Below are 54,968 nucleotides of genomic sequence, written 5' to 3'. Positions count from 1 at the left end.
ATCTTATAAGGCAAGTCATTTACCTCTTGATGATAAGGCTATAGACCAGTCTATTTTTTTTGAAGAGTTGATAGACGCTACCGCCAAACTTGAAGTGTATAAAGAAAAAATACAAGACAGCAAGTTAGACAGCTCCTGGTTCATGCCGACATTACAGCAGAAGGAAGCATTAGCTTCTTCGACGATGGAAGGAACGCAGGCAACACTGGACGGCGTATTAACCAATCAGATTGCGCAGAACGAGAAAGACAAAAATCTTAACGAAGTACATAATTATTATATAGCAACAAAAGAAGGATATGAGTCTCTGCGCAAACATGATTTTTCCGAAGACTTTTTCCTAGAAATGCATAAAACCTTAATGACCGGCAATGTGCGTAAGCCAAAAGTCATCGGGGCTTATCGAACAGAGCAGAATTATATAGGAAAGAATGATGCCACACATGCAATTACATTTGTACCGCCAGTGCCCGAAGACGTACCATCTTTAATGCAGAATTTAATCGATTACATGAATAATCCGGAGGATCATTACAGACCATTGGTGCGCACAGCAATCATACACGCCCAATTTGAAACAATCCATCCTTTTATGGATGGCAATGGACGGGTTGGCCGCATGCTGATACCAATGTACCTGTTCTCTGCCAAACAGATAGACCTTCCCTGCTTTTTCATCAGCGAAGCGCTGGAACGAGATAAAATGAAATATTATGGTTTGTTAAATGCCATCCGTTATGAAAAAGACTGGAATGAGTGGATTAAATTTTTTCTTTCAACTGTTACCATGCAGTGTGAGAAATATATTCAGATTATCAGCCGTATAAATGACCTGTATGAAAAGCACTTAGGCATTGCACGTCAACTTGCAAGATCTTCTAACGTAGTAGACGTGGTCAATGTATTATATAAATATCCAATCATTACCGGGAAACAAATTGCTGAAATAACACATATCCCTCAGACAAGCGTAAACAGGTATTTATCTATGTTCGTAGATAGTAAAATCTTGTACACGGACAATAAAAGCAGAAACCGTACATATTTTTACTACGATTTATTAGATATTTTAAGAGCCTGATTTAATAACAAAGAAAGGCGGTGATGCGATTGATTGAACAAAAATTAAAAGCCTCATAAATTGCTGCAACAATTTATGAGGCATGAGCTACCGGATGTTGCCATCCAGTAATGGTATATTTTATTATGGCACATCCGGAGAAAATAATCAATTCTTTTTTAAGGAGATTATCATGACAAAACGAATTATTACGATTAATTTCTCAGGAGGGCATAATAAATGTCTAAAATTAATAAAGACCGCAATGGTTGTAAAGATGTTTTTCGTTCGTACTTAGTAAAAGACGCTTCTTTTGACAACGAACTGGAAATCCCGTGTATTAAACGGGAGGAAAGTTTGCCAGACAGACTGATTCCTTTTTCAAAAGCTGTCGGCGGAACCGACTTTGATGCGTGGGTACATTTCTACGAGGATGATATCGCATTTGAACGGGTATGGAATAACCCGCAACGATATTTGCCAATCCTCCAACATTATAAAGGCGTGATTACACCGGATTTCAGTTTATATCGTGATATGCCTTTGGTTATGCAGCTGTGGAACATTTACCGGAGCCGTGCAATCGGTCATTGGCTACAAGTTCATGGTATTGCTGTAATTGTCAACGTCCGGTGGAGTGACGAACGCACCTACCGTTCATGTTGCGCCGGTGTCCCTAAACATTCCGTCATTGCTGTTGGTTCCCACGGCTGCGTCAAGCTTCTTCGTGAACAGGAATACTTTGTAAAAGGACTGGAATATGCAGTAAAGGAGCTTGAACCCCAAACGATTATTGTTTATGGCAGCGCTCCTGATACCATCTTTGGTAAATACAAGGATAACGGAATCACGGTTCTGCAATTTGACAGCGACTTCATGTCTACACACCGGAAGGCGGTGATCGCCTGATGGGAACCGGGTTTCATGGCGGTTTTGGTTCTACAACCGGTGCGCTAAAGCAAAAATCTCCAGTTAGTGCACTAAAAGATGTTAGATATAGCAAAAAGAAGACCGAAGGGTATCTATTGAACCCAGCGCACCCAACTGGTGCTTCAAAAGCTAAATTCATGCGCGAAGTTTTAGGTTATAAACAAAGCGATGCCAAAAAATTCCATAAAAATGTAATTTCTTCAATAATTGGTAAACAGCCTTCAAAAACAGAAGAAACCTCTTATGGGACGAAGTTAACTTTTCAAACAAAGCTAAAAGGTATTAACGGGAAACAGGTAAGCGCAAACATCGTTGTGGTTATTCAAAAAGACAAGGGCAGAAAAACTTTTAAAATCGTAACAGTTTATCCAGGTGAAAAGGAGAGCTAAAAATGAAAGAATTAGATGTGGTAAAGCTTAAGAAAGAGTTTAGCGGGCTTCCTTTAGGAACAAAAGGTACAATTGTATTGGAATATGACGGTACGCATTTCGAAGTTGAATATTTCGATGTTAATGGCGATACGATCGATGTTCTTACAACCCCTGCGGATGTTCTTGAACTTGTTGCCTCTTTCTCCAGTTAAATGATTACCAGTTAAAGAAATTCGTAAAAAGTAAATCGGCTGTGTAATACCATCCTGATGGTCAACACAGCCCCTTCTCGACCTTGTAAAAAGCTATGAGAAATTGAAAAAAGACTCCGTTTAAAAAATTAAGCCTGACGGACTTCCCCGTCAGGCTGGTCCTATGACCTCATATATACCCCAGATGCGTTTTCTTTGACCTATCTATTCTTTCCTCTTTTGAGGAAATGCCTCCGAAAGGTATTCTTTGACGCCATTATTCCTGTTTTCTACCTCCAAAAACGCCGCTGTTGCCATCTGCAGGGGCGTCCGGTTTCTTTGCTCTACGTGCTTTCATGTCACACCATTTTTTCGCTTCTTCTATCCCATGCTTTCCTGTTATATCTTTCCATTTGGAACGGGATACGTCTGTTCTTCCAAAACGCACTGTATATGTTTCCCCTCTGATTCTTTGGATAAGACCCGTATACCCATTAGGATAATCACAGCGCCAAATACCATTACCTTTTTCATTCCAAACGGAATCACCAATATCAGTTTCATATGATTCCTTACGATGAATTGCTTTTTGTTTCTTGGTTTTTTCCGTTATTTTTATCAAAGGAAGGGTTGAACTTGCTAACCTTTCGATATTATACGCGTCTAAATCACTTTTAACAAAAGGACTGTGTTCTTTTAAAGCTTTACGAATTTCACTCACAGGAATATGAAATGGATGTTCCTGCATCTTAAGGAACAGATCAACATCTCTTTCAGCGGCATAATTCCCTTCTTGCAAAGAAAGAGCAAGAGCAGATTTTTCAAAAACAGTATCCCTTCTCTGTTTTAAGACGCGGTTACAAATATGTTTTAATACATCGTTACATTCAGTTTTAGTTGCGTTTTCCTTCAGATACTTCCAATCAACCCTGTCATAGTTATCATAGATCAAAGCTATTGCCCATTCTTCATAAACCGGGGTTGCATCATCCCAAAACTTTGCTCCTCTGATGCGATCCAACAATATATCTTCTAACCCAATAATTTTCAACGTCCCAAACTCATTTTTTTGTATTAAGGCCCGGTCTTTACTACCCATGTATTCCGTAGATATAAATTCAACATATGCGTCTTCCAAGTAAAAATTTCGTCCTTGCCCAGAAAAACCCAGTTCGCGCATGATCTCTTCTTTTTGCGAGTTTTCCCGTACATGGAAATCCATATCTCCTGTCATATAATTACCAGCCGTATAAAACTCAACGGCGCTACCGCCAGTAAGAATAATATCAATACCTCTTTCAGAGAACGCTTCTGAAATCAGTGTGCCTAATTTGATGCGTTTGATGAGAGGGTCAGAAGAAGTATCTGATATGACCTTGCGAATTCTTTCTGCTCTTTCTTTATTGTTCAAATCTAATCCCCTCCTTCAGCATCAACGCTTCAATTTTTTTCTTTTTTTCCAACCCAGCTTCCAGCAAATACCTTTCCTTCTCTATATCTCGTAGACCGACAGGCCGTTTTGTCTTTGGCTTTATAGAATCCGGTTTCTCCCTTTGCTGTTTTCGTTTATATGCCACCCATTCTTCCCCTGTTACATCCTGCGGATAAATCGGTTCATCGCCTTCACGGCAAAAAACTCGAAAGACTTCACCAAGAACAACACTGGCAATGAATTCATTAAGGCTTACCCCTGAACATTCAGCTGCAATTTTCACCAGCTCTTTTTGCCCTTTCTGAATACGAAACGTTATCGAATCATAATTGTTCTTGTTATACTTTTCCTTTGCTCTTGTTGATGCGTTCATCTTAACATTCCCTCCAATCGTCGAAAAAACAAAATCTTCGTGGACTTATTATATACTGCATACAGTATATTGTAAAGCTGTTTTTTCTACTCGTTCAAAGAACGCAACCCCGCCCTGGTGCGGGCACACAAAATCGTCTTTGCGCATACCTGTTCCGTGAAGAAGGAATGGATTCGGTGACGAAAAAAAAATTACAGCCTGACGGACGTCCCCGTCAGGCTGTTCCTATAACTTTATATATGCCATGTAGACGAGTTTCGGGTGAGAGAAATATTGGATTGAAACCGTCTGTCACATACTTGTCACACAGTCATTCTAACATCTCCTTGCAAAATATTCCATATCAGTTTATAATATACATGAACTTCCCTATTTCCCTACTTTCTTACTTTAATGACGGGAGGTACATATAAATGTCCGTATTTGTTAATGATGCAAAAGTGATGCCGAAGGGACAGGTTACGATACCCAAAAATGTCCGGAACGTTCTTGGCGTTGAAAGCGGCGACCGCGTAACGTTTATTGTGGATGGTAATACCGTCCGTGTCGTCAATTCTGCAGTATATATGCTGATGCAGTTTCAGGAACAAATGAAAGGCGAAGCTGCAAAAGCCGGACTGTTTTCCGAAGAAGACGTCGCTGAATGGATTACCCGGTCCAGAAGAGGGGCTGCTGCCAAATGAAGGTAATGCTGGATACCAATATCATCATTTCCGCAGTCCTGTTTCCAAACGGCCGGACAGCACTGGCTTTTTTAAAGGCGCTTTTGGCGGCGTTTCGCCTTGTGGCTAATGTAATTGTCGCGCGACGGAAGAAAATGTGTATATGACGGTTATATGAGTTTTTGGATATATTTTGCCGATCGCTAACAAAAAACGGTGCGGGTTCGTCGCCTGCACCGTTAATTTTTATTGTTTGGAATACGTTGATGGCAAAAAAGCTTACACGACGGTTCCGGGATACATACCCCTTTTACTCTAAAACCTTCCCAAAAATTCCTTTAAGATACCTTCAGTTATCTTGGCTCTACCAACACGGGCACAAAGTTCGTTGTAGAGTTCCTGGTCGTTTGCGTCACGAGCATCCAGCGCTTCCTGAAGCAGTTTATCACATTTTGCTTTTTGCCTGTTATATAATTCATTAACTGTTTTGCCGGTTAATCGTTGCAGCTCCTGATCCGTCATGTGCCGGAGATCGTGCTTGGTTAAGCTCTTGCTTGTGTCTTTTCCCTCTAACATTCCCGTAATTGAATCAACAGCATTTGTCCGCTTTCCTTCTACACACGAACCCCGGTAAAACCAATTACCTTTTCTTTGGTTAAAAGTGTAATTTCCGGAAACGCTTCTTTCATCCCGTTAATTAAACCATCGAATGAAGCAGCCTCAAATTCAAGACCAGGAACATCTTCGATTTTTGCTGTCCACGTAGTATTATCTGCATCCCACAGAACTTCAATTTTAAGACATCTTTCGTTTTCCATATTTTTGTCTCCTCAAAAATTAAAGACCTTTTTCACTGTCTCTAGTCTACAAAAAAATGTCTTCAATTCCCTGTGACCTTCGTTTTTCCTTCCTTTTTTATTTTACACCTGCCAGTACTCGCCTGTCAGCACATTCACACAGCTAAGTTTCCCGTCTTCCATGTAAGCGCCTGTATCGCACATGATAATATTGTTTTCCAAAAACTGTGGCTTCGTGGGCGGCTGGCCATCAATCCAATGTTTCTGTTTCAGCTCCTGTACCGGCGTATGGCCGATTACAATGGTTCCGGCCCTTCCATCGTACTGTTCAAAGAAGCCTTCCCGCATCCAGAGCAGATCGCCTTCCCGCTGCTTGTCCAAAGGAATGAAAGGCTGGATCCCCGCATGACAGAAATAAAATTTATCCACCTGATAATGGTTGGACAGCTGTCGCATCCAGCGTAACCTTTTATCTCTTTCAACTTTTCCCAATTTGTACTCAAATTGCTTTCTCAGCTTTTTCCCGCCATTATCCAGCCAAACATGTGCCATTTCGTAATTCAAACCGTCTATCATGAAGCTTTTGCTCTGCTTCTTGTAACGGTAATAGTTCAGGCACATCACTTCATGATTGCCAAGCAGAGTAACGACCCGCTCCGGATATTGTTTGTTTAAAGCTATAACATAGTCCAGACATTCAAGTGACTGCGGCCCTCGGTCAATATAATCGCCGAGGAATATCAGCAGGTCTTCATCCGGCCTAAACCTAACCTGCTCCATCAATGCTATTAACTTTTCATACATACCGTGGATATCACCGACAGCAAGGATTCGTTTATATTCCATAATTTTTTCTTCAGCTTTAAGTGTCCTTCTCAATAATTACATTATGCACATACACAATGGTTTATCCTCGCAACCATCAACCGGAATGCTACGCAACCGATCAATATATTCCCGAACGCGGCCACGGGCATACAACAACAGTTCCTTCGCAGACTTGTCCTCGGTCTCCATCATTAACTTAGTACTGATTGGCACGCGTTCCAGATATGCATTAATTAGTTCTTCAGTTTCCAATTCCTTCAAAACTTCTTGTACCGTCTTCATGATTACGCCCTCAAATCCACTTGCCTCTATTTCGGAGAATCTTCTGTCTGGGCATTTTTAATTCCCGCATTTCTTCTACGCTCAACGCACGAATCCCCGGTAAAACCAATTATAACATGTGTCGGCTGCACATCCGGTATCACTTGGCTCCATTCGTCTTTCTGATCTAAGTACCAAATTTTTTCAGTACGTTCGCCATGGATGAGCCAGGGACGATTCAGGTCGATGGGCACCAATAAAATCCTCGTCAAAAAATCTTGGTAAACGGATACACCGTTTTCTTCTTTCTTCACAAAATAATCTTTGCCGTGTTGTTCTAACCAATCGGCCAGCGCAGCCCTGCACTGATAATTAACTTCCGCATAATGTTTGGGGCACCCTTCGGGTAGCGGGCCTTCAAAATCGAAAATTGCTATTCTACCAATCTTTTTCATTTAATATCTTCCTTTTTCCTCAGCTCTACAACAAATGCTTAATTAAATTATATGACTGCAGCCCGCTCTCCCGTCCATACCTCGATAGCAGCGTTAAGTAAATAACCTGTTTTCGGTTTTTCATATTGAAGTTTTTCGCTACAACCGAAGCTACGCCATTAACCAAATCATTATCAACCTTGGCCTGCGCCAGGACCTGCTGAACCTCCAGGTTAATCTTCATCTTTTTGTTGGGAACGATGATCTGCTTCTCTTCTTTTAATTGAATTTCGAAACAACTGCGCCGACCAATGACTACGCCGTTTGCTTCTTTCCAATATTTAATGACCCGGTCATACCCTCTATCCTGGCTGATAATAATGTATATAGCTTTTTTCCCTTTGTTCTTATGAATAAGATATCCGAGATACGAACTTAAGCACATGTCCAGAGATTCTTTACCAGCTGGCACTTTATGGAAATTGAGCTTACATTTTAAAGATGACAACGAAGTTATATTGATATACGGGGCATTCACTGACGAAAAAATATGAACAAGTTCTTTACCTGTCAGTTGATCAACTCCCTTGAATCCGTTATCGTGTACGTTTTCGTAGTCTATTAAGTAATAACTTTTCATTATTTAGCAATTCCTTTTTTCTGTAAATCATAAACCGCTTTCAAGACCTTTTTCCCGTAATACTGCGCATAAGTTACCAAATTTTCTGGATACAAATTATAGATGAATATGATTTTTGCGAGTTTCAATTCCGGTTGCTGGTTATCTATGGGAATTTCATCAAGCAACTTCAACAAATCCAAAAATTCGAAATAGCGGATATTACGCTCTGACAATATCACTTTCGGTTTTATAATTCTGATATTCAGATTTTTATCTACGAAAGATTTCTTTGAGGCTGCATTGGACACAAAAGTGCGTTGATTATTCGACATCAACGTAGTGAAACCCAATGCGTTCAAAATAGCCGGACCGGTTTCATACCCTGTATCGTTCTTCAGGTACTTCTCCGTTATAAGAGGCTGGTCACGATGTTGAGAAGATTTTCATCAATGACAAGAAAATCAGCTATTGTCGCGCTTGCTATGTTTGTCGGCATACTCATAAGTGCTTCCAAAAGGATGATATGACGGAAATCCTGGACAAGATGATTGAGGCCGATGTGCTGGTATTGGCCTCTCCGGTGTATTTCTACGCGATTGCTGGTCAGGTAAAGACCATGCTGGATCGCACGTTGCCCCGCTGGACGGAGCTGAAGAACAAGGAATTCTATTATATCCTGACCGCTGCAGAAGATAGTGAAGCCATCATGCAGCGCTCGCTCGAATGTTTCCGCGGTTTTGCCGATTGTTTTGCCGGTATTGAAGAAAAAGGCGTGATTTTGGCTCACGGGGTTTACGAAAAGGGAGAAACCATAAATTCGCCCTATGAGAAGCAGTCCTATGAAATGGGGAAAAGCGTGTAATATTATGTTTTTTAGATTAATGGTAATACGATACGGCGAAAATGGAGTATCGTATTACAAAAAGGCAAGATAAAAAGCCCGCATGGTCCAGATACGGGCTTTCTATCTTGCTGTCAAAAGGGGTTATAGGAGAAGGTAGGAGGATGATATTGTTTTGGCTCACACTTAATTAGTCATCTTCCAATTAAGTTATTTTAATTATAATAATTCCTAATAGTATTGTCAATATCATTTGTTAAAAATTCTTAATATTTTTCAAAATAGCGTTAAATTCAGGTGTTTTGCGGTTTTTGTAAACAAAATCCGTTTTTTAACGAGGGTAATAAAAGACATTTTAATAGTATTTATTGCTAATAAATTCGTATTTTTCTAACAGCCGTGGACTTTTCCGCGGCTGTTTTGTTATAATTAAGTAAATCAATACTAATCGTGCAAATCGTGATTTTGCTTAATGGGTATACGATGCGGCGAAAATGGAGTATCGTATAGCCGGCAAATTCAAATTTAATGGGATAATTGATATGATCAACGTAACTCTCTGTCCTTTGAAATCGGACGACCGTGAACAATTCATTCGTGATAACCAGGACGCTTTTAACTATGGAGCCCTTGAAGAATTCGGTCTCCGGGACGATCATTTTGAAAAAGAGAATGAAATTATTTCCCGAGAGACGATAGAATATTGTATCGACAGCGGGGAAGCCTATCGTATTATGGCAGGCGATAAAAAAGCTGGCGGCGTTGTTATCAAAGTTAATGGCGAACGGGGCAACCTGGAATTGTTATTTGTTTCCCCGAAGGAACATAGCAAAGGTATAGGTTTCGCTGCGTGGCGCGCGGTGGAAAAGCTCCATCCGGAAGTTAAGGTTTGGGAAACGATGACTCCGTATTTTGAAAAACGGAATATCCATTTCTACGTCAACCGATGCGGATTTCATATTGTAGAGTTTTTCAACAGGTATCATCCTGACCCGAAGGATCCGGATGCGGGCAATGAATTGGACAATCAGTTCCCGGACGGGATGTTCCGTTTTGAAAAAATAATGAAATAGTTTGTGGGAAAAAGTTAGCATTATTATTCAGGTAATTCCAGTTTTTATTAACAGCCGTGGAGCGACCACGGCTATTTTTATATGCTTGACAATCAGCACAATATCTTTATAATTTAAAGTAATAGGCATAGGGGTATGCCCTGCAGCAGGAGGTTTATAATATGATTGATCGTAATGTTTCGGATAATATTCACCGCCGGATTAAAAAGATAATTGGACAGATCCAGGCCGTTGACCGGATGGTTGATGAAGATGTTCCCTGCGAAGATATTCTGGCACAGATCAATGCGGCTAAGTCAGCGCTGCATAAGGCGGGACAGGTGGTTTTGGAAGGCCATATCCGGCACTGTGTGCGGGAGGGAATTGAAAGCGGAGATGCAGACAAAACTATAAAACGCTTTACGAAAGCTATGGAGCGGTTTGCCAACATGAAATGAACAACTGACAGGAAAATAAGGAGTAGGATCGCAAAACAGCGGATCTCCGGAAACGGATGATTTCCGCTGTTTTATATTTCTCTGAAAAAATTTTTAAAAAATGTGTTTTGCCTCTTGACAATATATACCCCTATCGGTATAATACAAAACAAGAAATACAGATACCCGTAATGGTATAAAAAGAACCGGCAACCGAAAACTGCCGGCAACATAGCGAATTATAAAGGGAGGTATTGATATGAACTTCGGAAAGAATAGCAATGTAGGATTTGATGATACGTTTATGTTTTGGAGTTTTGTGTGGTCTGTGAAATAAAGAACGTTTTTAAGTGCAGGAGGTAATTGACTATGAAGAAAATGTTGAAAGGAACGTTGGTTGTAGCAGCGTTGGCCGGTATCATGGGATTTTCCTGCGCGGAAGCGTCTCCAAAGCTTCATAATGCGCTGCCGGTTCCGGACAGGGTTGAGCTCCACGGGCCGTCGCATGAGTCCGGACGCCATAATGGTCATGTTCTGGAAAAGGAACATGTCTGGCATGATGAACATGGCAACAGGCACATGGACAGGATTTGGTGTGATCGTGACGGCCAGCGGCATGTAGAACACGTATACTAAAAACAGCTAAAACCCAATTATTACGCAACAGTCGTGGACTTTAATTTCCACGGCTGTTTTGTTTTAACTGCCTGTTGACAGGTTCTATATATTCTGTTACAATATCATTGGTTAGCGACTGCTAACCATACTAAGGCTGGAAATATCAAACGTCGACCTATAGTGGCTGGCCGAGTTAGAAACTGAAAATGTGGCAACCCCGCATACTTGTATTTGCGAGGTTTTTTGGAGAAAATACAACTATGCATGAATTCCAAGGTGTTTCCGATACGCTGTTCATTCCGCTTGCAGGGCGGGCGTATGTTTCTACCCATTTCCCGGAATATTTTTATGACGCCAAAGCGATAGAGTTGGAGGCCATGATTCCCGGTGACAGCATCCAGAAGAATTCGCCTGAATATACAATGATTGCGCCGGCAGCCCGGTATTATAACCTGGATCAGATGGTCAGATCGTTTATCGAAGAACATGGGACATGTAATATCGTGAATCTGGGTTGCGGACTTGAAACCTCATTTTTTCGTATTAACTGCTGCAACGCGACGTTTTATGAGATTGATTTCCCTGAAGTGATAGCAATCAGGAAAAGGGTTCTGGGCGAAGCGCCGAATGAAATTTTGATTGAGGGCAATATCTTTTCAATGGAATGGCCAGGTAAGATGGACAGTACCCGGCCCACACTGCTGATTGCTTCCGGCGTTTTTCAATATTGTTATGAAAAAGACGTCCTGGCATTTATCGATCGGGTAAAGAATCTGTTTAAAAAGGCTGAACTGATCTTTGATGCGACAGGACGGATCGGGATAAAATTTGCGGATTATTATGTGAGAAGAACCGGAAACAAATCCGCTGCTATGCACTTTTACATTGAGAGCGGTCTGTCCTTTGCAAAGAAGGCCGGTGTTGTTTTGGTGGAGCAACGGGAGTTCTTCACAGATGCACGGGTAATCCTGAAAGACAAACTAAAACTGTTCTCCAGGATTTCCATGGCGGTGGCAGACTGGTTTAACATGTCTATACTGGTCCATCTTCGGTTGTATTAATAAAAGATATTTAATACATAAGGAGCCACTATGCCGATTAACAAAAAAGAATCCGCCTGTGGCGCTGAATTTGGATGACGGTCAAAGTAGTCAAAACCCCAATTTTGCACAGTAAAATATTCTACAGCCGTGGAACTTTTTCCACGGCTGCTTTATTATTGTACGCTTTTTAATTTATAACCGGTGTAATGATTAACAAATTCCTGTATGCAGGTAATCATATCATTGACGGCCGGCGCCAGAAATTTCGGGTCTTGCGTAATGATGCCCAACGTCCTGCTCCCCGAAGGCACAATGGGATAGACATTAAGATCATCCAGTTTTCCTGCGCTGTAAAGAGACAGAGAAGCATCTACTGCATGACCAAATCCACTGCGGACCATTGATACTAACGATGAATTGGTAATGGCTGAGCTTCGGCAGATTCCCTGTATATTTTGGGCGGCAAGATACTGCTCAACATCAGATTCGTTTCCGCCAAGAGGCAGAATCAGCTCCAGCTTGTCCAGTTCTTCCGGTGTAATGAAATTCCTGTTCCGGGGAACATATTCTTTCGGGGAAACGCAGATAAGGCGGTCTTCATATAAAGGGATAAACTGAAGGGGCACAGTAAGCGAGCGTATGGAAGAATGAGACACAATTGCCAGATCCAGACCGCGGTTTATGACAGCCCCGACAAGTGAGTGATATGTGTTTTCCCGGACAATCACCTCAATATTTGGGGCTTTCGCACGAAAAGCATTCATAATTCCTTCAAGCCACTGAATTGCCGTACTGTCAATCAGACCGAGACGCACGCTGCCGCGTTGGGAACCGTTGATCTGGGATATCCTTTTTTCCAGCAGATCTGAAGTATAAAGAATGTCCTGTATATAGCTGTATATCTGCGCTCCGTTCTCCGTCAGCGTTACATTTTTCTTTTCGCGTATAAACAGAGGAAAGCCGAATTCTTCTTCCATGTCTGAAACTGCGTGACTGATAGCGGACGGCGTCAAATGAAGCTGCCCGGCTGCTTTGGCAAAGCTTTTGCACTGAACGATAGTGTGAAAAACCCTGTAAGTATAAAGCGACATGAAACCACATCCTTTTTGTAATTATTGAGTATTTCCTCATCTTCAGTATACTATCCGCTATACAGTTTCGCAAGATTAATTACTGATTTTTACGTTTTCTAAGAAAAAATCATTGGTTAGATAAAAATTATATTGAGAATTTTATCATGGATACATGTTATAAAATGCGTTTTACTTCAAGATAATTCTGTGCTAATATTCTTTCAGAACAAGAGAGGAGGAAATTCTATGCGCAAAACATATAACAGTCCCGGGTCATCGGGAAACGGGTTGCCTTTTTCTACCATGACGGAGTTCGGGGACCTGCTTTTCCTGTCCGGCGTGACCGCAACAGATCTTACTACCGGCAAAACAGACGGCGATGCTGCCGGGCAGGCCGTAACTGCCCTCAATAAGATAGAGGCAATCCTGAAAGATGCCGGCAGAAGTCTGGACGACGTTCTTAAGGTTACTGTTTATCTGAAAGACATGGGAACATTCGGTGAAGTGAATGCGGTTTACCGGTCCACGTTCAACGCGCCGTACCCGGCACGCACCTGTGTGGAAGTTGCTGCCCTGCCTATGGGCGCGCTGGTTGAAATTGACGTGATCTGCGGGAGAACATAAAACATTATTACGGAAAGGAACAGAAACATGATCCCATATTTTGTGGCTGACGCTTTTGCGGACCGGTTGTTTGAGGGAAACCCCGCAGGAGTATGTGTCCTCGAACAGTGGCTTCCCCATGAAACGATGAAGAAAATCGCCATGGAAAACAATCTCTCCGAAACCGGATTTGTGGTCAGGCAGGGCGGTCATCCCTGCACATATGAACTGCGCTGGTTTACCCCGGTGGATGAGATCGATCTTTGCGGGCACTGTACCTTCGGCTCCGCGTATATCCTGTTCCGCTTCTTTGAACAGAACGAAACAGAAATCCATTTCAATGCTCTGAAATGCGGGCATCACCTTGTGATTACGAAACAGGATGATATTCTGACGATGGCGTTTCCCTCGCTTCCTCCCCGGCCTTTTGCCTATGCAGATTATATGGGGGAAGGAATGGGCGCAGTTCCCTCGGAAGTTTGGAAGACAGACCGGGACCTGCTGCTGGTTTATGATTCCGATGAAACGGTCCGGAATCTGACGCCTGATTTTCAGAAGCTGAAAGAGTTTCCGGAAGGTCTCTCTGTCTACGTCACGGCAAAGAGCAACGATCCGCGCTATGACATTGTTGCCCGCGCTTTCTGGCCGAAAATCAATGTAAACGAGGATCCGGTCTGCGGTTCCATGCACTGCGCGCTGATGCCGTTCTGGAAGGACCGGCTTGGAAAAGAAGAACTGGTCTGCCGAAGCCTTTCAAAACGCGGCGGCACCATTGTGTGCCGTCAGGACGGGGACACCGTTCTGCTTCAGGGACGCGGCGCGTTCTATCTGAAAGGCGGGCTGAATATTGAGAACTGAGAGGTGCTTTATGATTCAAAAAGAGATGCAATTGGATGATACCGTCATATACGATCTCTCCGCCGGAGAGTGTCACGCCCGGGGAATCGCGGTCAACATCCCGGACACGGAACTGAATATCCTGCAGGCGCGCTGCAAAAACGGGATGCTGTTCTGCGGTATTTTCAGCAAAGAAGTATTGGAAAAGCTGGACTTTCCCGCGGCCGTTTTCTCAGCTCCTGCCTTCTCCGATATGATGGAGCGGAAGCCCGTGTTCCTGACATCCAAAGCCATGGCTATGGGCGCGACGATGAATATGACCGGTGAAGAACTGCTGGTCCTCTTTAGCTGAGAACCGGGTAACTTTAAATGAAAGAGAGTGCGCAAGATGACAAAGAAAAAGACGATCCTGGATCTTCAGCAGATGAAAGAAAACGGTGAACAGGCGGCGTGGACGCCATCAAACTGGAAGGCGGTGTGGCGGTTGTGACGGTCAGGTCATCCTGGCAGCGGACGCGCTTGGGGTGTACAAAAACTTCACCCCGAAGTTTGCTAAAAAGTATTGCAGCCTGGGTGAAATCGCAACGCAGGGTATGAAGGATTACATTGCCGAAGTCAAAGCGGGCACGTTCCCGGCTCCGGAGCACAAATATAAGTTTACCGGGGACAGGGACAAATTTGAAGCGTTCCTTGTCGAATACGAAAAAAACCTGGATCTCTGAAATCATCCATATACCGCGGGACGAAAGAAAAAAGTCCCGGAGATAAAAACACTTGCTGACTGATAAACCCTGATTTTGCACAGTAAGTGATTCAACAGCCGTGGAATTTATTTTCTGCGGCTGTTTTGTTATAATGATGGCAGTGATACAAATCGCAATTTATCGAGATGTTTGGAAATACTGAAACTAACAAAAAAGGATTAGTTGTAAAAAAGTGGAATGATATCTTTAGTACAACCACTGGAAAGCTGGATTCAAATGCGATGGTAGAAGGCGGGGAATACCCTTTCTTCACATGCGCTAAAGAAATCTACTGGATTGATAAGTATGCGTTTGACTGTGAAGCTCTATTATTGGCGGGCAACAATGCTGTTGGCGTGTATGATGTTAAACATTACAAAGGAAAATTTAATGCTTAGCAATGCTATTTAACCATAAACGAATCTAATATAAAATCAAATTCATCTTCATATCTTTTGGCAAAATTAACCATTGCACTTACCTCAATGAAGTATCCAGTATCTCCAAAAATATAAATAGTTGTTTTGTTCAGGGAATCAAGATTTGGTCTATTGGGATTGCCGGAAATGCTAACAAACTTTAAGTATTTTTTCCCATATCTATTAATACAAAACTCCTTGGATATTAATTCTTGTTTCGTTGCAACTCTGGTATTTCTCTTTGTACCCTCCCAGAGAGATATGAACGCGTTATTTAAAACCACTTCCTCTTCTTCAGGCCTCATTGTTGTGAGTGTTTCATCCTTACCAAATATTACAGAAATATTATATAAGTTGAGTACTTTTGGATCGCTGACTTCTTTCTCAACGGTTCCTAATAGCGCCATTCCACCATTGGGATAGGGTGTAGGTATATCCAATTGCTTAAAACCAGTCGCTGGAACATACAGCGTGCCATCCAGGACTCTTATTGGTTGATAATTTGCAAAACAACTATTAGTAAGTAGCAGTAGAATGCTTATAATTAGTAAAATCTTTCTCATAGGTGATTCTCCTCGTATTATGTTCAACAATCATTTTTTATTAAAAAGATACAACAAAATCGCTAAAATTATGCCTATTGGAATGCTGCCTATTGGAACAATTTGATAGGCGCTTAAAAAACTAACTATAATCTGTAAGATAAATATGGACCATACAGCTGTAGATGGGCTGTCAAATTTACAGCACTTATAAGCAACAAGTGCTGGTATGATGCCACCAACTATACCAGCAAAAACCACACCAATGAAAAAACCTTTTTGATAACCTGTAGTGCCGTGATACAGTATTTTTCCACATGCTTTACTAAGTCCCATTGTAGTATGTATAATGTATGTATTTTAATTATATCACGTTTAGTATCCAAAATCTCTTCTTTTAAATTTTATTATATCATACAGACTTTAAAAATTCAGTTTGAAAATGAGCAAAAGTTGTATAACCCAAGTCACAGAGCCTATTTCAAGAATTTCGGATTTCTATTTCGTCATTTTTCCCGTCTGCATCCCTCATATTTTTGATAGAGTGGCAAACAATGTATGCATACGAGAATCATCAAAAATATCTGTATTTATTCGTCAGGATTGCGACCATCAAAACGTATGAAAGAGAGGTTCGAGGGTTTCTCCATTTGATGTTCTATACGCAATTGCCGACGTAACCGGAGAAGACGTCTGTGACTTGATATCTTTAGACCAGCGACATGGGGGAAGCACAGGCTTCTCACAATTTATCAATGCGCCGTTTGCGAAAGCCTTATGAGGCGGAATTGAGAAAAAGTGTAACAGAACACTTGAATGATCTTTTAAAATAATTTTTTTCGCAAAAAAGAGATGGTCAATCGGTAAACGCCGAATTAATCATCTCTTCTTTTTATTTTTGCAATTCACTATGAACTGCTATGGAGTGCTATGGAAATGCAAAAAAACGGGTTTGCGAAAATTCGCAAACCCGCATGGATTCTGGTGGAGACGAGGGGGATCGAACCCCTGACCTCTTGAATGCCATTCAAGCGCTCTCCCAGCTGAGCTACGCCCCCAAAAGCTTTACAAGCGATATTATACGGAAAAAAACACCCTTTGTCAATAGCTTTCTTACCAAATCGAAGGCTTCATTCTGTAATACAACGTTTCATACTTTGTTCCGGAAATAGCTTTCCATTCCGGATCGATAAAACGCTGATCGGAAGTCTTGACTTTTTTGTTCTTCCTGTCTGCCTGGTAAGCGCGAATAATCCTGTATTTCCCGGTTGCATAATCCATTACAACCGCTTCATAAAAATAGGAATGCGCAACACCTTTCTGATTGGGAATAAAAGTTACGAACCAAAGGCCGATTTGTTTATCTCCTTCATGGTGCACTTCCATATGATTATAAAAGTCCTGCACTTCTATTGAGTTTTCTACTCTCGTCTGCACCGGTGTCCATGATTTCTTTTTCAGCTTGCTTTTTTCCGCAAAGCACACACCTGTAAACAGCAGTGTAAAAACAAGTGAAATCGTTAGTATTTTTTTCATGTCAATTCCCTCCTGCAGTTTAATTTTACAATATTTCCCGGGAAATTGCATCACCCTGCCCCTTAATATTTGTATGGTCGCATTTACATGTGGCTGTCCGATAGTATAGAATATAATTAAAAGATCTGCAAAACTTTTAACGACAAGTCTTTTTATAAGCATAGAAAATAGAATATATTTGTTTATTCTAAATTTTTACAGGAACCTTGTTGTTATTCAGTACTAAAATTTTACATACTCAATATTGTATAAACTAAAACGAGGAGGAAACTATCATGGCTAATTTTTGTGAAAACTGTGGCTCGCCCTTAAAAAGCGACAATAAATTCTGTCCGAACTGCGGAGCTCCGGTAACACAAACGGAACCGGAAGTACCGGTAACCCCTACCGCGCCAGGCAGATCCCCCGCAGATGCTGCGATAAACGTACGTCCGGCAAATACAACAACAGTTGACGCTGCCACACCTTTCGATACCCCTGAAACCTCTCCCGCAGTAACCGGCGCTGCCGGCGCAGCTGCCGTTGCAACGGTTGGGGCTCTTCATCCGGATTCCGCGCCCGAAAATCCTCAGGATGCTTTCGTCCCACTCCGCGAAGCGAACCCTGGCCCGCAGCCTGTCCATGAAGAAGCGTTCAATGAAAACAGGCGCACGCCTTCTACTCTGCGGGAAGAAGCTGAACAGGCCTTTCCGCATTCTGATTACAGCCGCAAGGAAGGACTTTCCCAGAGTGGAACAGCTCCCAAATACGAACCGGACAAAGATCTGCAGTCCATGTTCCTTCGTCACGACAACCGCCTGAACCGCAAGCGTTATCTCTTCCGCGGCCTCGCCCTCGGAGCAGCGATTTCAGTCATTACAAAATTAATCACCATGATTGCCGTTTCAATGAACAGCAGCGCAATTGCCATGCTGGGAACTATTATTTCGTTTGTTGCCGTAATTCCCAGTTTTATGCTCATGATACGCCGTCTGCATGACCTGAACCGCCCAGCTTGGTGGTGCATCGGTGTGTTCGTACCGTTAGTAAACCTTGTTTTGGGAATCTACCTTTTGTTCTTTAAAGGCACAGAAGGACCCAACGATTACGGTCCGGACCCGCTGGAAGTACCGGGGAGCGGTTTGCTATAGTTATTACATAATAAATGTAATGAATTTTTGCATTGCTGATATCACTGGATCAATCGCGGAGAACGATTCATATGGAACACCGGTTCAAAAATTTCTACGTCCTGCAAAATGAAAACTTAATACATGCAAACCAATATGGACGATTTGACAAAACTATGGCTGCAGATGCGCTTCGTTTTCACAAAAGCCTGCCCGTCTATGCGCCTACCCGACTGATTTCGCTGAGAAACAGGGCTGCGACGTATCATATCAAGGGCCTTTATGTAAAAGACGAATCGACCCGTTTTAGTCTCAACGCTTTTAAAGGACTGGGCGGCAGCTATGCCATGTTCCGCATTCTCTGTGAAAAACTGGGATTGGATTACAAAAACATTGATTACCGTTACTTTCAGAAAGAAGAAGTCCGGAAGCGATGCGCCAAAATCCATTTTGTCACAGCCACGGATGGCAATCACGGCAAGGGTGTTTCCTGGGCCGCAAAGCTTTTTGGCTGCAACGCCACTGTATTTATGCCAAAAGGTTCTGTGGAAGCGCGACGTATTGCCATCGAAGAAGCAGGCAATGCCACTGCGGAAATTACAGAATTTAATTATGATCAGGCTGTGGAACATTCCTGGAACCTGGCGCTTAAGAATGGCTGGATACTGATTCAGGATACCGCCTGGGACGGATACGAACAATATCCGGAATGGATTATCGACGGTTATCTGACATTGGCGGCAGAAACCGTAGAACAGTTGGGACATATTATTCCAACCCACGTTTTTCTGCAGGCAGGCGTCGGAGCCATGGCCGGCGGCGTTATGGAGTTTCTTCAATCCTGCTACCGCGAAAAACCTCCTAATATTACTATTGTTGAACCTGTGGAAGCCGCCTGCATCTATCAATCTGTGAAAGCCGGAGATGGGCAGGCTCACACTGTAGAAGGAAACCCTTCAACCATTATGGCGGGACTGAACTGTGGCACACCCTGCCGGGTGACATGGCCTGCTATCCGGGACAAGTCGACTTTCTTCTGTGCCTGTGAGGATATCATCACGGAAGAAGGCATGCGTGCCTACGCAAACCCGGTTGGCAGTGACAAAGCGATTGTCGCCGGGGAATCGGGAGCCGTTACCTATGGACTGGTCAACCGAATACTGCAGGATGAAATGCTTCGGATTTTATTCCGTCTCCGGGACGATTCCGTGATCCTGCTGATCAATACGGAAGGCGATACCGACCCGGAAGGTTATCGAAACATAGTGTTTGGTAATGTTGTTTTGAAATAACTATTTTGGATACTAAAAAACCTGATGCGAAAACATCAGGTTTTTTATTTGGAAACAGTTTATTCATTTGATGGGAAAAAGGCTGAAGCAAAACGTAGTGAGCGTTTGCGTTATTTCACGAAATGTATTTACTTCACCAGCTCATATCCTGCGTCACTAATCGCCTTTTCAAATTCAGCCACCGGAATATCGCGGTCAGCCTTTACCGTAGCAGTTTTAGCTTCCAGACTAACGTCTACCGAAGTTACACCTTCCAGCTTTGCCAGCGCATTAGTCACGTGTTTCTGGCAATGTGCACACATCATGCCTTCCACTTTTAATACTTTTTCCATAATTGAACCTCCTGTAATACTTATATTTTTATTATCTTTACCGGCATTCACCGGTACCATACCCAGACTTTGCAACTGCACAATTCCGGTTTCTGTTGTTTCTTTGCTCTTCACCGCCACAGTCGGCTTAAATCCTTTCAGCCGCAACGCGTTAGTCACCACCGAAACGGAACTCAGGCTCATGGCCGCAGCCCCGAACATGGGATTGAGATGGATGCCCCAGTGCACCAGCGCACCTGCCGCCACCGGAATACAGACCACATTGTAGAAGAAGGCCCAGAATAGACCTTCTTTTATTTTTTTGATAACATCTTTACTGAGACGTACCGCATCCACCGCATCCAGCAAGTCGCTTTTCATCAGTACGATATCCGCGCTTTCAATGGCCACATCCGTACCGGCACCGATGGCGATACCTACATCCGCCCGCGCCAGCGCCGGCGCGTCGTTGATGCCGTCGCCGATCATTGCAACCCTATGGCCTTCGCCCTGCAGGTCGGCAATAACCTTTTCTTTTCCTTCCGGCAGCACACCGGCAATGACCCGGGGAATGTCCATCCGTTTCCGAATGGCTTCCGCCGTCCGCTGATTGTCACCGGTCAGCATCACCACATTGATGCCCAGTTTTTTAAATTCCGCGATAGCCTGACGGCTGGTTGCCTTTTCCCTGTCCGCCACGGCAATGATGCCCAGCAGTTCTTTATCTTTTGCAAACAGCAACGGGGTCTTGCCTTCATCCGCCAGTTTATCCAGCTGGCCGGATACCGCAGCAATGTCAATGCCGGCTTCTTCCATCAACGTCACATTGCCTGCGTAAAATGTGCTTCCGTTTTGTTCCGCCTGGACGCCTTTTCCGAAAAGCGTTACAAAATTATCCATCTTCGGAATTGCAACCTGCTTTTCCGCTGTATATTCCATCACTGCGCCTGCCAGGGGATGACTACTGCCATGCTCCAGTCCTGCCGCTGCGGTAAGAAGCGCCGCAAAGTCCGGATTCTTTTCATCGGCGGCGCCGCGAAGCAAAATCACATCGGTGACCCGGGGCCTGCCTTCCGTAATGGTACCCGTCTTATCCAGCACTACCGTATCCAGATTATGTGCTGTTTCCAGCGCTTCCCCGGATTTAATCAGGATACCGTTCTCCGCGCCTTTGCCGGTTCCCACCATAATAGCCACCGGCGTGGCCAGACCCAGAGCGCAGGGGCAACTGATGACCAGCACGCTGATGGCACAGCTGAAGGCAAATTCAAAACTTTCGCCCCACAGCAGCCAGAAGATGCAGGTTGCCAGTGCAATGAGCATGACAACCGGTACAAATACACCGGCTATTTTATCCGCCATGCGTGCAATGGGGGCCTTGCTGCTGCTGGCTTCGTCCACCAGTCGGATAATCTGGCTGATTGTGCTGTCGTCCCCTACCCGTTGGGCTGTAAAATGAATAAACCCGGTTTTATTGATGGTGGCGCTGATGACTGTATCTCCCGGCTGTTTTTCCACCGGGATGCTCTCCCCGGTAATGGCCGCTTCGTCTACGCTGGTAGTACCGCTGATGATCACCCCGTCTGCCGGAATGCTTTCGCCGGGGCGCACCACGATTTCATCGCCTTCCACCAGTTCTTCCGCCGGAATGAAAACTTCCGCGCCGTCACGGATGACCGCAGCCTGTTTCGGCGCCAGGTCCATCAGTTTTTCAATGGCGCTGGAGGTGCGGCCTTTGGAACGTGCTTCCAGCCACTTGCCGAACGTAATCAGGGTAACGATCATACCGGCCGATTCAAAATACAGATTCATGCGGTACAAATCCACCAGCGCCGCATTGCCGTGGCCCAGGCCCCAGCCGATACGGTAGATGGCAAAGATTCCGTAAAGCAGCGCTGCGCCGGAACCCACCGCCACCAGTGTGTCCATATTGGGGCCGCCCATGGCCAGGCTCTTGAATCCGCTGATAAAAAACTTTTTATTGATAATCAGAATAGGCAGTACCAGGATAAATTCCGTAAAAGCCAGCCAGATTGCATTATTGGTTCCGTAAAAATAATTCTGCAAAATATCCGGAACCGCAAATCCGAAAAATTTTGCAAACATAGGCGTCATGGAAAGAATCAGCACCGGAATTAAAAATACCAGCGACCACATAAGCCGGTGATGCATTTCCGCAATAGCTTCCCTCGCTGCTTTCACCGCCGGGTTTTCTTCCGGTTTTTTTGCTTTTGCAGAAGAAGTATCGACTGCTTTGCCTGCTGCTGCGCCGACGATTGAATCATTCTTCGTTTTACTGCTGTGGCCCGTTTCCACCCGTTCGGCGCCGTAGCCTGCATCCACTACAGCCTGAACAATATTCGCTTCGTTTAATTTCGTTTCGTCATATTCCACCTGCATGGAATTGGTCAGCAGGTTCACACTGGCTTTTCCAATTCCCTCCAGCTTACTCACCGCTTTTTCCACACGGCTGGAGCAGGCGCTGCAGGTCATACCCGTAACGATATATTTTTCTTTTTTCATAACTGCCTTTCTGCTTGCAACGGTTCGGCTGCAATCGCATTTTTTGTTACATTACTCTGTTTCCCTTTATGCAGACAAACACCTGCCTGCAGATTCATCTTACTTCATCAGCTTCTGCACCGCTGCCACCAGCTCATCTACTACTTCATCCTTACCGTTACGGATATCATCCACCACGCAGCCGCGGATATGCTGGGCCAGCAATTCTTTGTTGAAAGCGTTCAGTGCGCTCTGGATCGCGCTGACCTGAATGAGGATATCGATACAGTAACGATCCTCTTCCACCATCTTTTCGATGCCACGGACCTGACCTTCAATCAGCTTCAGGCGGCGGATCATGCTTTTGTATTCTTTGCTGTTTACATCCCGGTGCTTGTGTTTCACACAATCACAGCAGGAAGACCCGGACATGGTCTCCCCTTCATCGGACATTAAAGTTACAGCGCAACAAGATTTTTTTTCTTTTGCCATTATTTCTTCTTTTGCCATATTCAAACCTTCTTCTTTCACACAAAAGAGGGAAGAACTGCAGACCTTCTCCCTGCCTGCAGTTCCATCATTCCGGCAGCAGCCGGTGAGAGTCCGGCCACTGCTTATCAGAATCCTTCTCCTATACCCCCACAGGGTATTTACCCAGGCAAAAATAATATACCCCATAGGGGTATATTTGTCAAGAGAAACCTATTATATTTTTATAAAATACTAATCGTTGCAACACGACCGGCAGGCAAATACTTTTACTGCCGCATTAAGAAATTGTAAAGAGCGCCCAGCATACCGGCATCATTTTGCAACGCGGCAAACCGCAGCGTCAGTTTTTCATACACCAACGGGAACAGCTTTTCCCGCAACGCTGTATCCAGCAACGGATACAGATATGCTTCCTGTGCGGCAATGCCGCCCCCTACGATGATCCGTTCCGGATTTAGGATATAACAAATGTTGGCGATGCCGGTCGCAAGGTCATCCATCTGTCTGGCAATGGCAGCCGCAGCTTCTTCGTCTCCGCCCTGTGCCAGGGCAAAAATTTTTCTGCCATCCAACGCAGTTTCCGAAATTCCTTTTGCCGCTGCTACGTTACGGATCAACGCCCGGGTGGACGCCATCTCTTCCCATGTGCTATCCGGCGTAATATGCTGCAACCCCGCTTCCCCGCCGAAGCAGGCCGCACCGTGGATCACCCGGCCGTCCAGCAGGGCACAGCCGCCGATTCCGGTTCCGACAGTAATACAGAACAGCGATTTCGCACCCCGTCCTGCGCCCAGCCAGTATTCCCCCAGCGCCGCGGCGTTTACATCGTTTTCTACCGTACAGGGCAGACCGCAGCGTTTTTCCAGTCGTTCTCCCAGCGCCGTGCCCGGATAACCCGGAAAATACTTCGGTGCGTATAAGATCAAACCTTTTTCCGGATCGACCACGCCTGCAGTGGAAACCGCAATTCCACGTAAACTGTATTCCTGCCGGTATTGTTTCGTGACGGAAGCCAGGCTTTCCACCAGGCCGTCCACGCCTTTTTGGGTAATTACATTGGGAATTTCGCCTTTATGCAGCAATGCGCCATTTTCTCCGGCTACGCCAAATTTCACGGAAGTTCCACCAATATCAAAACACATGTAATGTTTCATGCTTATCCTCAGTCCATTTTCTTAAAAGCTTCCGTCAGTGGCGGGATTACCTGCTTTTTCCGGCTCAGCACACCCGCCAGATGATAGTACCCCGCAGCGTCCCGGTCTCCAAAAGCCAGATCCAGCACACTGTCCCGGCAGCCCGCCTCCAGAAGGTCCGTAGCTTCGCCCAGCACGTCCGTCACCATCAGCAGCGACATATCATAGTTTTCACGTTTTCTGAATTCATCCAGAGCCTTTTGCAATTCCGGCAGTTTTTCCATGGCCAGCTGCCGGTCCATAATATTGATCTGGCTCACCGTGACCCGCACATCCCCGAAATCAAATTCCTTGAAGTCGTTGCGGATAATATCTGCCGGGGCCATGGTGTTCAGCACACTCCCTGCCCGCAGCAGCTGCATAGCAAAAACTTCCGGATCTTCAATGCCCGCCTGTACTGCCAGCCGTTTGGCTGCTGCCCGGTCCGCCTCCGTCGTAGTAGGGGAACGGAAATACAGCGTATCCGAAACCATAGCGGCAAACAGGATGCCCGCAATGTAAGGCGGCATGCCTATGTCATGGTTCCACATCATGTTTGCGATGATCGTGGCCGTAGAACCCACCGGTTCCTGCCGGATGTAAATCGGCGCGCCGGTAGTAAGTCCCCCCAGCCGGTGGTGGTCAATGATCTCCAGGATCTGCGTTTCTTCAATGCCTTCCACCGCCTGGCTCCGCTCGTTGTGATCCACCAGGATGACCTGCTGCCGTTCCGGCTCCAGCATCATGCCCCGGTCGATGATCCCGGTATATTTTCCCTTTCGCAGCACAGGATAGGTTACATATTTGGCCGAAAGGATTTTTTCCTTTACATCTGCCAACAGGTCCGTTTCATTAAAACAGACCACCGGAGACGTCATGATCAGCTTCGCGGGAATGCTCTGGTTGATTAACCGCGCCGTGCGGTAACTGTCAAAGGGCGTAACGATAATCACATCATCCTTTGCTTCCGCCAGCCGGATAATTTCCTCCGAAACAGGGGTATTCCTGGTCAGCACCAGACAGATGCCGCCGATTCCCAACAGTTCCTTCTGCACATCTTCCCGGTCCCCCAGGATGATCATATCCCCTGGCGCCACATCCGCCAGAATAGTCGCCGTTTGAGACGCGCCCAGCTTGATCTTGCCGGAAAAGGTTTTCCCGGTATCCCCGCAAAGCAGCCTGCCTTCCAACGTGCTGACAATATTGGCATAGCTGACGGAACCATCCTCCAGTTCCCTGATGGATTCCTCTTCGTAATAACGTTTGGCCAAATCGCCTACCGTGATGATGCCGGCCACATTTCCCTCTGTGTCCAGCACCGGCACGGACTTCAGCCGGGGGTTTTCCACAAACAGCTTGCCTGCTTCCCGCAGCGTAGCCTGCATGCCCACGGCCGGCGCCTGCAGAAGCCTGATATCTTCCAGGGAAGGATAGAAATAATTAACAAGCCGGGGCGCCGGAATCTTAAAATAATCCAGCACAAACTCCGTTTCCGGATTAAGCTTGCCCGCCCGGGCCGGTTCCGCATTCCAGCCCTGCTGCTTTTTCAGATAGGCATAGGCAATAGCCGAGCAGACCGAGTCGGTATCCGGATGCTGGTGACCAATGATAAGAACAGGTTTATCCATGATTGCCTCCCTGACACTGCTAACACTTAATTTAATATATTATTATACCATAAAAAAATGTCTGCACCTTACGATGCAGGCATTTCAGTGTATAAAATTATCGAATGCAGCCCTTTCTTCCACCGGGCATATTTTAGCCGTTCGGTTAAATTTCAATATTTACTGTTGTTTTCCTTTGACCTTCTGCCGGACAATTCATGCAGCAATTCTGCCGGGGTAATACCGTGGTACGCCAGCAATACCATGCAGTGATACCACAGGTCGCTCATTTCGTAAATTACTTCCTGGCGGCTGTTGTTCTTGGAAGCGATGATAGTCTCCGCCGACTCTTCGCCCACCTTCTTTAAAATCTTGTCCTGCCCTTTCATGAACAGGTACTTGGTATAACTCTTTTCGCCGCCGTGTTCCCGTTTGTACAGGATGACCCGGTACAGTTCGGCCAGCACACCGTAAATGCTTTCATTGTCCGGTTCCGGAACAGGAAGGTTCCTGCCCTCTCCTTCATTCCACAGGGGATTGAAGAAGCAGGAGCGATGTCCCGTATGACAGGCCGCGCCGGTCTGGTCTACCTTCACCAACAGCGCATCTCCGTCGCAGTCACAGGTAATGGATTCCACTTTTTGCATATGGCCGCTGGTAGCACCCTTGTTCCACAATTCCTGACGGCTGCGGCTCCAGAACCAGGTATAGCCGGTTTCCACCGTTTTTGCCAGACTCTCGCCGTTCATATAAGCTAACATCAGCACTTCATCACTGTACACATCCTGCACGATGGCAGGGATCAATCCCTTTTCATCAAATTTCAGATTGGAAAAATCAATTTTCATTACAGTCTCACCTCTACTCCTTTATCCCGCAGGTACTGTTTCACCTGCCGGATCGTAAACGTTTTGTAATGGAATACGGAAGCCGCCAACACCGCGTCTGCCTTTCCCAGCGCAAGCACATCATAAAAATGTTCCAGCGTACCGGCGCCGCCACTGGCAATGACAGGCACGTTCACCGCTTCCGCCACCGCTCTTGTCAGGGAAATATCGTAACCGTTTTTGGTACCGTCCGCGTCCATGCTGGTCAGCAGGATTTCACCGGCCCCCAGGTTCACCGCTTTTTTCACCCATTCCAGACAGTCGATTCCCGTAGGCGTTCTGCCGCCGTTCACATAAATTTCCCAACGGTCCGTACCGCAGCGTTTCGCGTCGACTGCCAGCACGATGCACTGGCTGCCGAACAGTTCCGCGCCCCGGGCGATTAAGTCCGGATTTTTTACTGCCGCCGTGTTCAGCGAAGTTTTGTCCGCTCCCGCGTTCAGGCAGTTGCGGATGTCTTCCACGGTACTGATGCCGCCGCCCACCGTCAGGGGCATAAATGCCTTGCCCGCCGTCCGGTTGATGACGTCCAGCATGGACTTGCGTTTTTCCACGCTGGCAGTGATATCCAGAAACACCAGCTCATCCGCGCCTTCCCTGTCATAGACGGAAGCCAGTTCAACCGGGTCACCTGCGTCCCGCAAACCTACAAAATTCGTGCCTTTTACGACACGCCCTTCTTTTACGTCCAGGCAGGGAATGATTCGTTTGGTCAGCATGTTGTTCCCCTTTACTATTATAACAAACTATATGGAGCGAAACCACGCATGACAGCGCGATTTCGCAGTTATTTCAAAAATTAGCGGCAGTCTCCGGCTGCTGCTTACTCTCTCGGGGCGCACTGTAAAATATGCGAAAAAAATCTGAAATACGTCCGTGTTTCAGCAAATAGTTTCACGCTTTACCTTTTGCCACAGCCAGCGCTTCTTTTAAATCCACTTTACCGGCATACAGCGCTTTCCCGATGATCACGCCTTCAATCCCGTCCTTCTCCCGGGCCATAACTTTTTTTACATCTTCAATGGAAGCCACGCCTCCGCTGGCAATGACTTTCACTCCGCTGGCCTTCGCCAGCTCCGCAGTAGCTTCTACATTCACACCCTGCAGTTTGCCGTCCCGGCTAATATCTGTAAAAATAATATGCTTAATACCGATTTCCGCCATACGCTTTCCCAGTTCCAGATAATTCATGCCGCCGGAAACACCCCAGCCTTCCACGGCCACCTCACCGTTTTTGGCATCAATCCCAGCTACCGCCTGACCGGGGAAATACTTGCAAATCTCCCGCGTTTCTGCCGGATTCCGGGCAGCCAGGCTGCCTAAAATAACTCGGGTCACCCCCAGGTCCAGCATGCGCGATACGGCATGCAAATCGCGGATACCGCCGCCCACTTCCACTTTCATGTTACCGGCTTTCGCCAGAATACGCCGGATCACTTCCAGGTTTCTGCTCTCTCCGGCCAGGGCACCGTCCAAGTCCACAACGTGAAGGAATTCTGCTCCCGCATCCCTAAACTGTTCTGCGACTGACGCAGGATCTTCCGCATACACCGTTTCCTGTTTAAAATCGCCTTCTACCAGGCGCACTGCTTTCCCATTCCGCAAATCAATAGCGGGAAAAATAATCATGTTTTCTCTTCTTTCTGAACTCTATTATAATTCCACAAAACGCTTCAACATTTCCAGTCCTACTTCGCTGGATTTTTCCGGATGGAACTGTACGCCGGAAATGTTTCCACTTCCAACGCTGGCTACGATTTCCGTTCCGTAATCGCAAACGGACGTGATCAGCGACCGGTCTTCCGGCTGGCAGCAAAAACTGTGTACAAAATAAACAAACTTTCCTTCACTCCCCTCCAGCACAGGGGATGCTGTCTTTAGTTTCAGCTGGTTCCAGCCCATATGGGGAACTTTCAAAGACGTAGGAATCAATACAACCTTGCCCGGAAACACGCCCAACCCTTTTACTCCCGGTGCTTCATCGCTTTCTTCAAAGAGCACCTGCATGCCCAGGCAAATGCCCAGGAATGGTTTGTCTGCTTGAATGTATTCCTTAATAACGGGTATCACGCCGGCTTTTTCCAGATTCGCCATGCAGTCGCCAAACGCGCCTACACCCGGCAGGATCAGTTTTTCCGCTGTGGCGATGCTCTCCCTGTCGCTGGTGATGACCGGGTTGCCTCCCACCAGCGCCACTGCTTTATTGACGCTGTGCAGATTGCCCAGACCATAATCGACAATTACTACATTTTGATTGCCCATTGCCTAAACTCCAAACTATACATTCTTTTCCATCGATGCCGCTACGCGGCAGTTTCCGAAAGTGTCGGAAAAATTACAGCACACCTTTGCTACTCATCACACCTTTCACCCGCGGATCCATGGCAGCCGCTTCGGCTACGGCACGGGCAAATGCTTTGAAAATCGCTTCAATAATATGATGCACATTGCTGCCGTACAGAACACGGATATGCAACGTCAGTCCGCAGTGCATAGCTACGGCACGGAAAAATTCTTCTGTCATTTCCGTATCGAAATTTCCTAATACAATTTTCGGGATCTCCGCACCAAAGACCAGAAAGGGACGGCCGGAAAAATCAAGGCACACCTGGGCCAGCGTTTCGTCCATGGGGATAAAGCAGTTCCCGTAACGGTGGATACCGGCTTTGTCCCCCAACGCTTCTCGCAACGCTTCACCCAGCACAATCCCGATATCTTCCACTGTGTGATGGCTGTCCACTTCCAGATCGCCTTTTGCCTTTACAGTCAAATCCATAAAACTGTGTTTGGCCAGCAAGGTCAGCATATGATCCAGAAAACCAAGCCCCGTTGCTATTTCACATTTTCCTTCACCATCCAGGTTCAGCTTTACGCTAACCAGCGTTTCTGCCGTTTTTCTTTCTATCTCAGCACAGCGTGCCTTTTTCGTTTCAGTTGATTTCCTCATTTCCCAAACACTCCCTGCAAAGATTCTTGATCTTGCTCATCACGACGGCGTTTTCTTCCGGCACTCCAATCGTCTGGCGGATACAGCCCTGCAGGACCGGATGCTCCGTAAAATCCCGCAGCAGGATTTTTTCCGCCAGCATGGTCTTAAAAATCATTTTGCCGGCTTTCGTTGCCGCGCTGTAATTACTGTAACTGAATTTTTTATCATAAGCATCTGCCAGCATGACCTGCAGTCTCCCTTCCGGACTGTAGCAGATAAAATTAGTCTCCGTAGGCCAGACTTTCATGCCCAGTTCTTTCAGTTCCGCAATCATCAACGCCCGCTGGGAACGAATCTCTTCAATCTGTTCCCGGAAATCTTCTCTATGACGGTAGCAGACCTCCGCCGCCATCAGGGAATAGGCATTCACGTGATAGGGCAGCAGTGTTTTTCCCAGAATGCGGCTCAGGGAAATGCTTCCTACAGAATATCCCACCCGCATGCCGGCCAGGCTATACGCTTTGGAAAATGTCCGATAGACCAAAAAATTATTATATTTATTCAACAGCGCCAGGGCAGAACCCGCCACCAGCTTCAGCTGGCTCAGAGGGCGTAAGTCCCGGGGGTCCACTCCTTCCCCTCTGGCAAATTCCATATACGCTTCGTCGACAATAACAGGGCATTCCACATTGGCAATGATTTTTTCGATTACAGGCAGCGGATTATAATTACCGGTAGGATTGTTGGGATTATTCAAAATCAGCAGATTGGGCCGGTTTTCCTTACAGAAATCAATCACTGCTTCCGCGTCAAGAAAACCTTCCACGTTTAACGGATACCGCAACACCTCGCTGTCCGACATCTGGGCGTATACGCCGTACATGGAAAAGGAAGGATAGGGAACCGCAATTTTCTTCCCGACGCCCCCAAAAGCGTAGCAGGCCATCTGCAGGAGTTCGCTGGATCCGTTGCCTACCCGCACCTTATCAATGTCAACGCCTAATGTTTCCGCAATCAGATTGCACAGCGTTTCACATTTTATCGGAGGATAGCGGTTGAACAAAAAACGTTTCGTCTTTTCTTCGATTTCAGTCTGTATAGAAGACGGAACCGGATAATTCGATTCGTTGGCATTTACAACAATATTCGCTTCTATGGTTTCTACTTCATATTCTTCCAGCCCTTCCAGACTGGAACGCACGGAAATTTCAGACACGTTGTTCACCTCATGTGTAAATTAAAACCGGAATCTATTCCATCTTTACAATAATCATTTCTGTCGATCCATCTTCCAGAGAATTGTATTCATCATAGTGGATATGTTGTCCCGGCGCGGCTTCTGCCAGCGCGGTGAGCTGCTTTGCCAGAGAAAGCATCCCCTCTTTATTTGCAGCTATAACCACTGCTCCATGGTCAACTTTCGTACGGATTTCGAAACCCTCTACCCATTCCATTTTAAGCCATTTAGATTCCATATTCCCACCTGTAACGTTCTCCCGAGGAGCTATTGATTATCCTTGCCGTTTCCGGATTGCGTTGGCATGGGCCCGCAGCCCTTCCGCTTCCGCCATGGCGATAATGTCGTCTGCAGCTTCCAGCAGCGCCTTATTTGTATAGGCAATGATGCTGGTTTTTTTCATGAATGTTTCCACATTCAGCACACTATAGAATTTAGCCGTACCACCGGTAGGTAATACATGGTTAGGGCCGGCAAAATAATCACCCAGAGGTTCCGGGGAATCCGTCCCCAGGAACATGGCGCCGCAGTTGTGCAATAGCGGCATAAGCTGGAATGGCGCCTTCGTCATAACTTCCAGATGTTCCGGTGCACTGAGATTAGCCATAGCGACCACGGTATCCATATCTTTGGCCAGAATAATCTTGCCCATCGTCCTGAGGGACGCCGTTGCAATTTCTTCCCGGGGCAGTTCCTTCAACTGCACTTCTATCTCCGCCGCCACAGCTTTGGCAATACGATCACTGTCGGTAATCAGGATTGCACTGGCCAGCGGGTCGTGTTCCGCCTGGCTCAACAGGTCTGCCGCCAGATACACCGGATTCGCGGAGTCATCCGCCACGATCAGAATTTCACTGGGGCCTGCCAGCATATCGATATCCACATGTCCGTATACCGCTTTTTTAGCCAATGTCACAAAAATATTTCCAGGACCGGTAATTTTATTCACTTTCGGAACCGTTTCTGTTCCGAAAGCCAATGCCGCGATTGCCTGGGCGCCGCCCATTTTATAAATTTCAGTGATACCGATTTTTTCCGCCGTTACCAGCACATAGGGATTAAGCTTCCCGTCTTTGCCGGGAGGAGCCGCCATCACGATGCGGGGCACACCGGCCACTTTTGCCGGAACCGCATTCATGATCACGCTGGAAGGATAGGCCGCCGTGCCGCCGGGCACATAAATGCCTACACTGTCCAGCGGCGAAACTTTCTGACCTACAATGCTGCCGTAAGCCCGGTTGCTGAACCAGGACCTGGGCAACTGTTCCTCATGGAATTTTTTAACATTCATAATAGCGCGGGTAATAGAATCAATCACCTTCGGATCTACCAGCGTACGGGCCTCGTCAAATTCTTTTTCTGTTACCCGCAGGGTTTCTGCCGTCAGGCCGGCCCGGTCAATGGTATTGGTAAAATGCAGGAGCCATTTATCTCCGCCAGACCGCACACCCGCTACAATACGGTCTACTATCTGCGCCGCCGTCAGGTGCTCGCCCCACATCCGGTCACAGGCCGCCTGCACCCCGGGGGAAAGTTCCGTTTCATCAAATGCTTTTTTCTTTAACAGCGCCGCGATTTCCGCAGCATTCATCTTCCTTGCATCAATTATATTCATTTGAAAATTCATCTCCTGTATGAATCAGTTCTAATTTTTAAATGAAAATTCTACGCTTCGCGCTCCATCCACAACAGCGAAACTACCAGCTTCTCTCTTTCCATTTTCAAAATAGAATCTGCCTGATTTTTCCTAACTACACGCCAGCTTTTTCCGCCGCCAGTACCGCACGAAGGTCTACCACCAGTTTATGAAGCCTTTCAAATTTCAGCTTGAAGCTGACCGGATTGGCAATCAGCCGCGCCGTAGACGTAAAAATACTGTCCACTTCCACCAGCTTGTTTTCCTTAATCGTTGTACCTGTTTCCACAATATCTACGATAAGTTCCGAAAGACCAATAAGGGGACCCAGTTCAATGGAACCGTTCAGTTTTACGATTTCCATTTGGATACCCAGTTTGTCAAAATATTCCCTGGCACAATTAGGGTACTTTGTCGCAACACGTAAATGGGCGTAATCTTTCAGTTCCGGGCGCTTTTTCACTTCTGGCACCGCCATCATCAGACGGCATTTGCCAAAGCCCAGATCCAGCAATTCGTATACGTCCTTCTGTTCTTCCAGCAGCACATCCTTGCCGATGATGCCGATATCCGCAGCGCCATATTCCACATACGTTGGCAGATCCACAGTTTTCGTAATGATAAAACGCACTTTTGTCTTTTCGTCACTGATTACCAGCTTACGGGAATCTTCGCAAACACCTTCCGCACTGTAACCCACTTTGGCCAGCAGGTCCAGACTGCGTTTAAAAAGTTTTCCCTTTGGCAGCGCTATGGTTATATATTCTTCCATGGTTTATTCTCCATTCCGTTACTGCTTCGCTGTTCTTTATGGATTTGCAGCGATAATTCAACCGATATACTGCCATGTAGCACAATGATTATCCTGTACTGCCTGCCTTGCTTCTGTTTCGGTCATCGCACGGTCAGCCAATTTCACCCGCTTTCCTTCTTTACGAAGAGAACAGACGGCACGGATGCCTTCCGCAGTTTTTCCCGGTGCGTATGCTACAAAGACCGTTTCCGGTTCTTTTGCGAACTTTTTTCCCTGCCGCTCCAACGTCAGTGCGATGCGGTCGATTCCCAATGCAAAGCCGGTAGCGGGGCAGGATTTTCCGAACCGCTGCATCATATTATCATACCGGCCGCCACCAATCAGGGAATACCCCATACCGGCCGCATAGCCTTCAAACAGCATGCCTGTATAATAATCAAGACTGCGGGTCAGGCCAAGGTCAAAACTCAGGTACCGATCTACGCCGTAGGCTTTTGCCAGTTCATAAATTTCCCGCAGGTTTTCCAGCGCATCCCAGCAACGGCGGCTCAAAACCCGCTTCTGCATATCTTCCAATAAGCCAATACCGCCATGCAGAAACAGTAACTCCTTAAAAATATTGGCTAACTGCTCCGGAATTTTTGCAGCTTCCACCGCTTCTTCCAGTCCGGCTACATTCCGTTTGATCAGGCAGTGTTTAATCTCTTTTGCCTGTTCTTCCGTCAGCGCTGCCGCCTCAATCAGTCCGTTAATAAATTCCATATGGCCAAGCGTAATATTAAAGTCCTTCAATCCGGCTTCCATAAGTGTCGAGACTGCAAGTGCAATTACTTCTGCATCTGCAGATGCCCCCGCAGCGCCCATCATTTCGATACCACACTGGGTAAATTCACACTGACGACCTGCCTGGGCTTCTTCATAACGGAACAACTGTGCGCGGTAGGATAACCTCTTCACACCATTATCTTTGCGCATCCGCGTAGCGACCATGCGGGCAATAGGCGTCGTCATATCCGTGCGGAGCATTAAAATATTATCTTTGCGGTCAAAGAACTTAAATGCACCGGCGCCGGGCTGCCCCATACCGGCAAACGTATCCAGATATTCAAAGGTCGGCGTAGCTACTTCATCATAACCCCAAAGGGTAAAAAGACTGCAGATTTTATCTTCCATCTGACGACGGGCCGCCGCTTCCCCCGGAAGCACATCTCTTGTCCCGTAGGGAACCTGCAAGATTGAATCAGCCATTTTCCCGTACCGCTCTCTTTCTTTCGGCTCTTTCTTTTTCAAATTTTGCCCTGAGCGCTACTTTGGGAGACCGTGTTTCATGATGCTTTTTCTTCAGATTTGCAAGGGCTGTTTCATAGCCATCCTTTCCGTAAACCAGGCACCGTTTCACACGGGAAATCGTCGCCGTACTAGCCCCCGTACGTTCAACGATATCTTCGTATTTTACGCCCTCGTCTAACAGCCTGGCCACTTCAAACCGCTGTGCCAGCGATTTAAATTCACTGATTGTGCAGGCATCTTCCAAAAAATTCGCAATTTGTTTCTCATTTTTTAGGGAAGCAATTGCCTCACACAGTTGTTCCGTCAAACGATTCTCAATTTTTTCAGCCATAATTATAATCCTCCTTGCGGCATGGAGTTGTCTAACTTTTCGCAAGCTCCCGCCTAATTCCGTTACTACAATGTTCGGGACACACTTTTCATCTTTTAATAAAAATCATAAACAAAATTCGTTATTTATCAATTTACTACTTTATTGTGTGAAAGTCAATATGTATTACATAATTTTAATTGAAAAACCGGCATCCATAGAATTTGGATACCGGTTCTAAATCCAGACTCTTCTTCATTCGACAGCTATTATCAGGATAATTTGTTTTTATTCAGCTTGCGGCTCAGTGTATTACCTATCGTCTGCACGCCCTGTACCATAATAATCAGTACAACGACTGTTGCAATCATGACATCCATTTGGAAACGCTGGTACCCATAGCGAATTGCCAGATCCCCCAGACCGCCGCCACCCAGGGCCCCTGCCATGGCAGAAGCGCCAATCAGGGCAATCAAAGCCAGCGTAATGCCAAGGACGATGGAATGCAGCGATTCCGGGAGCATCACGTTCCAAATGATCTGGAACGGACTAGCCCCCATGGACTGGGCTGCTTCAATGACGCCCCGGTCCACCTCCAACAAAGACGATTCAATAACACGGGCAATGAAGGGCGCTGCTGTGATGGTAAGCGGCACGATGGCAGCCGTAGTCCCAATGGAAGAACCCACGATCATACGGGTAAAAGGAATAATCGCAACCATCAGAATAATAAAAGGTGTGGAACGTGTCGCGTTAACGATTGCGCCCAATACGTTATGGACAAGGGCATTAGGCATAATGTGGTCTTTCCGGGTAACTGTCAGAATCACGCCCAGAGGCAGGCCAATCAGTGTCGCCAGCACAATAGCAATCAGTACCATGTAACAGGTTTCACCTAACGACTTCAAAAGCAAATCAATCATATTAGCCGACATAACCGATCACCTCCACCTTTACGCCTGCATTCTTCGCATACTGAACGGAGTCCGTAATACTCTTTTCATCTCCCATGATTTCCACCAACAGTGTACCATATGGAATATCCTTCAGATAATCTACCTTGCCGGAAATAATATTGACATCCACGCCGAATTTTTTAATCAGGGCAGAAACCAGCGGCTGATCTGCTCCGGTCTTTTCTTCTTTATCATCCCCGCTGTCAAGGAAGGTCAGATTTACCAGCAGGCGGGATCCCGGAAAATACTCCTGCTTCATGGAAACGGTATCGACTATAGGTGGAATTTTTATATCATTAACAGTCTTCACAAACTCCTTGGTCGTCTCCTGCTGCGGTTCCGTAAACACTTTATACATGGAGCCTTCTTCAATGATAACACCATTTTCGATAACAGCTACCCTGTCACAGATTTCTTTTACCACTTCCATCTGGTGGGTAATCATGACAATAGTCAGATTCAGGCGTTTGTTAATATCACGTAACAGCTGCAGGATCGATTTTGTAGTCTGGGGATCCAGCGCGGAAGTTGCTTCATCCGACAGCAACACTTTGGGATTAGAAGCCAGGGCACGGGCAATTCCTACCCGCTGCTTCTGTCCGCCGGAAAGCTGGCTGGGGTAATAGCCTGCCCGGTCTGTAAGCTGCACCAGATCCAACAGTTCGCCTACCCGTTTATCTATTTTATCTTTCGGCATCCCCTGAATTTCCAATGGGAATGCAATATTATCAAAAACCGTGCGGGAGGCCAGCAGATTAAAATGCTGGAAGATCATTCCGATATTCTGACGGGCCTTCCTAAGCTGGGCCTCATCCATGGCCGTCAGCTCCTGCCCATCCACAAAAACCTGCCCGCCGGTAGGCACCTCCAACATGTTGATACAACGTATCAGCGTGGATTTGCCTGCACCGGAAAGCCCGATAATACCGAAAATTTCTCCCTCTTTCACTTCAATATTTGTTTTCTTCAGGGCCGCAATATCACCGGCCTTACTATAGTACGTTTTTTCTACATCTACTAATCTTATCATCAGTGTTCCTCACTTCGCACCATCCATTCAGGAAAAATTCAGTCATAGTAAATTCTCACTCCTGATAACATGGACTCTACACTATAATCAGTGTCTCCTTAACAAAATTAAAAAGCTCTTCGCCAGACGGGTGAAGAGCTTAACTCCGCAGCGTTTCATCTTCCGGGTCTCCCGCTGGATTTGGCACCGTTCCCTAAGGATGGTTGCCGTAGCTTCACCGGGCCATGTCCCTCAGCTACTCTTGATGAATGAATATTCAATTTAAAAATATGACGTAATAATATTACATGGATTTGTAAGGACTGTCAATAAAAAATTGTTTTTATTGTAGATAAAAACATAAAATGAATTGTAAGGTATCAGAATTTATTAAAAAAGTACGGTTTACTGAGCTATCTTCTCCTTTTGTGCAGCCAATCCGTAAAGCCGTGTCTTAATGAAGCCCTCTGCAAAATCCTGTGAGGAAATATTTTCCGTTTCTCCCGTTGAATGAAAAAATACGATCATCGCCATAGCAAGAAACATCTGCCTTGCAATATCTTCGTGCTTTGCTTCTTCCTTAAAAAAGTTCTGCCGGATGCCTTCCTCATATACTTTGGTGAATGGTTTCATCTCTTCTGCAAGTAACCGGTGATACCGCAGGATTTGTTCCTGCTCTTCCGCCGAAGGCAATGCACCCCAGTGGGTTACCAGACGAATGTTTCCCTTTTCATCTTCCACTCCTGCAAAGCCCCGGTTCGTGCAGGTCATCTCAAAACAAAGCACCTGCCACAAAACCGTATTTTTCCGCAGGAAATCCATCCACACGGCTAATACACCTGTCAGCCGTTCCCTGACATCCTTCCGTGTGTCCTCTGACACAGCACGCATCTTTGCCATCAGTTCATCATGCTTCTGAGACACCAGCGTGTAAAACAGATTATCCTTATTGCCAAAATATTTATACAGGGTACCTTTGCCGGTATCCGCAAGCGTAATGATTTCATCCAGCGTCGCCTGAGCGTAGCCCCTGCGGGAAAAAAACTTCTTCTGTTGCAATCATTAAACGCTTTTTGGTTTCAATTTCTTTTTCTTTCTTGCTCATTTCGTGTTAATCTCCGGAATAATTGTTGTTTGTTATTTTGTTTATTATAATGGTTTTTACTTTAAAGTGCAAAAAATAATTAACCTTACTCTTTAAATAAGGTAAATAATAAGGTATAATGGATTTGCGATAAAAAAATGTAACATATATTACTATATTAGTTATATAAGAGGGGTTAACTTCAGAGGAGGGTGTTCCATGCTTAAACTGGTCAGCAAACGTTGTAAAGGCTGCGGCATATGCGTAAACTTCTGCCCCAAAAAGGTGTTGGAAGTTACTGAGGTAGGTAAATGCGCCATTATTAAAGACAAGGAAAAAGACTGTATTTCCTGCGGACAGTGCGAGATGCGTTGCCCGGATTACGCGATTTTTGTAGAAAAGGAGTGAGATGCTATGTCCAGAGTATTACTGTTGCAAGGTAATCAGGCAGTAGTAGAAGGCGCCATCGCGGCTGGCGTGAAATTTTACGGCGGCTATCCCATCACTCCTTCTACGGAAATTGCCGAACAGTTATCGGCCCGCTTACCGCAGGTAGGCGGCAAATTTATGCAGACGGAAGATGAAATTGCCGGATTAGGCGCTGCCATTGGCGCTTCCATGGGTGGGAAAAAGGCCATGACCGCCACCAGCGGCCCCGGCTTTTCTTTGAAACAGGAAATGTTGGGTCTGGCCTGCACGGCAGAAATTCCTGTAGTACTTGTAGATGTACAGCGGGTAGGCCCGGCCACCGGCCAGCCCACTAGTCCCGCCCAGGGCGAAGTGATGATGACACGTTGGGGCACCCACGGCGACCACTGGGTCATCGTAGTATCCCCATCCAGCGTCCCGGAATGTTTCTGGCTCACCATCCGCGCCGTAAACCTGGCAGAAAAGTACCGCGTTCCGGTTATCATTTTAATGGACGAAGTCATCGGCCATATGCGGGAAAAAATTGAACTGCCGGATGATTACAGCAAGGTAGAGACCTTTGACCGGGTACGTCCTACCTGCAAGCCGGAAGAGTATCTGGCTTACGGAACGACAGAAGAGAATCTGGTTCCCGCCATGGCAGATTACGGCAGCGGTTACCGCTGGCACGTAACCGGCCTGATCCACGACGAGACAGGTTTCCCCAAAGGAACCCCTGCCGGAACGGTCAATGCACTGAACCGTCTGCACGACAAAATTTATAACAATCTGGATGACATTGTTACCTATGAGAACTATAAGATGGAAGATGCGGAATTTGCTGTCCTGTCCTTCGGAGGTGCAGCCCGTACTGCATATGAAGCAGTAGACATGGCCCGTGCCGAAGGGCTGAAGGTCGGTTTCTTCCGTCCCATCACCATCTGGCCTTTCCCGGAAAAAGAAGTAAAAGAACTGGCAGGAAAAGTGAAAGGCATTTTAGTGCATGAGCTGAACTACGGCCAGTATGTGCTGGAAGTGGAACGGGTCGTGGCAGGCAAATGCCCAGTCACTTTGTACGGCAAATATGACAACGAATCCGCCACGCCACAGGAACTTCTGGCGGAAATCAAAAAGGCTATGGGCCGGTAAGGGAAAGGAGATAATACAATGGGAATGGAACAATTAGTTGAAAAATATTTTCGTCCCGGCCGACTGCCCCACATCTGGTGCCCTGGCTGCGGCAATGGCGTTATCACCGGAGCCATTGTTAAAGCGGTGGATAAACAGGGCCTGTCAAAGGACGAAGTAGCTTTGATCTCCGGTATCGGCTGTTCCAGCCGTTCCTCCGGATATCTGGATTTCAACACCGCAAACACATTGCATGGTCGGGCGTTGCCTATCGCCAGCGGATTAAAAATGGCAAACCCGGCCTTAAAGGTTATCGTTGCCAGCGGCGACGGTGACTGCACGGCTATCGGAGGCAACCATTTAATTCATGCGGCGCGCCGTAACATCGACCTGACATTAGTGGTTTACAATAACAGTATTTACGGCATGACCGGTGGCCAGTATTCCCCCATGACCCCCAAAGGATCCAAAGCGACTACGGCTCCATATCTGACTATCGAACCGTCTTTTAATCTGTTAGGTCTGGCAAAAGCTGCCGGCGCCACTTTCTGCGCACGGGCTACGACCTTCCATGTGCCTCTGATGGTAGACGTGATTGCCAAAGGCATCGCACATAAGGGTTTCTCCATCATCGAATGTGTATCAGCCTGTCCCATCAATTTTGGGCGCCAGAACAAGGCAGGTTCCCCGGCCAAAATGATGGAATGGCAGCGTGACCACGGCGTGATGAAAGCAGCCTGGGACAAGATGGACGAAGAAAAGAAAGCCGAAGCCATCGCGGCAGGCAAATTTCCCATCGGCGTACTGTTTGAGACCAACGACGTACAGGAATATACCGAAGCCTATGATGAAGTCATCCGGCGCGCACAGGGAGGGAAATAATCATGAAATATAATTTTCGATTCTCCGGGACCGGCGGCCAGGGCCTGATTACAGCCGGTATCATCTTAGCGGAAGCAGCGATCCTCGACGGCAAGGAAGCCATACAGTCCCAGTCCTACGGACCGGAAGCCCGGGGCGGTTCTTCCAAAGCGGAAGCCATTATCTCCGACAACAAAATTTATTTTGGCCGGGTAACCTGCCCGGACGTGCTGCTGGTTATGAGCCAGGAAGCAGCAAACAAATACACGAAAGACTGCAGCAAAGACAGTATCGTTATCACAGATTCCCTTTTTGTAAAGGAAGTGCCGGGAACGTTTAAGGAAAGGATTGACCTTCCCATCACCCACACAGCGGTAAGCGCCTGCGGAAAATCCCTGTTTGCCAACATCGTAGCTTTGGGTGCCGTGGTAGCACTGACCCACTGCGTTTCGGATGAAGCATTGGAAAAAGCGGTACTGAACCGTGTACCAAAAGGAACGGAAGAAGCAAACAAAACAGCCTTGAAGGCAGGTAAAGAACTGATTACCAAACGCTAAAAGAAAAAATAAGAACGGTCATTCTGTTGAAAAGCAGAGTGACCGTTCTTGTTGTATATGCAGAAATTACAACACTGTGATAATCCAATTCTTCGGATTATTACTGAGAGATTCTTATTGTAAGGCGCAGTGCAATTACTGTTTCCGATTGACCAGATTATCCAACGATTGTTCCCGTAAAACTTTCTTCAATACTTTTCCGGTATTGTTCCGGGGCAGCTGGTCGCAGAAAATGAATTCCTTAGGAACTTTGTATGCAGCAATCCGGGAAAGCAAGTATTTGCGAATCATACGCTTATCTTTCGTTCCGCCGTCCTCTGGCACGATATAAGCGCAAATAGCCTGACCCCGCAGCTTGTCGGGAATACCGACGACTGCGGCTTCTTTAATATCCGGATGGGTCATCAGCACTTCTTCCACCTCGCGGGGATAGACGTTTTCGCCGCTGCTGATAATCATATCCTTCAGTCTGTCTACAATAAATATCCACCCTTCTTCGTCGCGATAAGCCAGATCTTCCGTGTGCAGCCAACCGTCCCGCAACGTCCATGCCGTTTCTTTTGGGCGATTCCAGTAACCCAGCATTACATTAGGCCCTTTTACACACAGTTCACCGACTTCACCGACAGGCACTTCGCTGTTATTCGGATCCAGAAGCTTCACTTCCACATGGGGAATCGGCAGACCGATAGATCCTTGTTTTGTTTTATCAATACGGTTAAACGTGGTAACCGGCGTTGCTTCCGAAAGTCCGTACCCTTCCTGCACATACTGCCCGAACTTTTTCGCAAAGGCATCGTACAGCACCCGGGGCAGCGGTGCACCGCCGCTGATAAAGAAACGGAAATGCGCCAGTTCCCCTGCTTCTGCGCCTTTTACAAACAGCTGGAACATGGTAGGCACACCACACATGGTATTTACATTATATTTCCTGATCAGGTTCATCGCATCGCCAAACTGATAGGTTTCCTGGACCACCTGGGTCGCACCGATATACAAATTGGCACAAACCGTGCAAATCCAGCCAAAACAGTGATACATAGGCAATACACACAGTGCGATATCATCTTCCTGCATTCTGGTAATTGCCATGAAATCCTGTGTATTATGCACAATATTCCCCTGGCTCAGCATAGCCCCTTTGGGACGGCCTGTCGTTCCGGATGTATAAATAATTGCAGCTGGGTCCTGTTCTTCCAGAGCGTAATCTGTAAATTCCGCCCCTGCCGGAGGCACCATCTCCTCAAAGGTAAACTGTTTCAGTTCCTGTTCCCAGCCTAAATCCCGCAAAGCCTGTTTCACACCCAACGGAGTTTTCGTCAACATCAACTTCATTTCTGTATCTTTTACGATATAGGCAATTTCCGGAGCAATCAGCTGGAAGTTAAAAGGAACTACTATCCCCCCCGCTCTGACCACAGCAAAGTAGGCTGCCACAAAGTCCGTTGAATTTTTGCTGAAAAGGCCAACCCGGTCGCCTCTTTTTATCCCCTGAGACTGCAGAAACAACGCCCAGTCTTCCACTTTTTTACGGAATTCACCAAACGTTGTATACTGATTTTTAAAAATAAATGCAGTTTTCTCCGCGGGATGCTTTTGAATAATATCGTTTAATAACATATATACCTCTCTCTTTTTTTAATGACCTGACCGAAATCGTCTTGTTGCTTTTTATTTTAATTGATATCCGGATTCTTGTAAACCTCGCAGCCATCCACAAACGTACGGAAAATCGTGAAATCTTCGTTAAATATAGTAATATCTGCCGCCGCACCGGGGCTCAGACTTCCAATTTTTTCAAACAGACCCAGCTCCTGGGCCTGATTCTCTGTAACCATGCGGACAACTTCAGGAACCGTGGCACCGGTGTTGTTTCGGAAGTTCAACATGGCGCGGTTCAGTGTAACCAAGCTGCCTGCTATAGTACCATCTGCCAGCCGCGCTTCCCCGTTTTGCACATAAACGGTCTGCCCTCCCAATTCGGAAACCCCGTCCGGCAAACCACAAGCCCGCATGGAATCCGTAATTAATTCTATACCTTCCGAGCCTTTTATACGATAAATCATTCGCTGTACTGCAGGATGCACATGCAAATTATCGGCTATCAGTTCACAGGTAACCTCCGTATCCAAAGAGGCGCCCATCAGACCGGGAGTCCGGTGATGCAGACCAGACATGGCATTACACAAGTGTGTTACATGGGAAGCGCCTTCCGCAGCCGCCTGAACAGCCAGATCATAATCCGCCGCGCTGTGCCCCAGAGAAACAATAATATTATGCGCTTTGCACTGCGTAATGAAATCTTTAAGTTTTTCATATTCCAACGTTTCCGGGGCCAGCACAACAATTTTGATTACATCGGTAAAATCACTGATGTGTATGAAATCCGCGGTGACGATATTTTCTTCCTTTTGTGCCCCTTTATATGCACTGCTGATAAACGGACCTTCCAAATAGGCGCCTAATACTTTGGCGCCTGACAACAGACTGTGCTCCGCTGCCGAATTCTGCACAGTCTGCACCGGTCCGTGCTGTTCTTCCCGCCGCCGGACAATCACTGTCATTCTATTCCGTACCTCTGCCAGCGATTTATGTATGACAGGCATACTGCATGTCATAGTCGCTGGCAGAAAAGCCGTCACACCGGTCTGAACCAGAAAACGGCTCATCATATCAAGAGCGCTGACATCCCCATCCATCGTATCTGCACCTGCACAGCCGTGGATATGCAGATTGATAAATCCCGGTGAAACATAATTGCCATCCGCATCGGTCACCGTCAGCAACTGACTACGCCATTTTTTTTCATTTTTCCAAGCGCCGTCAAACGTTTCACGTGAAACAATTCCCGTTATATTTTTATCAAACAAGAGGACGCATCCGTCCAAAACTTTATCACTCAGGACAATCCGCCCGTTAATGATTGCATGCATAATACTCTGCTCCTAAAATTCTTATCGTAAGCTGTTTCATTATATGTTTTATTATAACATCTCAATAAGTCATTCTCAATTACTTCAAAGAATCCACCGACAATATAATTCTTTCGTAATCTTAAGGATAACAAAATTTTACAAAAAGCACAGGCATACAGGCAATTAATCTACATCACGGTTGTCAAAAAAAACTGCCGGTGCAGCTGACAGTTCCTGTAACAGAATACCGTCTTTTACCCGGCAGGGTTTCTTCATTACATTTTTATCAGTTTCCCGGTAAAACAGCTTCTTCCTGCTTATTGGTCAGTCCCAGTTTCTTAAGCATTTCCATATCGCTGGCAATGGTTGCGGCTCCTGCAGTAGTCAGCATGTTTCCGGTAATGGATGCAGAGGCACCCCGCCCAATAACAGTCGCGCCAGATTTAGGTAAAATGCCGCGGCCTGCTCCCAGGCGGATATTCGCCGTGGGGTTGATGAAGCGGAAAATCGCTACCGTGCGGGCCACGTCTTCCGCAGAAATTTGCGGGGTGTCCTGCAACGGCGTGCCCTTGATAGGCATCAGGGCATTCAGCGGAATAGACTGAATATCCAGTTCGGCTAACGTCAGCGCCATATCGATGCGGTCGTCCCAGGTTTCCCCCATACCGATGATGCCGCCGGAGCAGACGCACATGCCTTCTTTCTGGGCAATCTTTATGGTGCGTATTTTATCTTCAAAGGAGTGGGTAGTGCAGATATTCGGGAAATTGCGGCGGGATGTTTCAATATTGTGATGATAGCTGGTAACGCCCGCTTCCTTCAGGCGGCGGAACTGTTCCGCGTCAATAAATCCCATGGAAGCGCAAAGTTGGATCTTCAGCTTTGCATTCATTTCTTTATAGGCTTCAATGGCCTTGTCAAAATCCTTACCCTTTAATGCCCGGCCTGCCGTTACGATGGCAAAGCGGTTCACGCCCGCGTCCTGATTCGCTTTCGCGGCCGCAAAGATCTTTTCTTTCGGAAGAAATCCGTATTCATCGATGCCGGTATGGTTGCAGGCTGCCTGGGCGCAGTATTTGCAATCTTCACTGCATCGCCCGCTCCGACCATTAATGATAGAACAAAAATCCACCAGGTTTCCACAGAAATGCTTCTGCAGTTTACCGGCGCAATCCAGCATTTCTTCCAGACCCGTCTGTAGCAAAAGTTCTTTATCCAGATTCTCCCGGGTAATGCGATATCCTTCGTTTATAATTTTTTCTGTCAATTCTGTAATCGTCATGACTTCATGCCTCTCTTCAAAAAAATAGTGCTAACGTCAACTTTGCTTAAAGTGAACGTTAACACTATTATAGTTTACATGCAGTGTTTCGTCAACACTATTTTGCTTTCTTCAACATATACAGCGGATCAATATTCTCTCCATCCACAAACACTTCAAAATGCAGATGGGGTCCTGTGCTATATCCTGTGCTTCCCACAAAACCGATGATTTCGCCCTTACGTACCTGCTGCCCTGTTGTTACGGCGATGCCGCTCATATGTCCGTACGCACTGTCATACCCGTTACCGTGACGGATTTTTACAAACTGTCCGTAACCTCCATTCCAGCCCGCCATTTCTACAGTACCCATAGCGGCGGCATATACCGGCGTGCCAAAATCTACGGCAATATCGAGCCCCGGATGCCAGTCGAAGCCGCCGTTAATCGGTCCTGTACGGCCTCCATAATAGGAACTGATAACACCGCCTTCCGTGGGCCACAAATCCGGTAAAATTGAAAGCCTGTTGTTTCGTCCTTCAATGACTGTCAGCAGTTCGTGCATATTTTTCTTCTGCCGGTCAATCTGGGCCGTCAGGTTTTTATTCTGGGCCGATGCTACGTCAAGCATACTGATATCCGCGCCGGGTCCGCCCTTGCCGCTGTAAGCCGGGTCTGTCGATTTCGCTCCGGGCGTCGTCCCGATGGAATCAATACTGGATGTGAATTCCCTGTCACCGCTGTTCTGAATCACCGCGCGGCGCAGTTTTGTTTCCAGTGTGTGAATCTCGCTCATATCCCGCAACATCTTTTCATTATCTTCCAAAAGCGATTGGAGTTTTGCCTCCTGTTCTGTTTTGTGGTCAAGATATTCCTGATACGCTACCCTGTCAACCTTGGAATGATGATATTGCCAGCCGTAAAACCCGGCTGCAGCGGTCAGCGAAGCCAACACAAACGCGCCAAAGACGACCAGCGTCACGGCTTTTTTTCGGGCAACGGAAAACACTTTTGTTTCCCCGTTTCCTTGCTGGACCGTAAGCACGATTTGCGGTTCGGTCGTTTCTTCAGACGAAAGGCTTTCCCTATTCAGTTCCAGTTCTTTTTTTCTCTTATCGTTCATTTCATTCACCAACAGCAGTTATTCCCGTATAACTGCCAAACTACCAGCCAAAACTGTATTTCAGTAGTATTATAAATCCAACTTTTGACAATAGTATGTCTTTATTCTTTAAATGCGCCCAGCTTCTGACCGATACGCAGGATACGGCTGCCCAGATACGGCAGACTTTCCAGATCTTCTTTTGTAAGACCTCCGATAACTGTTAACACCACGCCATACACAACAGCTGCCACCATGATACATATCAGGAGGACCCAGCCTCCCAGCCCGGAGGCCACGTACAGAACACCTTGTATAGCAGCGCCCATAATCCCGGCCGCAACCAGCGGCTTACTGAAAACAGGCAACGACATTTTATAGCCGGTCAGTTTATAAATAAAGTACATGTTAATCAGCGCTGCCACACCAAAATCAGCAACCGTTGCGATAGCAGAGCCCTTGATACCCAACCAGGGAATCGCTGTCAGCGTCCAGTTCAGGATAACTTTAGCAACACAGGCGACAATCATGTTAATGACGGGGATACTGGTCCGGCCCATTCCCTGCAGCACTGCCGTACTCACCTGATGCATGCCCAACAGTACGATACCGATGCTCATCGCCTGAATGGCAGGCGCAGCGCCGGGAGCATTATAAATCAGCCCGGCTACCTTCTCCGCCAGACAGAACAGCCCCATGAAGCAGGGAAATGTCACTATCATGGCCACACGGAAGGCGACGCCGGTCTTGTGGCGGATATTATCCTGCCAGCCAAGGGCCCGGGCTTCCGAAATGGCCGGAACCAGACTGATGGCCAGCGCCGCTGTAAATATGGTAGAAAGATTAACCAATGGTACCGCCATACCGGTCAGGTATCCGAACAGCTCTGTCGCATGACGCACATCAAACCCGGCTGCTTCCAGCCGTTGGGGCACAATGAGCAAATCGAGATTAGCTACGATTGGAAGCATCAGACTGGTCATGGAAACCGGCAGAGCCAGTTTCAGCAGACGCGAAATGATGGAAGAAGAAGTTTCCTGTATTGCGTCCATATTTTGCAAGCTCTGCTTTGCTTTTAAATCCCTCTTCAGACGCTGATAGAAGAACATCAGCACCAGCAATGCACAGAACGCGCCTGCGCCTGCGCCCATACTAGCACCTCCTGCTGCCGCAGCCAACCCCCGGGGCAGGAAATACGACGCGAAAAACAGCATGGTCACAACCCGCACCAGCTGCTCCGTTATCTCAGAACAGGCAGTCGGCGTCATAATCTGCCATCCCTGAAGGTAACCACGGAAGCTGGCCAGAAATGTGACAAAAAACACAGCCGGGGCCAACGCAATAATGGAATAATACGCCCGGGCATCCCGGATAAACTGCCAGTCAATCAGCTTCTGCGCACCAAAGAACAACGCCAGAGAAAACACAAGCCCTGTAACAAACAGCAGTCGCAGTGTTACATGAAAGACCCGCTCCGCACCCTTGAAATCGTTTTGGGCCACCTTCTCGGCAGTCACAATGGAAATCGCTACGGGAATGCCTGCCGAAGAAACTGTAATCGCCATCAGGTAGATTGGAAAACCCATCTGGTACAGACCAATTCCTTCCCCTCCCAACACACGACTCAGCAGGATCCAGTTCAGCGCACCGATGACCTTGACCACGATGCTGGAAACCGTTAAGATCAGCGTACCTTTCAGAAAACTGTTATCGTTTTTTCCCAGTGCCTTTACGTCATCCGGTTTTGCACTTTCTATTTCCCGGGAAATAGCCTCCTCTGCTTCATGAAGTGCTGCTATATCTTGCATTAATGCATCATTTGCTTCATTTTTAAGTTGTCCGTCATTAATTTGATTCAGTTTTTTCACAACGGTTTTCCTAAAGCCAACATGATTGTAAAACATACAGGAGTAAGATTGTAAAACTTTAAAAATATCTATAAAGATACATAGTAATATTATCGTTTTTATCCGCTTTTGACAAGCGTTTCATTATGTTTTTCAAAAAACATTAACAAAAACCGGGCAGGTTAATTCACAATTTGTTTTGTTGACATGGCTGTCCGGTAAATGCTATACTTTTTATGCAAGGAACGGTGCCAACCGTACCACAGGTAAACTATATATAAAATAATTAAAATACGGAGGTAATCATCATGAAAAAATTTGTTTGTTCTGTTTGCGGTTACGTCTATGAAGGAACCGAAGCTCCGGCTAAATGCCCCCAGTGCGGAGCTCCAGCTTCCAAATTTGTTGAACAGGCCGGCGATATGACCTGGGCTGCTGAACATGTAGTAGGCGTAGCGGCAGATGTTCCCGAAGATATTAAAGCGGATCTGCGCGCCAATTTCAATGGCGAATGCAGCGAAGTCGGCATGTACCTGGCCATGGCCCGCGTTGCTTTCCGTGAAGGCTACCCGGAAATCGGCCTGTACTGGGAAAAAGCAGCTTACGAAGAAGCCGAACATGCTGCTAAATTTGCAGAACTGTTAGGCGAAGTTATTACCGACAGCACCAAAAGGAATCTGGAAATGCGCGTAGAAGCTGAAAACGGTGCAACCGCCGGCAAGACCGACCTGGCAAAACGCGCCAAAGCGCTGAATCTGGATGCAATTCACGACACCGTTCATGAAATGGCCCGCGACGAAGCCCGTCATGGTAAAGCATTCAAAGGCTTATTGGACCGCTATTTCAAATAATACAAAAGCGAATCACCGGCTTTCCTGATCTGGAAAGCCGGTTTTTTACAGGGAATGCTTTTATATGTTTTTTTCGTATCGCTTGACAAGCCTGCTGAAACTTATATATAATAGCATTGTTCACATTATTGAAACTGTAAGCAAATCCTATGTCGGGGCATAGCGCAGTTTGGTAGCGCACCTGCCTTGGGAGCAGGGGGTCGCAGGTTCGAATCCTGCTGCTCCGACCATTTTATAAATTAAAGAAAGAAACCGGTTGCACATCGCTGCAACCGGCTTTTTTTATTCGGGATATCTTCTTTAATTATGCTTCATTTATTACGCTGTACCCTGCAGCAACATGTTTGCAGCTGCTTGCGCGTTTTGAGGATAAACTTCTTACGCTTTCAAGTCCAGAACTTCTTCCGCAATGCAAGCCGCATTCATGATGCAGTCGGGACAGGGCGTCAGAACTTTGCCCGTATCCAGCCCTTTCAGTTCCCGACACACCAGGGAATGACACTTTTCCTGAAATTTATTTACGATTTCTTCCGCCAGTTTATAGGTTTCCAATTTGCTGTCCGGCGATTCAAGATTACCCGTACTGCGTTTCATACCGGCCAGCACACAGGCCCCGCTCAACGCCCCGCAGGTTGCCAGCGTTCCGCCCATACCTTTGCCCAAACCTTCCGTTACCTTAAACATGGTGGTCTCATCCAGTCCGACCAGATCTGCGTACGTGCAGGCCACAGACTGTGCGCAGTTATACCCCTTGTCGTGACGCGCAATCGTTTCTTTTACTCTTGTCATGATCACCCCTCCTCAATTTTTTACGGTTTCTCTAATATAATCTTGACAAACAAACCTCTTTCGTATATTATATTTTGTAGATTTTGGCTTTCCAAAATACACAAGCGGGTGTAGTTTAGTGGTAAAACTCCAGCCTTCCAAGCTGATGTTGTGGGTTCGATTCCCATCGCCCGCTCCATTTTTTTGTAGTAAAAGGCTTTCTGTAACGCAGGATGAAAATCTGGCGATTCCGACACAGAAAGTCTTTTTTATTTTTCCGTATCCACAGCTTTCATACCTGCTTTGAAAAACAGGAAGGCAATCCGCCTTTCTTCTTATTTTTTCAGGATATTACCGTTCTGCTGATTTGTGTCAATAAATTCCTGAATCAAATACCGGGGACGACGCTTTACTTCCAGATAGATTTTACCCACGTATTCACCAATAATACCGATGGCCAGCAAAATCAAACCGCCCAGCAGCCACAGGGAAATAATCAGACTGGTCCAGCCCGCAATAGTCTGGCCGGTAAAATGCCGGAACAGAGACCAGATCAACACAAGTCCGCTAATCACAGAAATACCCAGTCCCAAATCAACAATAAACTTGATTGGCTTAGATGATAACGAAGTAATTCCCTGCCAGGCAAAGGCAAACATTTTTTTCAGTGGATACTTGCTCTCTCCTGCCAGCCGTTCCTTACGTTTATAGTACACACAGTCATGCTTCAGCCCAATCATAGGAACGATGCCCCGCAGGAACAGGTTCACTTCCTGATACTCCCCAAAGGCTTCCAGTGCCCGATTGTCCATCAGACGGAAATCCGCATGGTTGAAAATCACTTCGGCACCCATCATCTTCATGAACCGGTAAAAGCCTTCCGCCGTATGCCGTTTAAACCATGTATCTGACTCCCGGTTGTCCCGGACGCCATACACGATATTACAGCCTTCATCGTATTTATCTATCATGGCGTCTATGGCATCGATATCGTCCTGCAGATCAGCGTCCATGCTGATGGCTGCATCGCAGTAAGGCATTACTGTCATAAGACCGGCCATAACCGCGTTCTGATGGCCTTCGTTGTGAGCCAGACAGATGCCTGAATATACTGAATCCCGCTTACAGAGTTCCTGTATGATCTCCCATGTCCGATCCCGGCTTCCGTCATTTACAAAACAGATTTTACTGTTTTTACTGATTTTTTCCCGGACAATTAACTCTGAAATTTTATTTTTAATCTTTTTCGCTGAATCCGGCAACACCTCCTGTTCGTTATAACAGGGAATCACCATATACAACACGGTTTCTGAAGACATTCTCCAACTCCACCCCGAATTTCGTTCTATAACGTTTTTTGCAACCCGCATGCGACGGTACAATTGTTTTTCAAAATATCAGAAACTAATTTGCTACCTGCTTCTGTAAATGCAGATGCCAGATTTATTTTCCATCAGTTCCCAATCTTCGCCGCCCATTTTTTCTTTCATTTTATTATACATAAACTCTCGCATCACAATATATTTTGGTCTCGCATCCTGTTTCACCGCAACCAGTGATTTCTCACTGTTGGTATCCGCTTCAATACCGGGAATATCCGTATACAGCATGAAACCAGGCCGTAAAAATTTATCGATGTACAGCACCCGCGAAGACTCTTTTTCCATTGCCACATAAGTCTGAGCAATGGCCTTTACACTGAACCGGTCCTGGATTTGGGGCATCATCACACCAAAAGCCATCACCATGGTTACCAACCCCGTCACCACATGAAGCCAGGCAGCCGTCTCCACATTACAATATCTTTTCAGGCAAAACAGAATCATTACCCCCAAAACAAGCGTAGCGATTCCCAGGGCCATACCGCTCATCGTAATTTCCGGTATCTGGCGTCCTCCCACAATCCAGGCGATTCCCATCAGCAGGTACATGACAAACGTGCCAATGAACCAACCAGACTGGTACCTGCCGTTATCACAGGTCATCCGTTCAATATTCCATCCAATAATCATAGAGAAAGCCGGCAGCAATACCAGCATATAGGAAACCTGTTTTGTCTTGGCAATGGAAAAGAAAAAAAACACGAAAATCCACCAAACTTGCAGGAACAACAGCTTCGTGCTTTCTCTGCCCAGGCTTTTCGTAAATGCGTCTTTAATGGATTTAAGCAGCACGCCGGTCCAGGGAAACAGGCCCAGAATAATGACAGGCAGGTAGAACCACCAATGTACCCGGTTGGGATGAAGCGGAGCTGCAAAGCGGCTGATATTATGGAAGCCGATAAACTCATAGATAAAGTCCATGCCATGATTCTGGTACATGAACACATACCAGGGCATTCCGACTGCTGCCACCACCAACAAGCCGGGAATTACATGCATGCGGAACAACCGTCCCAGATCTCTGGTAATCAGAAGGTACAAGAATACAATCGCACCGGGAAACACAACCCCGATAGGTCCCTTCGTCATCACCGCAAACCCGCAGAACAGATACATCAACCAGTATTTTTCGTGCATAAAACAAAGAAGCGCGCCTGTCATAAAAAACAGTAGCGTCGTATCCGTTACCGAAGCCTTTCCCATGTACATGATCATAACCGTAGTTCCCATGACCAGCCCGGACCAGAAGCCGGCCCTGGCATTAAACTGCCTGACAGCGGAAAACGTCGTCATTAACACTGCGCCAATGGCCATCAGGGAAGCGGGTATACGGGCCGCAAATTCGGAAAAACCGCCAAACAGCTTCAGAGAACCTACCAGCAGCCAATAAAAGATAGGCGGTTTGTCGTACCAGTATTCGTTATAAATGCGGGGGGAAAGATATTCGTTGAAACGAATCATCTCCTTCGCCGTTTCCGCATACACGGGTTCGTCCGGGTCAAGCAGCGCCACCCCGTCGATACCGAACAAAATATTAAAACCTACGATCGCCAGTAAAAGAACGATTGCCTTGCCTGGTAATTGATTCATTTCCGCAACTCCACTGAATTAAGAATATTATACTGCAATTATTTTTACATATTTAATTTATTATATCATAGGAAAGCGGGAATAAAAAGGAAAAGGCAGGCTGACTGCGAAACTTTTCATTTCACGACTTCAGGACTTTTCGCAACATTTTACTCCGTCACCTTGCATTTAAGAAAAAATGTGATATAATGATTTCTGCAAATCTACATGGTCCAGTAGCCCAGTTGGATAGAGCAACGGCCTTCTAAGCCGTGGGTCGGGGGTTCGAATCCCTCCTGGATCACCATACCAAAGCCAGTCCCCACGCGGTGTTGAGCCACATGGGGACTGTTTTTATATTTATGCATTTTGCTCAAAGTGTCTCAAAATTGTCTCACTTTGTCTCTGTACCCAGAATTTCATCCAGCACTTTTTCCCAAGCGGGCATAGCTTTTTTTGCCAACGGATAGTAATCACTTACATACCGGAGGTCCAACGGGTTACCATTATGACCCATTATATAATCGCTCACGCGAGCCGGAATCTCTGCTGCATTTTTTCTTTCAGTATCGCCCAGCTTTCTTAACGAATATGGACAGATACCTTTACCCTGTAATAAATACTTGCTTATCTTTCGAAGTCTTGCCCGTAGCCCGCTTCCATATGCATAGCTGACAGGACCTTTTTTAATCTTGCGCCGCTGGAAGAACAGAATACCTTCTGGATTTGTGCATTTCTTTTTTTTCAGAAATTCTTCGCAATCCTGTTTGTATTCTGTCAACAGCGCAATCGACCGTTTTGAAAGCGGTATTTTCCGGACGGATCCATTAGTCTTTGTGTCACCAATCGTGATGCGTTCCACACTCAGTTCTTCCGCATCCTTTTTGGATATAAGCCGACGTTTAAAACATGGACACGGACTCCTTTGTCGAATAAATACTTAATCGTAGAGACACCTTCTGTAACAGAACGAGCAAATCTATCCAATTTTGTAACGATCAACGTATCCCCCGACTGCAGTTGGTTCATAATCAGGTTTTCAAATTTTGGCCGCGCTGTTGTTTTTCCGGAGAATTGTTCGTCAATGATCTCCTGGCATCCGTTTTTCTTCAATTCCTTTTTCTGATCTTGCAGTGAATTTCCTTTTAGCTGGGTCTTTGCACTGACCCTGGCATATCCATAAATCATAGAAAAAACTCCTTTCATTTTGATAATAAGTATTGAGAACGTCAGAACCGGCATAGTACCGTTTCCGTATAGGCAGTATCAATACTTAACAGTTTTGAACAAAGAAACACCCCTTGCAATTTTTTAAAATGCAAGGGGATGTTAAATATAAATATTTAGCACCTACCGGAATCATATCTGAAACACGGGCAAGAGATTGTCACGCCAAAACCGGACATAAAAATATCCGCGCGCCGGATTTTAAAGTTCCGGCACGCGGTTTTGTGTATTAAAAGATATTAATATTATACGGGTAACTGAATATTATTTTCCCAGCTTCGCCTCGATGGCCGCCAGCCGTTCTGCCAGTTTCGCGTTTTCTGCCCGAATGGCTTTGTTTTCTTCCAAAATAGCACTATTCTGTTCTTCCAGTGCATTAATCTTTCTCGCCATTGCTGCCTTGCTGGTGGTCACGCCTTTATCCAGCGCGAAGGAAACGCCGACATTCAGCAAATTTTCTCCGTTACCCAGGCTGCCGCCCATGCTGAACATCACCTTATCCGTAGGACGGTAGAACATGCCCAGTGCCATAGCGTTGGCGTTACGGTAATTGCCGAAGCCCGCCGCCATAGTGAACTTGTTATCCGTATCCATCGGATGGAGCGCTGCCAGTGCCGCCGCGCCGGCGCCCACTTTGTTGATCTTGCTATCCACGTTGTCGATGCGGTGGTTGACTTCAGCCAGGCCTGTGCCGGTACCGGCCTTCAACTCGTCAATCTGACCTTGGAAATCTGCGTCTTCTAACGCTTTAATTCTGTCACTACTAGCCGCAATCGCATCTGCAGCGGCACCCACTTTCTCGTCCAGCTT

Annotated in this window: 63 protein-coding genes, 4 tRNA genes, 1 pseudogene and 1 riboswitch (1 of these 69 running past the window's edge); of the genes and pseudogenes, 25 read left to right on the top strand and 43 right to left on the bottom strand. The window is 46.3% G+C overall.

Annotated features, from left to right (window positions below):
• The 4 genes from ACZOWY_RS08550 to ACZOWY_RS08535 form a co-directional block, all read left to right on the top strand.
• Positions 1-1,081: the 3' portion of a Fic family protein gene (locus tag ACZOWY_RS08550; protein WP_484395560.1), read on the top strand. Its footprint begins 8 nt before the window's first position; only the last 1,081 of its 1,089 coding nucleotides appear in the window; the start codon falls outside the window, past its left edge; it ends in the stop codon at positions 1,079-1,081.
• 219 nt (positions 1,082-1,300) lie between these two features.
• Positions 1,301-1,969, top strand: a complete 669-nt coding sequence (locus ACZOWY_RS08545) for a DUF4417 domain-containing protein (protein ID WP_484395555.1) — start codon at positions 1,301-1,303, stop codon at positions 1,967-1,969.
• Positions 1,969-2,379 carry a DUF6883 domain-containing protein gene (locus ACZOWY_RS08540; protein WP_484395551.1) on the top strand — a complete coding sequence of 137 codons (411 nt, stop codon included), beginning with the start codon at positions 1,969-1,971 and terminating at the stop codon, positions 2,377-2,379. The genes ACZOWY_RS08545 and ACZOWY_RS08540 overlap by 1 nt, the downstream gene beginning before the upstream one ends.
• 2 nt (positions 2,380-2,381) lie before the next feature.
• The gene (locus tag ACZOWY_RS08535) at positions 2,382-2,573 is read left to right on the top strand and encodes a DUF4926 domain-containing protein (protein WP_484395546.1); all 192 of its coding nucleotides are present in this window, start codon (positions 2,382-2,384) and stop codon (positions 2,571-2,573) included.
• A 256-nt stretch (positions 2,574-2,829) separates the two neighbouring features.
• Here the strand turns inward: ACZOWY_RS08535 and ACZOWY_RS08530 are convergent, their stop codons facing one another.
• Together ACZOWY_RS08530 and ACZOWY_RS08525 are read right to left on the bottom strand one after the other, a co-directional pair.
• Complete coding sequence (locus tag ACZOWY_RS08530; RefSeq protein ID WP_484395541.1) at positions 2,830-3,963, bottom strand: hypothetical protein; 1,134 nt, start codon at positions 3,961-3,963, stop codon at positions 2,830-2,832.
• Positions 3,953-4,357, bottom strand: a complete 405-nt coding sequence (locus ACZOWY_RS08525) for a hypothetical protein (protein WP_484395538.1) — start codon at positions 4,355-4,357, stop codon at positions 3,953-3,955. The genes ACZOWY_RS08530 and ACZOWY_RS08525 overlap by 11 nt, the downstream gene beginning before the upstream one ends.
• Before the next feature lie 413 nt (positions 4,358-4,770).
• On the opposite strand from ACZOWY_RS08525, the gene ACZOWY_RS08520 reads away from it, so the two are divergent.
• Entirely contained in the window at positions 4,771-5,040 is a 270-nt protein-coding gene (locus ACZOWY_RS08520) for an AbrB/MazE/SpoVT family DNA-binding domain-containing protein (RefSeq protein WP_484395534.1), read from the top strand.
• 294 nt (positions 5,041-5,334) lie between these two features.
• Here ACZOWY_RS08520 and ACZOWY_RS08515 read toward each other — a convergent pair whose 3' ends face one another.
• The 7 genes from ACZOWY_RS08515 to ACZOWY_RS08485 all read right to left on the bottom strand — a co-directional run bounded on the left by ACZOWY_RS08515 (position 5,335) and on the right by ACZOWY_RS08485 (position 8,293).
• Complete coding sequence (locus ACZOWY_RS08515; protein ID WP_484395531.1) at positions 5,335-5,595, bottom strand: hypothetical protein; 261 nt, start codon at positions 5,593-5,595, stop codon at positions 5,335-5,337.
• A 38-nt stretch (positions 5,596-5,633) separates the two neighbouring features.
• Complete coding sequence (locus ACZOWY_RS08510) at positions 5,634-5,837, bottom strand: DUF1902 domain-containing protein (protein ID WP_484395529.1); 204 nt, start codon at positions 5,835-5,837, stop codon at positions 5,634-5,636.
• 102 nt (positions 5,838-5,939) lie between these two features.
• On the bottom strand, positions 5,940-6,662 hold the full coding sequence (locus ACZOWY_RS08505; protein ID WP_484395527.1) for a metallophosphoesterase family protein: 723 nt from the start codon (positions 6,660-6,662) through the stop codon (positions 5,940-5,942).
• Between the two features lie 36 nt (positions 6,663-6,698).
• Complete coding sequence (locus tag ACZOWY_RS08500) at positions 6,699-6,926, bottom strand: hypothetical protein (protein ID WP_484395522.1); 228 nt, start codon at positions 6,924-6,926, stop codon at positions 6,699-6,701.
• 26 nt (positions 6,927-6,952) lie between these two features.
• Positions 6,953-7,360, bottom strand: coding sequence for a hypothetical protein (locus tag ACZOWY_RS08495; RefSeq protein WP_484395519.1), 408 nt, complete (start codon positions 7,358-7,360; stop codon positions 6,953-6,955).
• Positions 7,361-7,385: 25 nt separating this feature from the next.
• Positions 7,386-7,979: a PIN domain-containing protein gene (locus ACZOWY_RS08490; RefSeq protein ID WP_484395515.1), complete on the bottom strand. Its 594-nt coding sequence runs from the start codon at positions 7,977-7,979 to the stop codon at positions 7,386-7,388.
• Complete coding sequence (locus ACZOWY_RS08485) at positions 7,979-8,293, bottom strand: hypothetical protein (protein ID WP_484395511.1); 315 nt, start codon at positions 8,291-8,293, stop codon at positions 7,979-7,981. The genes ACZOWY_RS08490 and ACZOWY_RS08485 overlap by 1 nt, the downstream gene beginning before the upstream one ends.
• Before the next feature lie 98 nt (positions 8,294-8,391).
• On the opposite strand from ACZOWY_RS08485, the pseudogene ACZOWY_RS08480 reads away from it, so the two are divergent.
• From ACZOWY_RS08480 to ACZOWY_RS08460, 5 genes and pseudogenes are all read left to right on the top strand, one after another.
• A pseudogene (locus tag ACZOWY_RS08480) lies at positions 8,392-8,823 on the top strand (flavodoxin family protein); the annotation flags it as partial.
• Between the two features lie 521 nt (positions 8,824-9,344).
• Positions 9,345-9,875 (top strand): GNAT family N-acetyltransferase, encoded by a 531-nt coding sequence (locus ACZOWY_RS08475; RefSeq protein ID WP_484395688.1) that lies wholly within the window; start codon positions 9,345-9,347, stop codon positions 9,873-9,875.
• A 161-nt stretch (positions 9,876-10,036) separates the two neighbouring features.
• Positions 10,037-10,312: a metal-sensing transcriptional repressor gene (locus tag ACZOWY_RS08470; RefSeq protein WP_484395506.1), complete on the top strand. Its 276-nt coding sequence runs from the start codon at positions 10,037-10,039 to the stop codon at positions 10,310-10,312.
• Positions 10,313-10,660: 348 nt separating this feature from the next.
• Positions 10,661-10,927 carry a hypothetical protein gene (locus ACZOWY_RS08465; RefSeq protein WP_484395503.1) on the top strand — a complete coding sequence of 89 codons (267 nt, stop codon included), beginning with the start codon at positions 10,661-10,663 and terminating at the stop codon, positions 10,925-10,927.
• 242 nt (positions 10,928-11,169) lie between these two features.
• Complete coding sequence (locus ACZOWY_RS08460; protein ID WP_484395499.1) at positions 11,170-11,970, top strand: class I SAM-dependent methyltransferase; 801 nt, start codon at positions 11,170-11,172, stop codon at positions 11,968-11,970.
• 155 nt (positions 11,971-12,125) lie between these two features.
• Here the strand turns inward: ACZOWY_RS08460 and ACZOWY_RS08455 are convergent, their stop codons facing one another.
• Complete coding sequence (locus ACZOWY_RS08455; protein ID WP_484395494.1) at positions 12,126-13,043, bottom strand: LysR family transcriptional regulator; 918 nt, start codon at positions 13,041-13,043, stop codon at positions 12,126-12,128.
• A gap of 228 nt (positions 13,044-13,271) precedes the next feature.
• Here ACZOWY_RS08455 and ACZOWY_RS08450 point away from each other — a divergent pair, with 228 nt between their 5' ends.
• From ACZOWY_RS08450 to ACZOWY_RS08430, 5 genes are all read left to right on the top strand, one after another.
• A complete protein-coding gene (locus ACZOWY_RS08450; protein WP_484395489.1) occupies positions 13,272-13,649 on the top strand; it encodes a RidA family protein in 378 nt (125 codons plus the stop codon).
• A gap of 27 nt (positions 13,650-13,676) precedes the next feature.
• Positions 13,677-14,486: a PhzF family phenazine biosynthesis protein gene (locus ACZOWY_RS08445; RefSeq protein ID WP_484395483.1), complete on the top strand. Its 810-nt coding sequence runs from the start codon at positions 13,677-13,679 to the stop codon at positions 14,484-14,486.
• 10 nt (positions 14,487-14,496) lie between these two features.
• Positions 14,497-14,817 (top strand): hypothetical protein, encoded by a 321-nt coding sequence (locus tag ACZOWY_RS08440; RefSeq protein WP_484395479.1) that lies wholly within the window; start codon positions 14,497-14,499, stop codon positions 14,815-14,817.
• A gap of 85 nt (positions 14,818-14,902) precedes the next feature.
• A complete protein-coding gene (locus ACZOWY_RS08435) occupies positions 14,903-15,187 on the top strand; it encodes a 3-methyl-2-oxobutanoate hydroxymethyltransferase (protein ID WP_484395475.1) in 285 nt (94 codons plus the stop codon).
• 167 nt (positions 15,188-15,354) lie between these two features.
• Positions 15,355-15,606 (top strand): restriction endonuclease subunit S domain-containing protein, encoded by a 252-nt coding sequence (locus tag ACZOWY_RS08430; RefSeq protein WP_484395470.1) that lies wholly within the window; start codon positions 15,355-15,357, stop codon positions 15,604-15,606.
• Positions 15,607-15,611: 5 nt separating this feature from the next.
• Here ACZOWY_RS08430 and ACZOWY_RS08425 read toward each other — a convergent pair whose 3' ends face one another.
• The 4 genes from ACZOWY_RS08425 to ACZOWY_RS08410 form a co-directional block, all read right to left on the bottom strand.
• Positions 15,612-16,190, bottom strand: coding sequence for a hypothetical protein (locus ACZOWY_RS08425; protein ID WP_484395467.1), 579 nt, complete (start codon positions 16,188-16,190; stop codon positions 15,612-15,614).
• A 30-nt stretch (positions 16,191-16,220) separates the two neighbouring features.
• On the bottom strand, positions 16,221-16,505 hold the full coding sequence (locus ACZOWY_RS08420; protein WP_484395462.1) for a hypothetical protein: 285 nt from the start codon (positions 16,503-16,505) through the stop codon (positions 16,221-16,223).
• Positions 16,506-17,151: 646 nt separating this feature from the next.
• Positions 17,152-17,227: transfer RNA gene (locus ACZOWY_RS08415), tRNA-Ala, on the bottom strand.
• 55 nt (positions 17,228-17,282) lie between these two features.
• The gene (locus ACZOWY_RS08410) at positions 17,283-17,705 is read right to left on the bottom strand and encodes a hypothetical protein (RefSeq protein ID WP_484395459.1); all 423 of its coding nucleotides are present in this window, start codon (positions 17,703-17,705) and stop codon (positions 17,283-17,285) included.
• Between the two features lie 275 nt (positions 17,706-17,980).
• Between ACZOWY_RS08410 and ACZOWY_RS08405 the strand changes: the two genes are divergently transcribed.
• Together ACZOWY_RS08405 and ACZOWY_RS08400 are read left to right on the top strand one after the other, a co-directional pair.
• Entirely contained in the window at positions 17,981-18,835 is an 855-nt protein-coding gene (locus ACZOWY_RS08405) for a DUF805 domain-containing protein (protein ID WP_484395456.1), read from the top strand.
• 71 nt (positions 18,836-18,906) lie between these two features.
• Positions 18,907-20,106 carry a diaminopropionate ammonia-lyase gene (locus tag ACZOWY_RS08400; protein WP_484395454.1) on the top strand — a complete coding sequence of 400 codons (1,200 nt, stop codon included), beginning with the start codon at positions 18,907-18,909 and terminating at the stop codon, positions 20,104-20,106.
• 128 nt (positions 20,107-20,234) lie between these two features.
• On the opposite strand, the gene ACZOWY_RS08395 is transcribed toward ACZOWY_RS08400, so the two are convergent.
• From ACZOWY_RS08395 to ACZOWY_RS08310, 18 genes are all read right to left on the bottom strand, one after another.
• Positions 20,235-22,940 carry a heavy metal translocating P-type ATPase gene (locus ACZOWY_RS08395; RefSeq protein WP_484395450.1) on the bottom strand — a complete coding sequence of 902 codons (2,706 nt, stop codon included), beginning with the start codon at positions 22,938-22,940 and terminating at the stop codon, positions 20,235-20,237.
• A gap of 99 nt (positions 22,941-23,039) precedes the next feature.
• Complete coding sequence (locus ACZOWY_RS08390) at positions 23,040-23,351, bottom strand: metal-sensing transcriptional repressor (protein ID WP_484395684.1); 312 nt, start codon at positions 23,349-23,351, stop codon at positions 23,040-23,042.
• Between the two features lie 326 nt (positions 23,352-23,677).
• A complete protein-coding gene (locus ACZOWY_RS08385; RefSeq protein WP_484395445.1) occupies positions 23,678-24,565 on the bottom strand; it encodes an ROK family protein in 888 nt (295 codons plus the stop codon).
• Between the two features lie 8 nt (positions 24,566-24,573).
• Positions 24,574-26,211 carry a putative manganese-dependent inorganic diphosphatase gene (locus ACZOWY_RS08380; protein WP_484395441.1) on the bottom strand — a complete coding sequence of 546 codons (1,638 nt, stop codon included), beginning with the start codon at positions 26,209-26,211 and terminating at the stop codon, positions 24,574-24,576.
• 152 nt (positions 26,212-26,363) lie between these two features.
• Entirely contained in the window at positions 26,364-27,038 is a 675-nt protein-coding gene (gene hisIE / locus ACZOWY_RS08375) for a bifunctional phosphoribosyl-AMP cyclohydrolase/phosphoribosyl-ATP diphosphatase HisIE (protein WP_484395436.1), read from the bottom strand.
• Positions 27,038-27,796, bottom strand: a complete 759-nt coding sequence (hisF, locus tag ACZOWY_RS08370; protein ID WP_484395434.1) for an imidazole glycerol phosphate synthase subunit HisF — start codon at positions 27,794-27,796, stop codon at positions 27,038-27,040. The genes hisIE and hisF overlap by 1 nt, the downstream gene beginning before the upstream one ends.
• A 175-nt stretch (positions 27,797-27,971) precedes the next feature.
• Complete coding sequence (hisA, locus tag ACZOWY_RS08365; RefSeq protein ID WP_484395432.1) at positions 27,972-28,706, bottom strand: 1-(5-phosphoribosyl)-5-[(5-phosphoribosylamino)methylideneamino]imidazole-4-carboxamide isomerase; 735 nt, start codon at positions 28,704-28,706, stop codon at positions 27,972-27,974.
• 24 nt (positions 28,707-28,730) lie between these two features.
• Positions 28,731-29,339 (bottom strand): imidazole glycerol phosphate synthase subunit HisH, encoded by a 609-nt coding sequence (hisH, locus tag ACZOWY_RS08360; RefSeq protein WP_484395429.1) that lies wholly within the window; start codon positions 29,337-29,339, stop codon positions 28,731-28,733.
• Positions 29,340-29,412: 73 nt separating this feature from the next.
• Positions 29,413-30,024: an imidazoleglycerol-phosphate dehydratase HisB gene (gene hisB, locus ACZOWY_RS08355; protein WP_484395427.1), complete on the bottom strand. Its 612-nt coding sequence runs from the start codon at positions 30,022-30,024 to the stop codon at positions 29,413-29,415.
• Positions 30,008-31,222, bottom strand: a complete 1,215-nt coding sequence (locus ACZOWY_RS08350; protein WP_484395425.1) for a pyridoxal phosphate-dependent aminotransferase — start codon at positions 31,220-31,222, stop codon at positions 30,008-30,010. The genes hisB and ACZOWY_RS08350 overlap by 17 nt, the downstream gene beginning before the upstream one ends.
• Before the next feature lie 34 nt (positions 31,223-31,256).
• A complete protein-coding gene (locus tag ACZOWY_RS08345; protein ID WP_484395423.1) occupies positions 31,257-31,481 on the bottom strand; it encodes an Imm32 family immunity protein in 225 nt (74 codons plus the stop codon).
• Between the two features lie 36 nt (positions 31,482-31,517).
• On the bottom strand, positions 31,518-32,858 hold the full coding sequence (gene hisD, locus ACZOWY_RS08340; RefSeq protein ID WP_484395421.1) for a histidinol dehydrogenase: 1,341 nt from the start codon (positions 32,856-32,858) through the stop codon (positions 31,518-31,520).
• A gap of 136 nt (positions 32,859-32,994) precedes the next feature.
• Positions 32,995-33,651, bottom strand: coding sequence for an ATP phosphoribosyltransferase (gene hisG, locus ACZOWY_RS08335; protein WP_484395419.1), 657 nt, complete (start codon positions 33,649-33,651; stop codon positions 32,995-32,997).
• Between the two features lie 57 nt (positions 33,652-33,708).
• On the bottom strand, positions 33,709-34,881 hold the full coding sequence (gene hisZ / locus ACZOWY_RS08330; protein WP_484395416.1) for an ATP phosphoribosyltransferase regulatory subunit: 1,173 nt from the start codon (positions 34,879-34,881) through the stop codon (positions 33,709-33,711).
• On the bottom strand, positions 34,874-35,254 hold the full coding sequence (locus ACZOWY_RS08325) for a YerC/YecD family TrpR-related protein (protein ID WP_484395410.1): 381 nt from the start codon (positions 35,252-35,254) through the stop codon (positions 34,874-34,876). The genes hisZ and ACZOWY_RS08325 overlap by 8 nt, the downstream gene beginning before the upstream one ends.
• A gap of 251 nt (positions 35,255-35,505) precedes the next feature.
• A complete protein-coding gene (locus ACZOWY_RS08320; RefSeq protein WP_484395406.1) occupies positions 35,506-36,168 on the bottom strand; it encodes a methionine ABC transporter permease in 663 nt (220 codons plus the stop codon).
• Positions 36,158-37,219 (bottom strand): methionine ABC transporter ATP-binding protein, encoded by a 1,062-nt coding sequence (locus tag ACZOWY_RS08315; RefSeq protein ID WP_484395401.1) that lies wholly within the window; start codon positions 37,217-37,219, stop codon positions 36,158-36,160. Before ACZOWY_RS08315 ends, ACZOWY_RS08320 begins: the two co-directional genes overlap by 11 nt.
• A 152-nt stretch (positions 37,220-37,371) precedes the next feature.
• A riboswitch (SAM riboswitch) is annotated at positions 37,372-37,470 on the bottom strand.
• 133 nt (positions 37,471-37,603) lie between these two features.
• Positions 37,604-38,257, bottom strand: coding sequence for a TetR/AcrR family transcriptional regulator (locus tag ACZOWY_RS08310; RefSeq protein WP_484395396.1), 654 nt, complete (start codon positions 38,255-38,257; stop codon positions 37,604-37,606).
• 244 nt (positions 38,258-38,501) lie between these two features.
• Here ACZOWY_RS08310 and ACZOWY_RS08305 point away from each other — a divergent pair, with 244 nt between their 5' ends.
• Genes ACZOWY_RS08305 through ACZOWY_RS08290 form a run of 4 tightly spaced genes read left to right on the top strand, consistent with a single transcriptional unit; the run spans position 38,502 to position 41,236 of the window.
• Positions 38,502-38,690: a 4Fe-4S dicluster domain-containing protein gene (locus ACZOWY_RS08305; protein WP_484395391.1), complete on the top strand. Its 189-nt coding sequence runs from the start codon at positions 38,502-38,504 to the stop codon at positions 38,688-38,690.
• A 6-nt stretch (positions 38,691-38,696) separates the two neighbouring features.
• Positions 38,697-39,839 (top strand): 2-oxoacid:acceptor oxidoreductase subunit alpha, encoded by a 1,143-nt coding sequence (locus ACZOWY_RS08300; RefSeq protein WP_484395385.1) that lies wholly within the window; start codon positions 38,697-38,699, stop codon positions 39,837-39,839.
• A 24-nt stretch (positions 39,840-39,863) separates the two neighbouring features.
• Positions 39,864-40,700 (top strand): thiamine pyrophosphate-dependent enzyme, encoded by an 837-nt coding sequence (locus tag ACZOWY_RS08295; protein WP_484395381.1) that lies wholly within the window; start codon positions 39,864-39,866, stop codon positions 40,698-40,700.
• A 2-nt stretch (positions 40,701-40,702) separates the two neighbouring features.
• Complete coding sequence (locus tag ACZOWY_RS08290; protein WP_484395379.1) at positions 40,703-41,236, top strand: 2-oxoacid:acceptor oxidoreductase family protein; 534 nt, start codon at positions 40,703-40,705, stop codon at positions 41,234-41,236.
• Between the two features lie 135 nt (positions 41,237-41,371).
• Here the strand turns inward: ACZOWY_RS08290 and ACZOWY_RS08285 are convergent, their stop codons facing one another.
• From ACZOWY_RS08285 to ACZOWY_RS08265, 5 genes are all read right to left on the bottom strand, one after another.
• Entirely contained in the window at positions 41,372-42,856 is a 1,485-nt protein-coding gene (locus ACZOWY_RS08285) for a long-chain-fatty-acid--CoA ligase (RefSeq protein WP_484395375.1), read from the bottom strand.
• A gap of 56 nt (positions 42,857-42,912) precedes the next feature.
• Positions 42,913-44,169 carry an N-acetylglucosamine-6-phosphate deacetylase gene (nagA, locus tag ACZOWY_RS08280; RefSeq protein WP_484395369.1) on the bottom strand — a complete coding sequence of 419 codons (1,257 nt, stop codon included), beginning with the start codon at positions 44,167-44,169 and terminating at the stop codon, positions 42,913-42,915.
• A gap of 268 nt (positions 44,170-44,437) precedes the next feature.
• Positions 44,438-45,433, bottom strand: a complete 996-nt coding sequence (gene bioB / locus ACZOWY_RS08275) for a biotin synthase BioB (protein ID WP_484395364.1) — start codon at positions 45,431-45,433, stop codon at positions 44,438-44,440.
• 97 nt (positions 45,434-45,530) lie between these two features.
• On the bottom strand, positions 45,531-46,535 hold the full coding sequence (locus ACZOWY_RS08270) for a M23 family metallopeptidase (protein ID WP_484395358.1): 1,005 nt from the start codon (positions 46,533-46,535) through the stop codon (positions 45,531-45,533).
• A gap of 101 nt (positions 46,536-46,636) precedes the next feature.
• Positions 46,637-48,322 (bottom strand): putative polysaccharide biosynthesis protein, encoded by a 1,686-nt coding sequence (locus ACZOWY_RS08265; RefSeq protein WP_484395352.1) that lies wholly within the window; start codon positions 48,320-48,322, stop codon positions 46,637-46,639.
• A 347-nt stretch (positions 48,323-48,669) separates the two neighbouring features.
• Between ACZOWY_RS08265 and ACZOWY_RS08260 the strand changes: the two genes are divergently transcribed.
• Both ACZOWY_RS08260 and ACZOWY_RS08255 read left to right on the top strand, forming a co-directional pair.
• A complete protein-coding gene (locus ACZOWY_RS08260) occupies positions 48,670-49,212 on the top strand; it encodes an NADH peroxidase (protein ID WP_484395346.1) in 543 nt (180 codons plus the stop codon).
• 153 nt (positions 49,213-49,365) lie between these two features.
• Positions 49,366-49,442: transfer RNA gene (locus ACZOWY_RS08255), tRNA-Pro, on the top strand.
• Between the two features lie 148 nt (positions 49,443-49,590).
• Here the strand turns inward: ACZOWY_RS08255 and ACZOWY_RS08250 are convergent.
• On the bottom strand, positions 49,591-50,001 hold the full coding sequence (locus ACZOWY_RS08250) for a C-GCAxxG-C-C family protein (RefSeq protein WP_484395341.1): 411 nt from the start codon (positions 49,999-50,001) through the stop codon (positions 49,591-49,593).
• Between the two features lie 104 nt (positions 50,002-50,105).
• Here ACZOWY_RS08250 and ACZOWY_RS08245 point away from each other — a divergent pair.
• A tRNA-Gly gene (locus ACZOWY_RS08245) sits at positions 50,106-50,179 on the top strand.
• A 136-nt stretch (positions 50,180-50,315) separates the two neighbouring features.
• Here the strand turns inward: ACZOWY_RS08245 and ACZOWY_RS08240 are convergent.
• The gene (locus tag ACZOWY_RS08240; protein ID WP_484395335.1) at positions 50,316-51,299 is read right to left on the bottom strand and encodes a glycosyltransferase family 2 protein; all 984 of its coding nucleotides are present in this window, start codon (positions 51,297-51,299) and stop codon (positions 50,316-50,318) included.
• Between the two features lie 93 nt (positions 51,300-51,392).
• Entirely contained in the window at positions 51,393-52,952 is a 1,560-nt protein-coding gene (locus ACZOWY_RS08235; protein WP_484395331.1) for an ArnT family glycosyltransferase, read from the bottom strand.
• Positions 52,953-53,161: 209 nt separating this feature from the next.
• Here ACZOWY_RS08235 and ACZOWY_RS08230 point away from each other — a divergent pair.
• Positions 53,162-53,238 (top strand) — tRNA-Arg (locus ACZOWY_RS08230).
• A gap of 87 nt (positions 53,239-53,325) precedes the next feature.
• On the opposite strand, the gene ACZOWY_RS08225 is transcribed toward ACZOWY_RS08230, so the two are convergent.
• From ACZOWY_RS08225 to ACZOWY_RS08215, 3 genes are all read right to left on the bottom strand, one after another.
• The gene (locus tag ACZOWY_RS08225; protein WP_484395327.1) at positions 53,326-53,793 is read right to left on the bottom strand and encodes a site-specific integrase; all 468 of its coding nucleotides are present in this window, start codon (positions 53,791-53,793) and stop codon (positions 53,326-53,328) included.
• 2 nt (positions 53,794-53,795) lie between these two features.
• Entirely contained in the window at positions 53,796-54,119 is a 324-nt protein-coding gene (locus ACZOWY_RS08220; protein ID WP_484395323.1) for a recombinase family protein, read from the bottom strand.
• 303 nt (positions 54,120-54,422) lie between these two features.
• Positions 54,423-54,968, bottom strand: a 546-nt coding sequence (locus ACZOWY_RS08215) for a YadA-like family protein (RefSeq protein ID WP_484395318.1), incomplete at its 5' end; no start/stop codon positions are given.

The organism is Succiniclasticum sp., from assembly GCF_056977735.1.
This window is presented reverse-complemented; position numbering and strand designations above follow the sequence as displayed.

What these genes read in the sequence shown, in the direction of transcription:
- ACZOWY_RS08455 (WP_484395494.1), bottom strand. Translation starts at nt 13,043, where the DNA reads ATGTCGCTTTATACTTACAGGGTTTTTCACACTATCGTTCAGTGCAAA.
- ACZOWY_RS08470 (WP_484395506.1), top strand. Translation starts at nt 10,037, where the DNA reads ATGATTGATCGTAATGTTTCGGATAATATTCACCGCCGGATTAAAAAG.
- ACZOWY_RS08410 (WP_484395459.1), bottom strand. Translation starts at nt 17,705, where the DNA reads ATGAAAAAAATACTAACGATTTCACTTGTTTTTACACTGCTGTTTACA.
- ACZOWY_RS08465 (WP_484395503.1), top strand. Translation starts at nt 10,661, where the DNA reads ATGAAGAAAATGTTGAAAGGAACGTTGGTTGTAGCAGCGTTGGCCGGT.
- hisF (WP_484395434.1), bottom strand. Translation starts at nt 27,796, where the DNA reads ATGCTGACCAAACGAATCATTCCCTGCCTGGACGTAAAAGAAGGGCGT.
- hisD (WP_484395421.1), bottom strand. Translation starts at nt 32,858, where the DNA reads ATGAATATAATTGATGCAAGGAAGATGAATGCTGCGGAAATCGCGGCG.
- bioB (WP_484395364.1), bottom strand. Translation starts at nt 45,433, where the DNA reads ATGACGATTACAGAATTGACAGAAAAAATTATAAACGAAGGATATCGC.
- ACZOWY_RS08520 (WP_484395534.1), top strand. Translation starts at nt 4,771, where the DNA reads ATGTCCGTATTTGTTAATGATGCAAAAGTGATGCCGAAGGGACAGGTT.
- ACZOWY_RS08500 (WP_484395522.1), bottom strand. Translation starts at nt 6,926, where the DNA reads ATGAAGACGGTACAAGAAGTTTTGAAGGAATTGGAAACTGAAGAACTA.
- ACZOWY_RS08450 (WP_484395489.1), top strand. Translation starts at nt 13,272, where the DNA reads ATGCGCAAAACATATAACAGTCCCGGGTCATCGGGAAACGGGTTGCCT.
- ACZOWY_RS08420 (WP_484395462.1), bottom strand. Translation starts at nt 16,505, where the DNA reads ATGGGACTTAGTAAAGCATGTGGAAAAATACTGTATCACGGCACTACA.
- ACZOWY_RS08485 (WP_484395511.1), bottom strand. Translation starts at nt 8,293, where the DNA reads ATGTCGAATAATCAACGCACTTTTGTGTCCAATGCAGCCTCAAAGAAA.
- ACZOWY_RS08405 (WP_484395456.1), top strand. Translation starts at nt 17,981, where the DNA reads ATGGCTAATTTTTGTGAAAACTGTGGCTCGCCCTTAAAAAGCGACAAT.
- hisG (WP_484395419.1), bottom strand. Translation starts at nt 33,651, where the DNA reads ATGGAAGAATATATAACCATAGCGCTGCCAAAGGGAAAACTTTTTAAA.
- ACZOWY_RS08510 (WP_484395529.1), bottom strand. Translation starts at nt 5,837, where the DNA reads ATGGAAAACGAAAGATGTCTTAAAATTGAAGTTCTGTGGGATGCAGAT.
- ACZOWY_RS08535 (WP_484395546.1), top strand. Translation starts at nt 2,382, where the DNA reads ATGAAAGAATTAGATGTGGTAAAGCTTAAGAAAGAGTTTAGCGGGCTT.
- ACZOWY_RS08320 (WP_484395406.1), bottom strand. Translation starts at nt 36,168, where the DNA reads ATGTCGGCTAATATGATTGATTTGCTTTTGAAGTCGTTAGGTGAAACC.
- ACZOWY_RS08385 (WP_484395445.1), bottom strand. Translation starts at nt 24,565, where the DNA reads ATGAAACATTACATGTGTTTTGATATTGGTGGAACTTCCGTGAAATTT.
- ACZOWY_RS08295 (WP_484395381.1), top strand. Translation starts at nt 39,864, where the DNA reads ATGGAACAATTAGTTGAAAAATATTTTCGTCCCGGCCGACTGCCCCAC.
- ACZOWY_RS08315 (WP_484395401.1), bottom strand. Translation starts at nt 37,219, where the DNA reads ATGATAAGATTAGTAGATGTAGAAAAAACGTACTATAGTAAGGCCGGT.
- ACZOWY_RS08445 (WP_484395483.1), top strand. Translation starts at nt 13,677, where the DNA reads ATGATCCCATATTTTGTGGCTGACGCTTTTGCGGACCGGTTGTTTGAG.
- ACZOWY_RS08460 (WP_484395499.1), top strand. Translation starts at nt 11,170, where the DNA reads ATGCATGAATTCCAAGGTGTTTCCGATACGCTGTTCATTCCGCTTGCA.
- ACZOWY_RS08220 (WP_484395323.1), bottom strand. Translation starts at nt 54,119, where the DNA reads ATGATTTATGGATATGCCAGGGTCAGTGCAAAGACCCAGCTAAAAGGA.
- ACZOWY_RS08290 (WP_484395379.1), top strand. Translation starts at nt 40,703, where the DNA reads ATGAAATATAATTTTCGATTCTCCGGGACCGGCGGCCAGGGCCTGATT.
- ACZOWY_RS08400 (WP_484395454.1), top strand. Translation starts at nt 18,907, where the DNA reads ATGGAACACCGGTTCAAAAATTTCTACGTCCTGCAAAATGAAAACTTA.
- ACZOWY_RS08475 (WP_484395688.1), top strand. Translation starts at nt 9,345, where the DNA reads ATGATCAACGTAACTCTCTGTCCTTTGAAATCGGACGACCGTGAACAA.
- hisA (WP_484395432.1), bottom strand. Translation starts at nt 28,706, where the DNA reads ATGATTATTTTTCCCGCTATTGATTTGCGGAATGGGAAAGCAGTGCGC.
- ACZOWY_RS08240 (WP_484395335.1), bottom strand. Translation starts at nt 51,299, where the DNA reads ATGTCTTCAGAAACCGTGTTGTATATGGTGATTCCCTGTTATAACGAA.
- ACZOWY_RS08390 (WP_484395684.1), bottom strand. Translation starts at nt 23,351, where the DNA reads ATGTCCGGGTCTTCCTGCTGTGATTGTGTGAAACACAAGCACCGGGAT.
- ACZOWY_RS08270 (WP_484395358.1), bottom strand. Translation starts at nt 46,535, where the DNA reads ATGAACGATAAGAGAAAAAAAGAACTGGAACTGAATAGGGAAAGCCTT.
- ACZOWY_RS08490 (WP_484395515.1), bottom strand. Translation starts at nt 7,979, where the DNA reads ATGAAAAGTTATTACTTAATAGACTACGAAAACGTACACGATAACGGA.
- hisZ (WP_484395416.1), bottom strand. Translation starts at nt 34,881, where the DNA reads ATGGCTGATTCAATCTTGCAGGTTCCCTACGGGACAAGAGATGTGCTT.
- ACZOWY_RS08250 (WP_484395341.1), bottom strand. Translation starts at nt 50,001, where the DNA reads ATGACAAGAGTAAAAGAAACGATTGCGCGTCACGACAAGGGGTATAAC.
- ACZOWY_RS08285 (WP_484395375.1), bottom strand. Translation starts at nt 42,856, where the DNA reads ATGTTATTAAACGATATTATTCAAAAGCATCCCGCGGAGAAAACTGCA.
- nagA (WP_484395369.1), bottom strand. Translation starts at nt 44,169, where the DNA reads ATGCATGCAATCATTAACGGGCGGATTGTCCTGAGTGATAAAGTTTTG.
- ACZOWY_RS08540 (WP_484395551.1), top strand. Translation starts at nt 1,969, where the DNA reads ATGGGAACCGGGTTTCATGGCGGTTTTGGTTCTACAACCGGTGCGCTA.
- ACZOWY_RS08430 (WP_484395470.1), top strand. Translation starts at nt 15,355, where the DNA reads ATGTTTGGAAATACTGAAACTAACAAAAAAGGATTAGTTGTAAAAAAG.
- ACZOWY_RS08345 (WP_484395423.1), bottom strand. Translation starts at nt 31,481, where the DNA reads ATGGAATCTAAATGGCTTAAAATGGAATGGGTAGAGGGTTTCGAAATC.
- ACZOWY_RS08380 (WP_484395441.1), bottom strand. Translation starts at nt 26,211, where the DNA reads ATGGATAAACCTGTTCTTATCATTGGTCACCAGCATCCGGATACCGAC.
- ACZOWY_RS08525 (WP_484395538.1), bottom strand. Translation starts at nt 4,357, where the DNA reads ATGAACGCATCAACAAGAGCAAAGGAAAAGTATAACAAGAACAATTAT.
- ACZOWY_RS08515 (WP_484395531.1), bottom strand. Translation starts at nt 5,595, where the DNA reads ATGTTAGAGGGAAAAGACACAAGCAAGAGCTTAACCAAGCACGATCTC.
- ACZOWY_RS08440 (WP_484395479.1), top strand. Translation starts at nt 14,497, where the DNA reads ATGATTCAAAAAGAGATGCAATTGGATGATACCGTCATATACGATCTC.
- ACZOWY_RS08260 (WP_484395346.1), top strand. Translation starts at nt 48,670, where the DNA reads ATGAAAAAATTTGTTTGTTCTGTTTGCGGTTACGTCTATGAAGGAACC.
- ACZOWY_RS08300 (WP_484395385.1), top strand. Translation starts at nt 38,697, where the DNA reads ATGTCCAGAGTATTACTGTTGCAAGGTAATCAGGCAGTAGTAGAAGGC.
- ACZOWY_RS08395 (WP_484395450.1), bottom strand. Translation starts at nt 22,940, where the DNA reads ATGAAAAAAGAAAAATATATCGTTACGGGTATGACCTGCAGCGCCTGC.
- ACZOWY_RS08495 (WP_484395519.1), bottom strand. Translation starts at nt 7,360, where the DNA reads ATGAAAAAGATTGGTAGAATAGCAATTTTCGATTTTGAAGGCCCGCTA.
- ACZOWY_RS08325 (WP_484395410.1), bottom strand. Translation starts at nt 35,254, where the DNA reads ATGGCTGAAAAAATTGAGAATCGTTTGACGGAACAACTGTGTGAGGCA.
- ACZOWY_RS08505 (WP_484395527.1), bottom strand. Translation starts at nt 6,662, where the DNA reads ATGGAATATAAACGAATCCTTGCTGTCGGTGATATCCACGGTATGTAT.
- ACZOWY_RS08545 (WP_484395555.1), top strand. Translation starts at nt 1,301, where the DNA reads ATGTCTAAAATTAATAAAGACCGCAATGGTTGTAAAGATGTTTTTCGT.
- hisIE (WP_484395436.1), bottom strand. Translation starts at nt 27,038, where the DNA reads ATGAAAATTGATTTTTCCAATCTGAAATTTGATGAAAAGGGATTGATC.
- ACZOWY_RS08425 (WP_484395467.1), bottom strand. Translation starts at nt 16,190, where the DNA reads ATGAGAAAGATTTTACTAATTATAAGCATTCTACTGCTACTTACTAAT.
- ACZOWY_RS08265 (WP_484395352.1), bottom strand. Translation starts at nt 48,322, where the DNA reads ATGCAAGATATAGCAGCACTTCATGAAGCAGAGGAGGCTATTTCCCGG.
- hisH (WP_484395429.1), bottom strand. Translation starts at nt 29,339, where the DNA reads ATGGGCAATCAAAATGTAGTAATTGTCGATTATGGTCTGGGCAATCTG.
- ACZOWY_RS08305 (WP_484395391.1), top strand. Translation starts at nt 38,502, where the DNA reads ATGCTTAAACTGGTCAGCAAACGTTGTAAAGGCTGCGGCATATGCGTA.
- ACZOWY_RS08235 (WP_484395331.1), bottom strand. Translation starts at nt 52,952, where the DNA reads ATGAATCAATTACCAGGCAAGGCAATCGTTCTTTTACTGGCGATCGTA.
- hisB (WP_484395427.1), bottom strand. Translation starts at nt 30,024, where the DNA reads ATGAGGAAATCAACTGAAACGAAAAAGGCACGCTGTGCTGAGATAGAA.